Genomic DNA, 44,986 nt, shown 5'->3' with positions numbered 1-44,986 from the left:
ATGGTGGGGGGTCAGGTCGGCTAGTTCGGCGCGCATGGCCGGTTGGAGGGCGTCCATGGCGGGGTTGTGGGGGGCGACTTCGATGTTGACGCGGCTGGCGAAGCGGTTGTGGGCGCGCACCTGGTGGATCAACGTTTCGATTTGTTCGGTCGGTCCGGAGATGACGGTTTGGCGCGGTGAGTTGTAGATGCCCAGGCTGACTTGGGGGTGCTCGGCGATGAGGGCTTGGGTGGCTGCGGCGTCCAGTTCCAGCAGCGCCATGGCGCCTTGTCCGCAGAGTGGGGCCATTAGTCGGGAGCGGGTGGCGGTGACCCGTAGTCCTTGGGCGGGGGTGAGGGCGCCGGCGACGACGGCGGCGGCGACCTCGCCCATCGAGTGCCCGATGACCAGGTCCGGGGTGATGCCGTGGGCGCGCCAGAGTGCGGTCAGGGCCAGTTGCATGCCGATCACGCCGAGTTGGATCTGTTGGATGCTGTCGAGGGGTTTGCCGGTGGCGATCACTTCGTGGAGCGAAAAGCCGGCGTGGGCAACGAAGGTGGGTTCCAGTTCGGTGATCGCGGCGGCGAAGGCGGGTTCGTCGGCCAGTAGTTGGCGGCCCATGCCGGGCCATTGCGAACCGCGGCCGGAGTAGACGAACACCGTGCCCGCACCGCCGGGGCCCTCGTGCGGGCCGACCACGCCGGGGGCGTGCTCGCCGGCGGCGATCGCGCGTAAACCTTGCACCGCATGAGCTCGGTCGCGGGCCACCACGGTGGCGAATTTGGGTTGCCGGGCCCGGTGATGGTTGAGGGTGTGGGCCACGTCGGGCAACGCCACATCGGCGCCGGGGCCCTCCATCCAATCGGCCAACACCGCCGCCGTCACCGCCACCCGCCCCGCCGACTTCCCCGACACCACCAACGTCGACACACCGGTGCCCGAATCGGCCGCGGCGACCGGCGCCGGGTCCGGACCCTCCTCGATCACCACGTGCGCGTTGGTGCCACCGAATCCGAACGACGACATCCCCGCCCGGCGCGGCCGGCCCGTCTCAGGCCAGGGCGTCTGCGCGTCAACAACTTTCATTCTCAAGTTGTCGAAGGGGATATGTGGATTGGGGCTTTCGAAGCGTTGATTGGGCGGAATTTCTCCCCGTTCGACGGCCAGCACCGCCTTGATGAAGCCCGCGATCCCGGCCGCCGCCTCGGTGTGGCCGAGGTTGGTCTTCACCGCGCCGATCAGCAACGGCGAATCCTCGGGGCGTCCGCGACCCAGCACCGTACCCAGCGCGCGGGCTTCGATCGGGTCGCCCAAAAGTGTTCCGGTGCCGTGTGTTTCGACGTAGTCGACCATGCCGGGTTGCATGCCGGCGTTGCTGTAGGCCGCGCGCAGCACCGCCATCTGGGCAGCCGGATTGGGTGCCATCAAACCGTTGGAGCGGCCGTCCTGGTTGACCGCCGACCCGCAAATCACCGCCAGCACCCGGTCGCCGTCGCGCTGCGCGTCGGTCAGCCGCTTGAGCACCACCACGCCCGCGCCCTCACCCCGCACGAACCCGTCGGCCGCGGCGTCGAACGCGCGGCACCGACCGGTCGGCGACAGTGCCCCGACCTGATCGAAACCCCGAAACACCGCCGGGGACAACAGCACGTTGACGCCCGCAGCGATGGCCAGATGGGAGTCCTGGGTGCGCAGGCTCTGGCAGGCCAGGTGAATGGCGACCAACGACGACGAGCAGGCGGTGTCCACCGCGACCGAGGGGCCGCGCAGGTCGAGGAAGTAGGAGAGGCGGTTGGCGATGATGCTCATCGCGCCGCCGGTGTTGTTCCAGCCGTCGACCCGGCGCAGGTCGTTGGACGCGATCACACCGTATTCGCTCAGGCAGGCCCCGGCGAACACGCCCGTCTGCGAACGGCGCAGCGAGCTGGGCGGTATCCCCGCGTGCTCCAACGCTTCCCAGGCCACCTCCAGCAGCAGCCGCTGCTGTGGATCCATCTTGTCCGCCTCGCTGGGCGAGATCTCGAAGAACTCGGCGTCGAAGGCGTCGATGTCGGGCAGGAAGGAACCCCACCGCGTCGTGTGGGCCAGCGCCGCCGCGACCTCGGGTGAGCCGTCGTCGAACGGTTCCCAGCGCTGCGGCGGCACCTCCGAGATGGTGCAGCCGCGGTCAACCAGAAACTGCCAGTACGCATCCGGGCTGGTGATCCCGCCGGGGAAGCGGCATCCCATCCCGACGACGGCGACCGGTTCGTCGAGCGAATTGCGGGCCGGACGCTTGGTCAGCCCGTCGCCGCGCGCCTCGGAGTCGGGGTCGGGTTCGGGAGCGGTGAGGTAGGCGGCCAGCGCGTTGATCGTCGGGTGTTCCCAGAACTCGATGGGAGACACCGGCTTTCCCAACAACTCCGACAACTCGCCGGACAGCACGACCGACTCGCGGGAGCTGACACCGAGGTCGGCCAGCGACAGATCGGGATCAACCTCGTCCGGCGTGCAACCGATGTTGGTCACCAGGTAGTCGACGAGCCAGTGGCGAAGGTCGGCCTCGCCATTGATACCCGACGAAGTCATACAGTCACATCCAACCGTTGGAATCCGTCGGTCTGGTAGCGCTCGACGCAGGCCGAGCGGCGGATCTTGCCGCTGGTCGTGATCGGAATCGAGCCCGGCGGCACCAGCACGAGATCGGCCACGCGCAGGCTGTGCGACTTCGAAATTGCCGACGTGACTTTGCGTTTCACCGAACGCAGCCGTAGCAGTCCTTCTTCGGAGGCCGGCTGCCCCTTGAGCTCGATGATGGCCACCAGTTGCTCGGTGATGTCGTCGGGGACCGAGATCGCCGCGACCCGGCCGCCGGTGATCTCGGTGATCGTCGCCTCGATGTCGTCCGGGTAGTGATTACGGCCGTCCACGATGAGCAGGTCTTTGATGCGACCCATGATGAACAGCTCACCGTCGGCGATGACGCCCAGGTCGCCGGTGCGCAGCCACGGCCCCTCGGCGGCGCCGGGCGCGGGATCGACGAGTTTGGCGTTGAAGACGCGCTCGGTTTGCTCGGGCGTGCGCCAGTAACCCATCGCCACGTGCTCGCCCCGCACCCAGATCTCACCGACGGTGCCGGCTGGGCTCTCGATCATGGTCTCCGGGTTGACAATTCGCACCGAGTCGGGATCGGGGGAGCCGTACCCGATGAGTTCGGTCCCCAGGGTGCCCTCGGTGCCGCACGGCAGGGCCTGCCCGGCCGTCAGATGCTCGTAGTCGAAGCGAACCGTCTTGGGCGCGGCGTCGGGCGCCGGGGCGGCCACATACAGCGTCGCCTCGGCGAGCCCGTACGACGGCCGAATGGCGGTCGGGCTCAGGTGATATGGGGCGAAGCGATCGGTGAATCGCTTCACGGTGGCGACGTGGATGCGCTCGCTGCCGCTGACGATGCACTGCACGTTGCCCAGGTCGAGTCCGGCCATGTCGTCGTCGGAGGTGCGCCGAACCGCCAGCTCGAACGCGAAGTTCGGGGCCGCCGAGATGCACGGGCCGTGGCTGGCCAGCATGCTGATCCAGCGCGCGGGGCGGACCAGAAACGACATCGGGCTCATCAATACCGCGCTGCGCCGGCCCACCAGCGGCGCGCACAGCCCCAGAATCAGGCCCATGTCGTGGTAGAACGGCAGCCAGGACGTCACGGTCAGGTCGCTGGGCAGCTGTGCCGGATCCCCGAAGTAGGTGTACATGCTTTGGGTCACGTTGGCGATGACGTTGGTGTGGGACACCACGACGCCGGCCGGGGTGCGCGTCGACCCCGAGGTGTACTGCAGATAGGCCGGGCCGCCGCAGTGCTGCCGGGTGGGGGGCAGGGCGCGCGGGGAGTCCAGGTCGAGCAGGTCGACCTCGACGACGAACGGGGCCGGCTGCCTGTCGTGTCCGGTGACGTACTTCGTGACGTCGCCGACGACCGCGGAGGTGGTGAGGACGGCGACCGGGGCGGAATCCCGCAGCACCGACGAGATGCGGTCGTCGTGCACACCGTATTGCGGTGTGGACAAGGGCACCGCGATGAAGCCAGCCTCGAGCGCACCGAAGAACGCCGCGATGTATTCCAGCCCCTGCGGGGCCAGGATCGCGACCCGGTCACCCGGTGAGCCGCACAGCGCGAGTTCCTCGGCGACGACGCGCGCACGTTGCGAAATCTGCGCCCACGTCACGGTCTCGGCAAATCCCGCCGGATCGTCGTCGTAATCGATGTAGGTGAATGCCGCCGCGTCGGGTTGTTGCTCAGCTCGCTCCTGCAGCAAAGCAGGTATGGACGCATTGGTTACCGGCATGTCGTACCTTCCAACTCGCTGTCGGCGTACTAACGGCACGCACCCTGTGTGTTGCCGGGAAGCGGCTTTGTGGCTCCTGAACGGAGCCCCCCCTAGCACACAGCAGCTGCTGGCGGTATTTCGTGGCGCGTCAAGACTGGATGGGCGGAGTCCCCGGTTTCCCTCCCCGCCCACCAGTCTTCGTAAGTAAGGTAAGCAATCTAACACGGGGACGGGACCCGTTTTGAGAAAATCCACAGAGTTCATACACAGGGTTTGGCGTTGGCTGTTGATCGATGCCGACAATCCCGATCCCGGACGGTGTTCCTGCAGGTCGACGCGCTGTGAGCCGTGAGTGACCAGTGATGTGTCTGATGCTTAAGTGGTCCAAGAGCGCCGTGGTGTGATCGGCCGCACGTCCCGGGGGCACCTGGCGACGGCTCGTTTTGGGACCAGCGCACCGTTTCGCCGGGTGCCCGGGCGGTCGCGAATGCGACCGGGCACGAAGCGCGGGCCGACCGGCCCCACCCCGGCGCGGCGCCGGGCTCCGCCGATGACAAACACTTTCCGGGCGCCGGGCCTCTCCGGCGTCGGATCGGACCGCGGAAAGTGTTTGCCGCGGCGGTGTGCGAGGCGGCGGCCGGCCCGGGCCTGCCCTTCGCGGAGAGCCGCGTCAGCTAATTGGGGCCGCGGCGATCGAGGAGCCGATCCTCGACGTTTTTCGCCAGCTCCGACAGGTGTTCGGTGAGATAAAAATGGTCTCCAGCAAATTTCTGCAGGGTGAATTCGGCCGTCGTCCGATCGGCCCAGGCCGTCATGTTCTCCGGGGCGACGATGATGTCGTTGTCCGCGACGAAGGCGTGGATCGGGCACGACACCGTCACCCCGGGCGCGCGGTCGTAGCCGGCGATGGCCCGCACGCTCTGCAGGGTGGGCAGGATCCGGGCGGCGAAGTCGTCGTTGGCCAGCACGTCGGTATTGGTGCCGGTGACCTGCGCGACCACGGTCAAGATGTCGAGGTCAGACCCCTGCAGTTCCTTGTAGCGGATGTGCCCGGGGGCCGCGCAGGCGGACACGAAAAGGGCCTCGATCGGCTGTCCGGCGGCCTGGAAGCGCAGCGCCACCTCGAAGGCCAGCAGCCCGCCCATGCTGTGGCCGAAGAACGCCACGGGACGCTCGGTGGCGGCACCGGACGCCATCCCGGGCGCCATGAGCGAGAAGATTTCGTCGGCGAATTCCGGAATGCTCGGCAGCTGAGTGAGGCCGCGGTCGCCGCGTGCGGGGTATTGCACGGCCACGCGCTGGATGTCCGCCGAGAACGCCTTGGCCAATGGCACGTAGAACGTCGCCGAGCCGCCGGCGTGCGGAAAGATATACAGCGTTGCCAGGGCCGGCGTGGTGCCGGTCCCGATTGGGGTTGCGGGCCCGTTCACCGGCCCAGCCTAACGTGGCGTCTTCGCTCGCCCGGCGGCTTCGCCGCCACCGGTTGCTGGTCGAGGCGCCGGAGCCGGCGTCCTGGCTCGCCGGCGCCGCAGAAGTCCTGGAAGAATGTGCTTTCGTGAGGTCAATGCCCGACACACCGGCGTTGCCACCGCCGTCACAGACGTAACACCAGGCACACTGGTAACAACAACAAGCCAGGAGGGTACGGCCGTGTATCGAGTCTTTGAAGCGCTGGATGAATTGGGCGCCATTGTCGAAGAAGCCCGCGGTGTGCCGATGACGGCCGGTTGCGTGGTGCCCCGCGGTGACGTGCTCGAGCTGATCGACGACATCAAGGACGCGATCCCCGGCGAGCTCGACGACGCCCAGGACGTGCTCGATGCCCGCGATTCGATGCTGCACGACGCCAAGACGCACGCCGAGTCCATGGTGGCCTCGGCGACCACCGAGTCCGAGTCGATGCTCAACCACGCGCGCGCCGAGGCCGATCGGTTGCTGTCGGACGCCAAGGCGCAGGCCGACCGCATGGTCGGCGAGGCGCGCCAGCACAGCGAGCGGATGGTGGGGGAGGCGCGCGAGGAGGCGATGCGCATCGCCGCCGCGGCCAAGCGGGAGTACGAGGCCAGCGTCGGTCGCGCCCAGGCCGAGGCCGACCGGCTGATCGAGAACGGCAACATCTCCTACGAGAAGGCCGTCCAGGAGGGCATCAAGGAGCAGCAGCGGCTGGTCTCGCAGAACGAGGTGGTGCAGGCGGCCAACGCCGAGGCCACGCGGTTGATCGACACCGCGCACGCCGAGGCCGACCGGCTGCGCGGCGAGTGCGACATCTACGTCGACAACAAACTCGCCGAGTTCGAGGAGTTCCTCAACGGCACGCTGCGGTCGGTGGGCCGCGGCCGTCACCAACTGCGGACGGCGGCCGGCACGCACGACTACGCGACCCGGTAGGCGAACCCGGTAGCCCACCTGGGCCGACGGACCGCGCACGGCCGAAGCGCCGCCGTCGGCGTCCCCGGCCCGCCGTAAGATTTTTCTATGGTGCGCGAAAAGAGAACTACTGCGCAGCACCATCCGGCCTCACCGATGACGGTCGACGTCACGCGGCTCGGACGGCGCCCGGGAGCGATGGTTACCCTGCGTAACACCGTGCCCAGCCCGCTGCGCATCGGTCTGGACATGATCGCTATCGAGCAGGGCGCTCCGCTCGACATGGATCTGCGGGTCGAGTCCGTGTCGGAAGGCGTGCTGGTCACCGGCACGGTATCCGGGCCCACCGTCGGGGAATGCTCCCGCTGCCTGACCGCGGTCACCGGCCAGGTGCAGGTCGGGTTGACGGAGTTGTTCGCCTACCCGGACAGCGCGACCGAGGCGACCACCGAGGAAGACGAGGTCGGCCGCGTCGTCGACGACCGCATCGATCTCGAGCAGGCCATCATCGACGCCGTCGGGCTCGACCTGCCCTTCGCCCCCGTCTGCCGGCCGGACTGCCCGGGGCTGTGCCCGCAGTGCGGTGTGCTGCTGGCCAACGATCCCGGCCACCACCATGACAACATCGATCCGCGATGGGCCAAGCTGGTGGACATGTTCTCCGATGATTCCGCCGACCCCGAGGCCGGAGGTCAGCGGTGACCTCGCGGCAAATCCTGCTCGATGCGCTCGGGGTCGATCTGCCCGACGAACTGCTCTCCCTGGCGCTGACGCACCGCAGCTATGCCTACGAACACGGCGGCTTACCGACCAACGAGCGACTGGAGTTCCTCGGCGACGCCGTGCTGGGGCTGACCGTCACCGACGAGCTCTACCACCGCCATCCGGACCGTTCCGAGGGGGATCTGGCCAAGCTGCGGGCCAGCGTCGTCAACACCCAGGCCCTGGCCGATGTGGCACGCAAGCTCTCCGACCAGGGCCTGGGCGTGCACCTGCTGCTGGGGCGCGGGGAGGCGAACACCGGCGGGGCGGACAAGTCGAGCATCCTGGCCGACGGTATGGAATCACTGCTGGGCGCGATCTACCTGGAACACGGCATCGAGACGGCGCGCGAGGTGATCCTGCGGTTGTTCGGCGGGCTGCTGGACGCGGCGCCCACGCTGGGGGCGGGCCTGGACTGGAAGACGAGCCTGCAGGAGCTGACCGCGGCGCGTGGCCTGGGCGCGCCGTCGTATGTGGTCACCTCGACCGGTCCCGACCACGACAAGGAATTCACCGCGGTGGTCGTCGTGATGGAGACCGAGTACGGGACCGGGGTGGGCCGCTCGAAAAAGGAAGCCGAGCAGAAGGCGGCCGCGGCGACCTGGAAGACGCTGGAGGCGTTGGACCCCGCGGCGACCACTTCCGCCCAGTCGCCCGCCTAGTCGATGCCCGAACTGCCCGAAGTCGAGGTGGTGCGCCGGGGCCTGCAGGCTCACATCGTCGGCAAGACCATCACCGCCGTCCGGGTGCACCATCCCCGCGCGGTACGCCGGCACGAGGCCGGGCCCGCCGACCTCACCGCCCGGCTGCTCGACGCGCGGATCCTGGGAACGGATCGGCGCGGAAAATACCTGTGGCTGCTGCTGGACGAGCCGGCCGGACCGGAGACCGCGCTCGTCGTTCACCTCGGCATGAGCGGGCAGATGCTGCTGGGCGCGGTGCCGCGGGACGACCACGTGCGGATCTCGGCGCTGCTCGACGACAAGACGGTGCTCAGCTTCGCCGACCAGCGCACCTTCGGCGGTTGGCTGCTGGCCGATCTGGTGGAGGTGGACGGCAGCGTGCTGCCCCAGCCCGTCGCGCACCTGGCGCGCGATCCGCTGGACCCCCGCTTCGACGCCGATGCCGTGGTCAAGGTGTTGCGCGGCAAGCATTCCGAGATCAAGCGCCAGCTGCTGGATCAGCAGGTGGTGTCGGGCATCGGCAACATCTACGCCGACGAGGCGTTGTGGCGCGCCAAGGTCAACGGCGCCCGGGTGGCCGCCACGCTGACCCGCCGCCAGCTCAAAGCCGTGCTCGACGCGGCCGCCGAGGTGATGGGCGAGGCGCTGGCCCAGGGCGGGACCTCGTTCGACTCGCTGTATGTCAACGTCAACGGAGAGTCGGGCTACTTCGACCGATCCCTGGATGCCTATGGGCGCGAAGGCGAAAGCTGCCGCCGGTGCGGCGCGGTGATACGCCGGGAGAAATTCATGAACCGCTCGTCTTTCTATTGCCCGCGCTGCCAACCCCGACCGCGACGCTGAGGACTTTCCGCAAACAACTGAGGTTATCCTCAGCATCGTGAGGTTATCCTTACCAGGATGATCAACCTCTGGCGGCGGGGCGACTAGATGCGCAACTCCGCGCGAAACGCAGATCGCGATCCCGGTGCTCCGGCCGTGCTGGCTCAGCTGTCCCCGGGCGAGCGGGCCACCATTGTGGGCGTGGCCCGCGCGGCGTCGGCGGCGGTGGCAGGACGGCTGCGGCAGTTGGGTTTTCGGCCGTCCTCCGACGTCGAGGTCATCCGCCGGGCCCCGATGGGCGATCCCACGATCTATCGGGTGCAAGACACCGAACTGTGCTTGCGCCGGCGCGAGGCCCGGTTGATCGAAGTGGTCCCGGGGACCGGCACATGACGGCCTGCCATGACGACGGCGGCGCGGTCGCCGTCGCGGGGATGGCGCGCATCGCGCTGGTGGGCAGCCCGAACGCGGGTAAGACCTCGGTTTTCAACCACCTGACCGGCTTGCGCGCCAAGACCGGCAACTACCCGGGCGTCACGGTGGGACGCAGCGTCGGCACCACCAAGGTGGACGGCGTCGAGCTCGCCATCGAGGATCTGCCCGGCACCTACAGCCTCGACCCGATCAGCCCCGACGAGCAGGTGGTGGTGGACCTACTGGGCGGTGAGGTCTACGGCGACGGCCGCCCAGACGCGATCGTCATCGTCGCCGACGCCACCACGCTGCACCGCTCCATCATTTTGGTGGCCCAGGTGTTGCGCCAGGACCTGCCCTGCCTGCTGGTGCTGAGCATGACCGACGAGTTGACCGCGCGGGGCGGCGGCGTAAACATCGACGCCCTGTCCACCGCGCTGGGCGTCCCCGTTCTTGCCGTCATCGCCAATCGCGGCGTCGGTATCGACGCCCTGCGCGCGCAACTGGTCGCCTTCCACCGGTGGCAGCGACCCCCGGTCCTGCCGCCGGCCGACGACGCCGCCGTCGACGCGTGGGGCAGATCGGTGCTGCAGGCGGCCGATTACGTTGCGCCGAAACCGGATCGGCGGACGGCGCGGATCGACGCGGTCGTGCTGCACCCGCTGTGGGGCACCCTGATCTTCTTCGCGGTGATGTTCTGCTTCTTTCAAGTCGTCTTCACCGTCGCCGCGCCGCTGCAGGATCAGGTGGGTGATTGGCTCGGCCAGCTCGGCGGGCTGGTCAGCGACCACGTCGGCAACTACGTGGTCCGCGGACTGCTGGGTCAGGGCATCATCGGCGGAGTGGGCACGGTCCTGCAGTTCATCCCCCAGATCGTGCTGTTGTTCCTGCTGATCGCGTTGCTGGAGAACATCGGCTACATGGCGCGCGCGGCCTTCCTGATGGACCGGGTGATGGCCGCGACGGGGCTGGAGGGCCGTGCCTTCGTCGCGATGCTGTCGTCGTTCGCGTGCGCCATCCCGGGGATCATGGCCACCCGGACGCTGCCATCGGCCCGCGACCGCATCGCGACCATCATCACCGCCCCGTTGATGACCTGCTCGGCCCGGCTTCCGGTGTTCACCCTGCTGGTCGGGCTGCTGGTGTCGCCGAGCACGCAGTGGGGCGGGTTCAGCGCGCAGGGCATCGCGATGTTCGCGCTGTATGTGTGCGGCGGCACGTCGGCGTTGATCGCCGCGTCGGTGTTCAAGTCGACGATCCTGCGCAGCGATCTGCTGCCGTTCACGATGGAGCTTCCGCCGTACCGCTTCCCGTCGCCCAAGAACGTGCTGATCACGATGTGGGACTCGGCCAAGATGTTCCTGCGCAAGGCCGGGACGATCATCCTGGCCACCTCGGTGGTGCTGTGGGTGCTGCTCAACCTGCCGGCGCGCCAATCGGAGACGGCCAACCTGTCCGCGACCGATGCCACCGCCTACGTGATGGAACACAGCTTCGCCGCCGACATCGGGCGGGCGGTCGGGCCGGTGTTCACGCCGCTCGGATTCGATTGGCACATCAACGTTTCGCTGCTCGGCTCGTTCTCGGCGCGCGAGGTTTTCGTCTCGACGCTGGGCCAGGTCTCGGCGGCGACCAGCCCCGACGACCCGCGCGACGCGCTGGTCAACATGACCGACGGCCAGGGCCGCAAGGTGTTCACCGCGCCCACGGTCATCGCCCTGATGGCGTATTTCGTCTATGCGCTGCAATGCATGTCGACCGTCGCGGTGATGCGCCGCGAGACCAACTCGTGGCGCTGGCCCGCCCTGGCGTGGTCCTACATGTTCGTGCTGGCGTGGACGATGGCGTTCCTCGCCCGATCGGTCGCGATCGGACTGGGCGCATGATTGCGCTACACGCCACCGCCACCGCGGACGCGCGGCGGCTGCGCTGGGTGGTCGGCGCGGATCGGCTGCCGCCACCGGGCGTCGTGCGCGCCGCGCCGGGCAGGCTGGGTGCGTTGCTGGACGCCGGCATCCTCGACGAACTGGTGGTGGAGCCCGGCGGCGTCCTGATCACGGTCGGCGCCGGCCACACCTGGCGGGAGCTGGGCGATGACGTCCGCGCGGCGCTCAGCGCGGCGCTGTCGCAGCCCGCGACTTGGGTCGTCGACGAATCCTCCTGCGCGGCAACCGGATTGAAGGATGCCGCGGCCGAACTGCTGGCCGGGCGAGTCGGCGCGCTGGCCGCCTCGCACGGCGGCTCGATCGAGCTGGTCTCGGTGGAGGGCCATCACGTGACGGTGCGGATGTCGGGCGCCTGCGACGGCTGTCCCGGCGCGTCGGCCACGCTGCGCGACGTGCTGGAGCGCGAACTGCGCCGCCGGGCCGATCCCCAGACCGTGGTCGTCGCGAGCGAAAGCGATTCGGGCACAATATCTTTGGGTAAGAAGCTGCTGTCGCTGATCGTTCGCTGAGTCGCCTCTGATCGTCCTCGGTCATCGAGTGTGCGGTGCCGGCGTCGGGTGTCCGCCCAGGGCGGCGACGCGCCGGTGGCACCCGCCCCGAACACACTCTGGACACACTCGGGGGGCGTGCGGTGCCCGGCGCCCGGTAGAAATGAGCCATGACCGAACTGTGGGTGCAGCGCACCGGGACTCGCCGCTATACCGGACACAGCTCGCGGGGCGCGCAGGTGCTGATCGGCTCCGAGGATGTCGAAGGCGTGTTCACCCCCGGCGAGTTGCTGAAGATCGCGCTCGCCGCGTGCAGCGGGATGTCCAGCGACCAGCCGCTGGCCCGCCGGCTCGGCGACGACTATCAGGCGGTGGTCCGGGTGTCGGGCGCCGCCGACCGCGAACGCGAGGTGTATCCACTCTTGAAGGAGACGCTCGAGCTCGACCTGTCGGGGCTGTCCGCCGCGGACAAGGAGCGGCTGCGGGTGGTCGTCGACCGGGCCATCGACCTGGTCTGCACCGTCGGGCGCACGCTGAAGGCCGGCACCGAGGTCAACTTCACGGTGGCCGACGTCGGTATGAAGGCAGATCCCACGGTGCGTTCCAAGGGTGTAGATGTCGGAACCTGACGTCCGGCTGACCGCTTGGGTGCACGGCGCGGTCCAGGGCGTCGGTTTCCGCTGGTGGACGCGCAGCCGGGCGCTGGAGCTCGGCCTCACCGGCTACGCGGCCAACCAGGCCGACGGCCGCGTCCTGGTCGTCGCGCAGGGCCCGCGGGCAGCGGCCGAACAACTGCTCGACCTGCTCGAAGGCGGCCATGCGTGGCCGCCGCGGCCGGGCCGGGTGGACAAGGTCGTCGCCGACTGGTCCGCGCCGACGGAGCAGTTCGCCGGTTTCGTCGAACGCTGACGGCTTTCCCGGCCCCTTTTCGGTGACGCAAGGGGCCACTGTGACCACTGCGTCAGGGCGTGGTCCGGAGGCGTATTTCGGGCGCTGCGACACCCCGTGGTGACGCCGGCGCGGGCAATTTGAGCGGTAGTCTGGCTGGCCGTGTACCTCAAGAGTCTGACGCTGAAGGGCTTCAAGTCCTTTGCCTCGCCGACGACTCTGCGTTTCGAGCCGGGCATCACCGCCGTCGTCGGGCCCAACGGTTCCGGCAAGTCCAACGTGGTCGACGCGCTGGCCTGGGTGATGGGCGAGCAGGGCGCCAAGACGTTGCGCGGCGGGAAGATGGAAGACGTCATCTTCGCCGGCACGTCGTCGCGCGCCCCCCTGGGCCGCGCCGAGGTCACGGTGACGATCGACAACTCCGACAACGCGCTGCCGATCGAGTATTCCGAGGTGTCGATCACGCGGCGGATGTTCCGCGACGGCGCGAGTGAATACGAAATCAACGGCGCCAGTTGCCGTTTGATGGACGTTCAGGAGCTGCTCAGCGATTCCGGTATCGGCCGCGAGATGCACGTCATCGTGGGGCAGGGCAAGCTCGACGAAATCCTGCAATCCCGGCCCGAGGATCGCCGGGCGTTCATCGAGGAAGCCGCCGGGGTGCTCAAGCACCGCAAGCGCAAAGAGAAGGCGCTGCGCAAGCTCGACGCCATGCAGGCCAACCTGGCCCGGCTGTCCGACCTGACCACCGAATTGCGTCGCCAGCTTAAACCGCTGGGCCGCCAGGCCGAGGTGGCCCGGCGCGCTCAGACCATCCAGGCGGATCTGCGCGATGCGCGGCTGCGGCTGGCCGCCGACGACCTGGTCAGCCGGCAGACCCAGCGCGACGCGATCCTCGAGGCCGAGGCGGCGATGCGCCGGGAGCACGACGAGGCCGCCGCCCGGCTGGCCGTGGCGTCCGAGGAGCTGACCGCGCACGAAACCGCGCTGGCCGAGCTCTCGGTGCGGGCCGAGTCGGTCCAGCACACCTGGTTCGGGCTGTCCGCGTTGGCCGAACGGGTGGGCGCCACCGTCCGCATCGCCAGCGAGCGCGCCCAGCATCTCGACGCCGAGCCGGTGGCCACCGGCGATACCGACCCCGACGCGCTGGACGCCGAGGCCGACCGGGTCGCCGCCGCCGAGCAGCAGCTGCTGGCGGAGCTGGCCGGGGCGCGGACCCGGCTCGAGACGGCCCGGGCCGAACTGGCCGAGCGCGAGCGCGAGGCGGCCGAGGCCGACCGGGCGCATCTGGCCGCGGTGCGCGCCGAAGCGGACCGCCGCGAGGGTCTGGCCCGGCTGGCCGGTCAGGTCGAAACCATGCGGGCCCGCGTCGAATCGATCGACGACAGCGTCGCTCGGCTGTCCGAGCGCATCGAACAGGGGGCCGCCCGCGCCCAGCAGACCCGGGCCGAATTCGAAACCGTGCAGGCCCGCGTCGGTGAACTCGATCAGGGCGAGGTCGGCCTCGACGAACACCACGAGCGGACCGTGGCCGCGCTGCGACTGGCCGACGAACGGGTCGCCGAGCTGCAGTCCGCCGAGCGGGAGGCCGAGCGCCGGGTGGCCTCGCTGCGGGCCCGCATCGACGCGCTGTCGGTGGGGCTCGAACGCAAGGACGGCGCCGCGTGGCTCACCCAAAACCACACTGGCGCAGGGCTTCTCGGGCCGGTCGCGAAGTTGGTGAAGGTTCGGTCGGGGTACGAGGCGGCGCTGGCCGCGGTACTCGGATCGGCCGCCGACGCGCTGGCGGCCGACAGTTTCGGCGCGGCCCGTGCGGCGGTCGCGGCGCTCAAGCAGGCCGACGGCGGCCGCGCGGCCCTCGTGCTCGGGGACTGGCCGGTCGATCAGCCCCCGTCGGCCGCGGCACTGCCTGACGGTGCGTTGTGGGCGCTCGACCTGGTCGAGGCCCCGCAGCGGCTCCGGGGCGCGATGGTGGCGATGTTGTCCGGCGTCGCGGTGGTGCCCGACCTGGGCGCGGCGCTGGATTTGGTCGCCAGCCGCCCGCAGCTGCGGGCGGTCACCCTCGACGGGGACCTGGTCGGCCGCGGCTGGGTCAGCGGCGGTTCGGACCGCAAACCGTCGACGCTGGAGCTGACCTCGGAGATCGACAAGGCCGGCAGCGAGCTGGCCGCCGCCGAAACCCAGGTCGCCCAGCTGTCCGCCGCGCTGTCGGGCGCGCTGACCGAGCAGCGTGGCCGTCAGGACTCCGCCGAGCAGGCGTTGGCCGCGCTCAACGAATCCGACACGGCCATCTCGGCGATGTACGAGCAGCTGGGCCGGCTCGGGCAGGACGCCCGCACCGCCGAGGCCGAATGGAATCGCCTGCTGCGCCAGCGCGAGGAGCTCGAGGCCAATCGTGCGCAGACCGTCGCCGAGGTCACCGAACTCGAGACTCGGCTGCGCAACGCGCAGGAAAGTCAGCTCGCACCCGCGGAGGAGCCCGACCCGACGATCAGCCGGCAACGGATCGCCGCCGCGGCCGAAGCCGCCCGGGGCGTCGAGGTGGAGGCCCGCCTCGCGGTGCGCACCGCCGAGGAACGCGCCAATGCGGTGCGCGGGCGGGCGGACTCGCTGCGCCGCGCGGCCGCCGCCGAACGCGAGGCACGGGTGCGCGCCCAGCAGGCCCACGCCGCGCGACTGCGCGCGGCCGCGGTTGCCGCCGCGGTCGCCGACTCGGGCCGGCTGCTGGCGGCACGGCTCACCCGGGTCGTCGACGCGGTGTCGCAGATCCGCGACGCCCTGGTGGCCGAGCGGGAAGCACGGTCGGCGGCCATGACGGCGGTGCGCGACGAGGTGCACACGCTGGGCGCCCGGGTGGCCAAGCTGACCGACTCGCTGCACCGCGACGAGGTGGCCAACGCCCAGGCGGCGCTGCGCATCGAGCAGCTCGAACAGATGGTGCTCGAGCAGTTCGGGTTGGCGCCGGCGGACCTGATCGCCGAGTACGGCCCGCAGATCACGCTGCCGCCGTCCGAGCTGGAGATGGCCGAGTTCGAGTTGGCCCGCGAGCGCGGGGAACAGGTGACGGCGCCCGCCCCGGTGCCCTACGACCGGCCCACCCAGGAGCGGCGGGCCAAGCGCGCCGAGCGCGAGCTGGCCGAGCTGGGCCGGGTGAACCCGCTTGCGCTCGAGGAGTTCGCCGCGCTGGAGGAGCGCTACAACTTCCTGTCCACTCAGCTCGAGGACGTCAAGTCGGCGCGCAAGGACCTGCTCGACGTGGTCGCCGAGGTCGACGCGCGCATCCTGCAGGTGTTCAGCGACGCGTTCGTCGACGTCGAACGCGAATTCCAAGAAGTCTTCACCGTGCTGTTCCCCGGCGGCGAGGGCCGGCTGCGCCTGACCAATCCCGACGACATGCTGACCACCGGCATCGAGGTCGAGGCGCGTCCCCCCGGCAAGAAGGTGACCCGGTTGTCGTTGTTGTCCGGCGGCGAGAAGGCGCTGACGGCGGTCGCGATGCTGGTGGCGATCTTCCGTGCCCGCCCGTCGCCGTTCTACATCATGGACGAGGTCGAGGCGGCGCTCGACGACACCAACCTGCGCCGGCTGATCTCGCTGTTCGAGCTGCTGCGGGCGCGCTCGCAGCTGATCATCATCACCCACCAGAAGCCGACGATGGAGGTCGCCGACGCGTTGTACGGGGTGACCATGCAGGGCGACGGCATCACCGCGGTGATCTCGCAGCGTATGCGCGGCCAACAGGTCGCCCAGCTCGCCACCACTTCTTCCTAGCTTCCTGGCTTCCTGGCTTCCTGGCGCGCGCGGGCGGCGCCCTGGCCCTGTGAGTCGCTGTCGGTTGCGCGGCGTGGCCCTGAAACAATGTCAGCGTGTCACAAGGCCTTTGGATCGCGATCGCTGTTGTTGCCGCCCTGGTGCTCGTCGCCGCGCTGGTCCTGGGCCTGGTCCGGTACCGTCGCCGGCGCATCACCCTGACCCGGCCCGAACCGGGCGCCCTCGACAAGGGCGGGCGTTACACGACCTCGTCGGGCATCACCTTCACCCAGGGCACGTCGACGCTCGACACCACCGGGCTGCCCGCCGTCGGGGACGACGCGACCCTCCCGCGCGACGCGCCGCGGCGCACCATCTCCGATGTGCAGCTGCCGGCGCCGCAGGTCGAGACCGAGGCCGTCACGCCGGCTCCCCAGGCACCCGAGACCCCCGAGGCAGCCGAAGTTTCCGAGGCGCCCGAGGCACCCGAAGCTCCGGCGCCCGAGGTTCCCGCGACGACGATCGAGGAAATCGCGCCCACCGCCGGGCGGCTGGAACGGTTGCGCGGCCGGCTGGCCCGGTCGCAGAACGCGCTGGGGCGCAGCATGCTCGGCCTGATCGGCGGTGGCGACCTGGACGAAGACTCCTGGCAGGACGTCGAGGACACCCTGCTGGTCGCCGATCTGGGCCCGGTCGTCACCGAATCCGTCGTCTCGCAGCTGCGCTCGCGGCTGGCCAGCAGCAGTGTGCGGACCGAGGCCGACGCGCGCGCGGTGCTGCGCGACGTGCTGATCAAGGAACTGCATCCCGAGATGGATCGCTCGATCCGCGCCCTGCCGCACGACGACCACCCGTCGGTGCTGCTGGTCGTCGGCGTCAACGGCACCGGCAAAACCACCACCGTCGGCAAGCTGGCGCGGGTACTGGTCGCCGACGGCCGCCGCGTCGTGCTGGGCGCCGCCGACACCTTCCGCGCCGCCGCCGCCGACCAGCTGCAGACCTGGGCCGCTCGGGTGGGCGCGGAAGTGGTGCGCGGGCCCGAGGGGGCGGACCCGGCATCGGTGGCCTTCGACGCCGTCGACAAGGGCATCGAGGCGGGCGCGGACGTCGTGCTGATCGATACCGCGGGCCGGTTGCACACCAAAGTGGGCCTGATGGACGAGCTGGGCAAGGTCAAACGGGTGGTGACCAGGCGGGCCGCCGTCGACGAAGTACTGCTGGTTCTCGACGCCACGATCGGGCAAAACGGACTGGCTCAGGCGAAGGTGTTTGCCGAGGTCGTCGAGATCACCGGCGCCGTGCTGACCAAGCTGGACGGAACGGCCAAGGGCGGCATCGTCTTCCGGGTGCAACAAGAATTGGGCGTTCCGGTCAAACTTGTTGGCCTGGGCGAGGGGCCCGACGATTTGGCGCCCTTCGAGGCAAATGCGTTCGTCGACGCCCTGCTCGGCTGAAACCCCTTACACAGGGGCCGTTTCGTTAATGACGCTGAAACACTGCGGCCCCCTCTCGGAAACAACCATTGCGCAAGGTTCTGGATCAGGCCATCAGGCACATGTCTGATGACCAGTTCAGGGCCGACCGGAGGTGAGACCGAGTGACATTCCCGATACTGGGCCAGCCCAATGCCGGCGATACCGCCTGGATGCTGGCGAGTTCAGCGCTGGTGTTAGTGATGACGCCAGGCCTGGCGTTTTTCTACGGCGGGATGGTGCGCGCCAGAAGCGTGCTCAACATGCTGATGATGAGCATCAGCGCGATGGGCGTGGTGACGGTGCTGTGGGTGCTGTATGGCTATTCCGTTGCCTTCGGCAACGACGTGGGCAACTTCATGGGCAACCCGGCCGATTACTTCGGGCTGAAGGGGCTCATCGGCGGCAACGCGGTGGCCGCCGACCCGACCAAGGGAGTGTCGGCAACCGATATCCCGCTGGCCGGCACGCTGCCCGCGACCGTCTTCGTGGCATTCCAGCTGATGTTCGCGATCATCACGGTCGCGCTGATCTCGGGAGCGGTGTCCGACCGGCTCAAGTTCAGCGCGTGGCTGGTTTTCGCCGGCCTGTGGGCGACGCTGGTCTACTTCCCGGTTGCGCACTGGGTGTTCGCGTTCGACGGCTTCGCCTCCGAGAAGGGCGGGTGGATCGCCAACAAGCTGCACGCGATCGACTTCGCCGGTGGGACGGCGGTCCATATCAATTCCGGTGCCGCGGGCCTGGCACTGGCGCTGGTGCTCGGTAAGCGCAAAGGCTGGCCCACCACCCTGTTCCGGCCGCACAACCTGCCGTTCGTGATGCTCGGCGCCGGCCTGCTGTGGTTCGGCTGGTACGGATTCAACGCCGGGTCGGCCACCAGCTCCAACGGGGCCGCCGGATCCACCTTCATCACGACCACCATCGCGACGGCCGCGGCGATGCTCGCCTGGCTGCTCACCGAGCGCATCCGCGACGGCCACGCCACGACACTGGGCGCGGCGTCGGGCATCGTCGCCGGACTGGTCGCCATCACCCCGTCCTGCTCGTCGGTCAACGCGCTGGGCGCGCTGATCGTCGGCCTGGTAGCCGGCGTGGTGTGTGCGCTGGCGGTCGGGCTGAAGTTCAAGCTGGGCTTCGACGACTCCCTCGACGTGGTCGGCGTGCACCTGGTCGGCGGGTTGGCGGGCACCTTGCTGGTGGGCCTGCTGGCCGCGCCGGAGAGCCTGGCGATCAACGGCGTCAGCGGTGTGAGCAAAGGGTTGTTCTACGGTGGCGGCTGGGCGCAGCTGGAAAAGCAGGCGGTCGGCGCGTTCGCCGTCCTGGGCTACTCCTTCATCGTAACGATTATCCTGGCGTTGATCCTCAAGTACACGATTGGGCTGCGGCTCAATGCCGAGGCAGAAGCCTCCGGCATCGATGAGGCCGAGCACGCGGAGAGCGGATACGATTTCGCGGTGTCCACGTCGTCGGTTCTTCCCCGTGCCAGCCTGCCGGACAGCTCTAACGGACTGGACGTAGCAGTGGCCGAGAAAGTGGAGGCAGAGCAATCATGAAGCTGGTCACTGCGATCGTGAAGCCGTTCACGCTCGATGACGTCAAGACCAGCCTGGAGGACGCGGGCGTCCTCGGGCTGACGGTCAGCGAAGTCCAGGGCTACGGCCGGCAGAAGGGCCACACCGAGGTCTACCGCGGTGCGGAGTACTCGGTCGACTTTGTGCCGAAGGTCCGCATCGAGGTGGTGGTCGACGACTCCATCGTCGACAAGGTGGTGGACAGCATCGTCCGGGCCGCACGCACCGGCAAGATCGGCGACGGCAAAGTCTGGGTCAGCCCGGTGGAAACCATCGTGCGAGTGCGCACCGGTGAGCGCGGGACCGATGCGATATGACGGTAGCCGCTCGTTGACGGTCCGGCCCCGGCGGGCCGGGAGGTTATGAAACCGAACGAACCCGACCCGGAGTCTAACGCGGACGCCGCGCAGCCCGAAATCGCTTCCGGAGCAAGCGATCTCGCTGCTGCGCGGCGTGCGTTGCTGTCCGACGGCAGCGCCTTGCACGCGGCCGAGCTGCGCCACGCGTGGCTGGACCTGCACGAGTCGTGGCTGACGGACAAGGCGACCGAGCTCGGCATCACCGAAACCAGCGCCTTCGCGATCGTCGGGGTGGGCGGCCTGGGCCGCCGCGAGCTGCTGCCGTACTCCGATTTGGACCTGATGTTGTTGCACGACAACCTCTCCGACGATGTGCTGCAACGAGTCGCCGACGGGCTGTGGTATCCGCTGTGGGACGCCAACATTCGCCTCGACCACAGCGTGCGCACCGTGGCCGGAACGCTGGGTGTCGCCAACGGCGACATGATCGCCGCGCTGGGCATGCTGGACGCCCGCCACATCGCGGGCAACGCCGAGCTGTCCGAAGAACTGATCGGCGGCGCAAGAAGACAGTGGCGCACCGCAATTCGTTCCCGGATGGACGAATTGGTGGAGATGACGCACGCCCGCTGGCTGCGGTGTGGCCGCATTGCGCACCGTGCCGAACCCGACCTCAAGTCGGGCCGCGGCGGGCTGCGCGACGTTCAACTCCTCGACGCGCTGGGCCTTGCCCAGCTCATCGACCGGCACGGCATGGGCCGTCCGGAAAGCCCGGGCGGTTCCCTCGACGACGCCTACCTGACCCTGCTGGACGTGCGCACCGAACTGCATCGGGTGTCCGGCCGCGGCCGCGACCAGTTGCTCGCCCAGTTCGCCGACGACATCAGCGCCGCGCTGCATATCGGTGATCGGTTCGACTTGGCGCGCAGGCTTTCCGACGCCGGGCGCACCATCGCGTTCCACGCCGAGACCGGATTGCGCACCGCGGTCAACGCGCTGCCCAAGCGCGGCATCTCGGTGTTGGTGCGCCGGCCCAAGCGCCGGCCGCTGGCCGACGGTGTGGTGGAGTACGCCGGCGAGATCGTGCTCGCCCGGGAGGCCCAACCGCAGCGCGACCCCGGCCTGGTGCTGCGGCTGGCGGCCGCGGCCGCCGAGAACGGGCTGCCGATGGGCGCGGCCACGCTCAACCGGCTGGCCACCACCGCCCCGGAGCTGCCGATCCCGTGGCCGCGGGAGGTCCTGGACGATTTGGTGCGGGTGCTCAGCGCCGGGCCCACCGCGGTGGGGACGATCGAAGCGCTCGACCGCACCGGGCTGTGGGGCAAGCTGCTGCCGGAGTGGGACGTGATCCGCGACCTGCCGCCGCGCGACGTCGCGCACAAGTGGACGGTGGACCGGCACACCGTCGAGGTCGCCGTCAACGCCGCACCGCTGGCCACCCGGGTGGCGCGGCCCGACCTGCTGGCGCTGGGCGCGCTATTCCACGACATCGGCAAGGGCCGCGGGGTCGACCACAGCGTGCTGGGGGCCGAGATGACGCTGCAGATCGGTCCCAGGTTGGGCATTGCGCCCGCCGACGTCGAGTTCCTGTCCAAACTGGTGCGCCATCACCTGCTGCTGCCGGTGGTCGCCACCCGCAGCGACCTCAACGATCCGCGGACCATCACCGAGGTCTCGGAGGCCCTCGGCGGCGACCCGCGGCTGCTGGAGGTGCTGCACGCGCTGACCGAGGCCGACTCCAAGGGGACCGGCCCCGGCGTGTGGAGCGACTGGAAGGCCTCGCTGATCGACGACCTGGTCCGCCGGTGCCGGCTGGTGATGGCCGGCGAGTCGCTGCCTCAGTCGGAACCAATTGCGCCGCACTATGTTTCGCTTGCCGGCGACGGCGGTGTACATGTCGAGATCACGCCGGGGGACAGCGCGCGTACCTACCAGGCGGTGATGGTCGGGCCGGACGCGCGGGGATTCACCTCCAAGGCCGCAGCGGTGCTGTCGCTCAATTCGTTCGGCGTGCACTCGGCGACGGTCAGCAGCCACGGCGGCGTCGCGATCACCGAGTTCGTGGTGTCCCCGAACTTCGGGTCGCCGGCCGCGGCCGAACTGCTGCGCCAGCAGTTCGTCGGCGCGCTGGGTGGTGACATCGACGTGCTGACCATGGTGGAGGAGCGCGACAGCAAGGCCGCCAGCTCGGCCTCCGCCCGGGCGGGGGAGGTGCAGGTCGGGGTGCCCGTCACCCGCTCCACGGCGCCGCCGCACATCCTGTGGCTGGACAGCGGCGCCGACGGCCAGCAGGTCGTCGAGGTCCGCGCGATGGACCGGCCCGGCCTGCTCGCCCTGCTCACCCGCGCGCTGGAACGGGCCGGCGCCGACATCGTCTGGGCGAAGGTCAACACCTTCGGGTCGACGGCGGCCGACGTGTTCGCCGTCGTGCTGCCCGACATCGGCGACGAGGCCGCGCGGGCCGACGTGGAGAAGCACCTGCTGACCGTGCTGGGCGTGCCGGGCGAGGCCGACGAGGCTCGGCAGGGCTGACGGTCCGCTAGCGCAGCTCCGAATTCAGTTGCCGCAGCGCGGCGATGCGGTCCTGCAGCTGGTCGCGGGTGGCGGCGGCAATCGGCGGGCCGCCGCAGCGCCGGCGCAGTTCGTTATGGATCCAGCCGTGCGGCTTACCGGTGCGGTGGTGGGCCACCGACACCAGCGCGTTGAGTTCGCGGCGCAGCTCGCGCAGCTGACCGTGCATGCTGCCCGGCGCCGGTACCGACTGCCCTGCTTGCTTTTCCCGGTGGGCGCGTTTCTGCAGCTGCTCGTCCTGGCGGCGGTGCAGCAGGGCCCGCATCTGGGCGGCGTCGAGCAGCCCCGGGATGCCGAGGTAGTCGGCTTCCTCGTCGCTACCCGCGGGCGCGGCGGTGCCGAACGACGCGCCGTCGAAGATGACCTGGTCCAGCTCGGCGTCGGCGCCCAGCGACGTGAATCCCTGGTCCGGCTCCGTCTTTTCGGTCTGGGTCCGCACGGCGGGATCGCCGTCCAGGGGGTCGTCGAGGGATTCCCGGTGCGGCTCACCGAGCACGTGGTTGCGCTCGGCCTCCAGCTCGCTGGCCAGCATCAGCAGGTTGGGCACCGACGGCACGAAGATGCTCGCGCTCTCGCCGGGCCGCCGCGAGCGCACGAACCGGCCGATCGCCTGGGCGAAGAACAGCGGCGTCGAGGCGCTGGTGGCGTAGATGCCGACCGACAGCCGCGGGACGTCGACCCCCTCGGACACCATCCGCACCGCGACCAGCCAGCGGCTGGTGCTGTCGGCGAATTCGCTGATGCGCGCCGAGGATCCGGGGTCGTCGGAGAGCACCAGCGTCGGCGCCTCGCCGGTCAGCTTGGCCAGCAGGGCGGCATACGCGCGGGCCGCGGTCTGGTCCGACGCGATGATCATGCCGCCGGCATCGGGGACATGCGAGCGCAGTTGGCGCAGCCGCTGATCCGCCGCGGTGATCACCGCGGGCATCCATTCGCCGGCCGGGTCCAGCGCGGTGCGCCAGGCACGTGCCGTCTGCTCGGCGGACAGCGGCTCGCCGAGGCGGGCCTCGTGTACCTCGCCGGCGCTGTCGAGCCAGCGGGCCTGGCCGGAATAGGCGAGGAACACCACCGGCCGCACCACCCCGTCGGCCAGCGCTTCGGCGTAGCCGTAGGTGTGGTCGGCCTGCGACCGGCGCACCCCGTCGGCGCCCGCCTCGTAGGTGACGAACGGGATGGGACTGTCGTCGCTGCGAAAGGGTGTGCCCGTCAAGGCAAGTCGGCGGGTGGCGTCGCTGAACGCTTCGCGGATGGCCTCACCCCAGGTCTTCGCGTCGCCGCCGTGGTGGATCTCGTCGAAGACGACCAGGGTGTTGCGCTGCTCGGTGCGCACCCGGTGCAGCGTGGGATGCGCCGCTACCTGGGCGTAGGTGACCAGCACGCCGTGGTAGTCCGGCGAGGTTTGCGGGTTGGTGTTGGAGAACCTCGGGTCCAGGAAAATGCCGTACCGTTGCGCGGCCTGGGCCCACTGCACCTTGAGGTGTTCGGTGGGCACCACGACGGTGATCTGCTCGACGGTGCGACTGCGCAGCAGCTCGGCGACCACCCGCAGCGCGAACGTCGTCTTGCCGGAACCCGGGGTGGCCACCGCCAGGAAGTCGCGCGGCGCGGCGGACAGATATTTGACCAGGGCCCGGCGCTGCCAGCCACGCAGCGGCCGGCTGTCAGCTTCAGCAATTGCCGCGTCGCCGACCGGCTGCATCGACACAGGCTCCCCTCCGGCGCGCGGTTCGCAGGTCGCGCCCATCCAAGTCGTTGGCCCCGGCCGCACGGTGCCAGCCGGGTGTGAGCGGCGGGTGTGAAATGTAGCATGGCAACGCTTTTCGGCGTCGCAACGACGCCTCGGCGGTGTCTTGGTGCCGTGAGCAGGTTATCCCGAAAGCCGTGTCGGGCCGGCCTGCAACCAGGTGTCGATGCGTGCGGCGACGTCGGGCCAGCCCGGTTCGAGCATCATGTTGTGGCCCATCGAAAAGAATTCCGGCTGCGTTCGGTAGGCCCGCGCGGTGGCGCGCACCGCGCGGGTGCTGACGAAACCGTCGTAGCGGGCGCCGAGCACCAGGATCGGCGTGCGCACCCGCCTGGTCCGGACGCGCCGGACCGTCGGGTCGATCATGGTCGCGCGGATGCTCTCGGCGCCGGCGCGCCGGCGGCAGGATTCCACGACGGCTTCGGGCGTGTCGGGGCAGAACAGGTATTCGCGGGCCAGCGCCGGGGTGGCGAGAAACTTCAGCAACGTCGGGTCGTTCCAGGACTCCATCGTCATCGACGGTCGGCGACGCCACACCCGCAGCGCGGTGCCCAGCACGCCCTGCGGGGGCAGCGAACCGAGCAACACCGCGGCCGGCGCGTTGCGCTCCTCGAGGTAGCGCTGCGTGACGAAGCCGCCCACGGAGTGACCGATCAGGACGGGCGCGCCGCCCAGGTCGTCGGCCACCGACGCGACGTCGTCGACGTAGTCGGCGATACCGACCTTGGGCAGCGGCTTGTCGGTGGGGCTGGCGCCGTGCCCGCGCAGGCTCAGCGAGACCGCGTGGTAGCCGGCGTCGGCGAAATAGTCCAAAAATCCGTCGTCCCAGCACCATGCGCCGTGCCAGCCGCCGTGCACGAAAAGCAGCGGGACGGGGTGTGCGTCGGTGCAGCGCCCCTTGTCGATCACCTCGAGCATGAACTGACATTTGCTGGCCGGGGCGGCACCGTCAATACTCGGGCTTCGCCGAGACTTAAACCACGGCGACGTTTACCGGCGTGTCGTGTGCGCGGTTTAAGTGTCGCGGCAGCGACGAAGCCGTGTCGAGGCGCGGCCCGGCGCACGACGCGGCTCCAGTAGCCTGTTGGGGTGTTTGAATCGCTGTCCGACCGGTTGACCGGTGCCCTGGCGGGGCTGCGCGGCAAAGGGCGACTGACCGACGCCGACATCGATGCCACCACCCGGGAAATCCGGCTCGCGCTGCTGGAGGCCGACGTCTCGCTGCCGGTCGTGCGGGCGTTCGTCGGGCGGATCAAGGAGCGCGCCCGCGGCGCCGATGTGTCCGGTGCCCTGAACCCGGCGCAACAGGTCGTCAAGATCGTCAACGAAGAACTGATCGGCATTCTCGGCGGCCAGACCCGCCAACTGGCGTTCGCCAAGACGCCGCCGACCGTGATCATGCTGGCCGGCCTGCAGGGTTCCGGTAAGACGACGCTGGCCGGGAAGCTGGCGGCGTGGCTGCGCGGCCAGGGCCACACCCCGCTGCTGGTCGCCTGCGACCTGCAGCGCCCCGCCGCGGTGAACCAGCTGGTGGTCACCGGCCAGCGGGCCGGCGTGCCCGTATTCGCGCCGCACCCGGGCGAGTCACCCGGGTCGGGCCCCGGTGACCCGGTCGCCGTCGCCGCGGCCGGATTGGCCGAGGCCCGCGCCAAGCACCACGACGTCGTCATCGTCGACACGGCCGGCCGGCTGGGTATCGACGACGAGCTGATGAGCCAGGCCGCGGCCATCCGCGACGCGGTCAACCCCGACGAAGTGATCTTCGTGCTGGACGCGATGATCGGTCAGGACGCGGTCACCACCGCCGAGGCGTTCCGCGAGGGCGTCGGCTTCACCGGGGTGGTATTGACCAAGCTGGACGGTGACGCCCGCGGTGGTGCGGCGTTGTCGGTCCGCGAGGTCACCGGCGTCCCAATCCTTTTCGCGTCCACCGGCGAGAAGCTGGAAGACTTTGACGTCTTCCACCCCGACCGGATGGCCAGCCGGATCCTGGGCATGGGCGACGTGCTCAGCCTGATCGAGCAGGCCGAGCAGGTCTTCGACGCCGAGCAGGCCGAGGCCGCCGCGGCCAAGATCGGCGCCGGCGAACTGACCCTGGAGGACTTCCTCGAACAGATGCTGGCCATCCGCAAGATGGGACCGATCGGCAACCTGCTGGGCATGCTGCCCGGCGCCGGCCAGATGAAGGACGCGCTGGCCGAGGTCGACGACCGCCAACTCGACCGGCTGCAGGCCATCATCCGCGGCATGACGCCGCAGGAACGCGCCGACCCGAAGATCATCAACGCCTCGCGTCGGCTGCGCATCGCCAACGGATCGGGCGTGACCGTCTCCGAGGTCAATCAACTGGTCGACCGGTTCTTCGAGGCCCGCAAGATGATGTCGTCGATGCTCGGCGGCATGGGCATTCCGGGCCTGGGCCGCAAGTCCGCCACCCGAAAGAACAAGGCAGCCAAGGGCAAAAAGGGCAAGAAGGGCGGCCGGGGGCCGACGCCACCCAAGGTGCGCAACCCGCTCGGCACCGGCATGCCGGCCGGGTTCCCGGACCTGTCCCAGCTGCCCGAGGGGCTCAACGAGCTGCCGCCCGGGTTGGCGGACTTCGATCTGACCAAGCTCAAGTTCCCAGGCAACCCGGGAAGAAAGTAGCGCCCGGTGGCCATGCACGTACGCGGTCTGCGGTTACCCGACGAGACCGAGATCGAACTGTGGATCGTCGACGGCCGCATCAGCACCGAACCGGTCGCGGGCGCCGACACCCTGTTCGACGGCGGCTGGATCCTGCCCGGCCTGGTGGACGCGCACTGCCACGTCGGGCTGGGCCAGCACGGCGAAATCCCGCTCGACGAGGCCGTCGCGCAGGCCGAGGCCGAACGCGATGTGGGCGCGCTGCTGTTGCGCGACTGCGGTTCCCCGACCGACACCCGAAGTCTCGACGACCGCCACGATCTGCCCCGCCTGATCCGCGCGGGCAAGCACCTGGCCAGGCCCAAGCGGTACTCGGCCGGCTTTTCCGTCGAACTCGAAGACGAGTCACAGCTGCCGGCCGCGGTGGCCGTGGAGGCGCAGCGCGGCGACGGCTGGATCAAACTCGTCGGCGACTGGATCGACCGCAGCATCGGTGATCTGGCGCCGCTGTGGTCCGACGAGGTGCTCAAGGAGGCGATCGACACCGCGCACGCGCACGGCGCCCGGGTCACCGCGCACGTGTTCAGCGACGAGGCGATGCCCGGGCTGATCAAGGCCGGGATCGACTGCATCGAGCACGGCACCGGACTCACCGACGACACCATCGCGCTGATGGTCGAACACAAGACGGTCCTGGTGCCCACCCTGATCAACATCGTCGAGAACTTCCCGAACATCGCCGACGCCGCAACGCGCTACCCGACCTACGCCGCCCACATGCGCGAGCTGTACGCGGGCTGCCCCGGTCGGATCGCGGCCGCCGCGGAGGCGGGGGTGCCGATCTACGCCGGAAGTGACGCCGGCCCGATGATCGCGCACGGCCGCATCGTCGACGAGGTCGAGGCGCTCAAGGGCATCGGGATGAGCCCCACCGCCGCGCTGGGCGCCGCGTGCTGGGACGCCCGCGACTGGCTGGGCCGCCCCGGCCTGGACCACGGCGCGTCGGCCGATCTGGTGTGCTACGCCGAGGACCCCCGAAAGGGGCCGTCCGTATTGAGCCAACCCGACCTGGTACTGCTGCGCGGCAACACGTTTCGGCCCTAGCGCGGCACCGGCGCCGGACGGGCGAGGTGCGGTGGCGGCGGATAGAATCTGCGGATGGCACTGGCCAGCGGCGCGGTTTTTGCCGAGTACACCGTCGCGCGGAAGCTGGGATCCGGACAGACCGGCGAGGTCTACCTCGTTCAGGATCCACGTCCGGCGCGCTGGCAGGCGCTGAAGATCCTCTCCCTGCCGCTGTCGTCGGACAGCCGATTTCGTCGCCGATTCCTCGAGGAAACCCCGGCGGTGACGAGCCTGCATCACCCGCACATCGTGGAAGTGCACGACCGCGGTGACTTCGACGGACTGCTGTGGGTCGCGATGGACTACGTGGAGGGCAGCAGCGCCGCCCAGTTGATGCGGGATCGGTTTCCCGCGGTGTGGCCGACCGGGGAGGTGCTGACGATTGTCGGCGCCGTCGCCGCCGCCCTGGACCACGCCCACCAGCGCGGGTTGCTGCACCGCGACGTCAAGCCGGCCAACATCCTGCTGACCGGCAGGGCAGCGGGTGAGCAACGGATTCTGTTGGGCGACTTCGGCATAGCCCGACAACTCGGCGAGCACACGGGCGTGGTGGGTCCGCACGTTCCGGCGGGAACGGTGGGCTACGCCGCGCCCGAACAGTTGATGGGGGCCGACATCGATCCACGCGCGGATCAGTACGCGCTGGCGGCCACGGCGTTTCACCTGCTGACCGGGGCGCCGCCGACCGAGTACCGCAATGCGGCCACCGCGTTGCGCGAGTTGTTGCGCGGCGCCCCACCGAAACTGAGCGATCAGCGCCCCGAGCTGGCCCACCTGGACGAGGTGTTTGCCCGCGCACTGGCAGCCCGGCCGGCGGACCGGTTCACCAGCTGCCGCGCGTTCGCCGACGCCCTCAACGAGGCGGCCGGCAGCCACGGTCCGGACGGCGTGCTGGTTCTCGACTACCCGGAGTACAACTGGCCCGAGCACCCCGGCGCCCGGCCCGCCCCGGGCGACGGGACGGCCGGCGCGACCGCCCCCGACGCCGTGCCGTCGGTCAGCCGGCCCATTAGGCGCCGTCCCCGCAAGACGGTGCTGGCGGCCGCCGCGATCGCGGTGCTGCTGGGGCTGTTCACCGTCGGCGTCCTGACCGGGCGCAAGATCGAGTCGACGGCCGAGCGGGCGGCCAGTGCCCCGGCGAGCACCTCCGTCGCGGCGGTGGCACTGCCACCGACGACCGCCTCGTCGACCCCGCCCGCCGCCCTGGAAGGCACCTATCGCCTCGACGTCGAACGCTCCAAGGAGACCTTCGATTACACGCCCAGCCCGCAGCCCCCGGACCTGACCAGCTGGTGGGCGTTTCGTTCGTCGTGCACACCGTCGTACTGCTCGGCCGCCGCGGTACCGCTCGACGACAACGATCACACCCAGTTGGCGCCGACGGGTGGGCGCCCGGTGGTCTTCCGGTTCGAAGACGGCCAGTGGCAGTCGCGTCCGGAGACGGTGCCGTTGGCGTGCCCGGGGTCCGGCGGGCCGGCCAAGTCGCAGACCACGGTTCAGACGCTGGTGCTGCGGCCCAACCCGCAGGGCGACCTGGTCGGCGAGATGGAACTTGTCGCGCAAAGCGACGAGTGCGCCCAGCGCGCCTCGGTGGTGCGCATTCCCGCCAGGCTGGACCGGGTGGCCGACACCCCGCCGGGCGTCTACGTGCCGGACCCGGTGACCGTCCCGGAGCCGAGCAGTCCACCGGTGTCCGTCGCTCCCTCGCACACCCCGAAGCCGCCCGCGGCGTCCAGTCGGCCGGGCCGGTAACCCCGGGGGTGGAACCGATATCGGCAAAAAGATTGCGATCACTCGCTAACTTTGGTAGCGTCGCCGCAACCGACGAGCCGGGAGGCAACAGTGACCTACGACGTGATCATCCGGGACGGATTGTGGTTCGACGGGACGGGCAGCGCGCCGCACACCCGCACGCTGGGCATCCGCGACGGCGTGGTGGCCACCGTCTCGGCCGAGCCGCTCGACGAGACCGGCTGCCCGGAGGTGATCGCCGCGGCCGGCAAATGGGTGGTGCCCGGCTTTATCGACGTGCACACGCACTACGACGCCGAAGTGCTGCTGGATCCCGGCCTGCGCGAGTCGGTGCGCCACGGCGTCACCACCGTGCTGCTGGGCATGTGCTCGCTGTCGACGGTCTACGCCGACTCCGAGGACGCCGCCGACCTGTTCAGCAGGGTCGAGGCGGTGCCACGCCCCTTCGTGCTGGGCGCGCTGGAAAGCAACCGGACCTGGTCCACCGCCGAGGAATACATCAAGGCCATCGACTCGCTTCCACTCGGCCCGAATGTCGGTTCGCTGCTTGGGCATTCGGATCTGCGCAGCACGGTCCTGGGGCTGGACCGCGCTACCGACGCGTCCGTCAGGCCCACCGACGCCGAACTGGCCAAGATGGCGACGCTACTCGACGAGGCGCTCGATGCCGGGATGCTCGGCATGTCCGGCATGGACGCCGCGATCGACAAGCTGGACGGCGACCGGTTCCGGTCCCGGGCGCTGCCGTCGACCTTCGCGACCTGGCGGGAGCGGCGCAAGCTGATCAAGGTGCTGCGCAAGCGCGGCCGGATTCTGCAGAGCGCGCCCAACGTCGACCGTCCGTCGTCCGCGCTGATGTTCTTTTTGGCCAGCAGCCGGATCTTCAACCGCGGCAAGGGCGTTCGGATGAGCCTGTTAGTGTCGGCCGACGCCAAGTCGATGCCGCTGGCCGTCTACGTGTTCGGCCCGGCTACCCGGCTGGCCAACAAGCTGCTGAGGTCCAGCGTGCGGTTTCAGCACCTGCCGGTGCCGTTCGAGTTGTATTCCGACGGAATCGATCTGCCGGTCTTCGAGGAGTTCGGCGCCGGCACCGCCGCCCTGCATCTGCGCGACCAATTGCAGCGCAACGAATTACTGGCCGACGAGGGTTATCGCCGGGAATTCCGCAAAGAGTTCGACCGCATCAAGCTCGGGCCGTCGCTGTGGCACCGGGACTTCCACGACGCCGTCATCGTCGAATGCCCCGATGAATCGTTGATCGGCAAGAGTTTTGGCGCGATCGCCGACGAGCGCGGGCTGCACCCGCTGGATGCGTTCCTCGACGTGCTCGTCGAAAACGGCGAACGTAACGTTCGGTGGACCACCGTCGTGGCCAACCACCGGCCCAAGCTGCTCAACGCGCTGGCCGACGAGGAAAGCGTGCACATGGGTTTCTCGGATGCCGGTGCGCACCTGCGCAACATGGCCTTTTACAACTTTCCGCTCAAGCTGCTCAAGCGGACTCGGGACGCCTACCGCGCCGGTGCGCCGTTCATGACCACCGAGCGGGCCGTGCACCGGTTGACCGGTGAACTGGCCGAGTGGTTCGGCATCGACGCCGGCACCCTGCGCCAGGGCGACCGGGCCGACTTCGTGGTGATCGATCCGCAGGGCTTGAACGACCAGGTCGACAGTTACCACGAAGAAGCGGTCCCGTTCTACGGCGGGTTGCGGCGGATGGTCAACCGCAACGACGCCGCCGTCCTCGCCACCGGGGTGGGCGGCGCCGTCGTGTTCCGGGCGGGCCAGTTCCGCGAGGGCTACGGGCAGACCGTGCAGTCGGGCCGCTACCTGCGGGCGGGACAGCGGGCGCGGCGCGCGGCGGCCGCAGTCGGTTGAGCCGCCGCGATGGCCAGGACCCAGCAGCAGCGCCGCGAGGAGACCGTCGGCCGTCTCCTCGAAGCCGGTATTGCCAGCATCATCGAGGTCGGCTACGCCCGGGCATCCGCGGCCGTCATCACCAAGCGGGCCGGGGTGTCGGTGGGCGCGCTGTTCCGCCACTTCGAGACGATGAGCGACTTCATGGCGGCGACGGCCTCGGAGGTGTTGCGCCGCCAGGTGGAGTCGTTCACCAAGCGGGTCGCCCAGATCCCGGCCGACCGCCCGGCATTCGAAGCGGCCCTGACGATTCTGCGTGACATCACCGCCAGCCCCACCAACGCGGTGCTCTACGAACTGATGGTCGCCGCCCGTACCGACGAGAAGCTGGGCGCCCACCTGCGCGACGTCATGGCGCAGTACACCGCCAAGATTCTGGACGCCGCGCGGGCGCTGCCGGGCGTCGAGGTCGTCGGCGAGGAGACGTTCCCGGTGCTGGTGGCATTGCTGACCAACGTCTTCGACGGGGCGGCGCTGGTGCGCGGAATCTTCCCGGAGCCCGATATCGAGGAGCAGCGAATCGTATTGCTATCCAAGTTGGTAACCGGGCTCGTCCCCAATGAGCTTGCCTAGCAACGGTTTACAGTGAGCCGATGCTGGCCGACGGGTTTAGCGCGAAACCCCAGTCGAACAGGCTGCCCGCTTGGTCCCAGTACGTCGGGCCACCCGGCTGCACCAGCCCGTACATCATGGCGACCACCAGGCGCCGTCCGCCGCGGGACGCGGCGCCGACGAACGTCTTTCGCGCGGCGTTGGTGAATCCGGTCTTGCCGCCGATGGCCCCCGGGTAGCGGGTCAGCAGCTCGTCCTGGTTGGTGATCGGCTGATCGCCGGCATCGCTGGGGAACATCGCCGACGGTTCGGCGGTGATGTGGGCGAACGTCGGGTTGGCCATGGCGGCCCGAAAGATGACGGCCAGGTCGTGGGCGGTCGAGGCGCCGGAGCCGCCCGGTCCGTCCAGGCCGGACGGGGTGGCCGCGTGGGTGGCCGTCGCCCCCAGGGCGGCGGCCTTCGCGTTCATCTTGGCCACCGTGGCATCGGCACCGCCCAGCAGATGCGCCAGCGTGTTGGCGGCATCGTTACCCGACACCAGCAGCAGACCGTCGAGCAGCTGGCGCGCGGTATAGACGCGGCCGGGCTTGATCCCGACGCAGTTGCACTCCACCTGGGTGTCGGCGGCGTCGGCGACCACGGTCGAGTCCAGGGGCACCTCGTCGAGGACCACCAGCGCCAACAGCACCTTGATCGTGCTCGCGGGCGGGTGCTGCACATACTGGTCGCGCGCGGCCAGCACCTGGCCGCTGTCCAGGTCGGCCAGGATCCAGGTTTGGGCGGGGCCGTCGGGGATCGGCACGGAGCCGACCGGCTGCATGTCGTCGGCGCGGGCGGCCGGGGCGGTGGCCGTACCCAGGGTGAGTCCGGCGACCGTGAGCAGCGCGGCAGCTGCGGCGAGGAAATTCCGCATGGCCGCAAAGTGTAACTTCCGGACCTGTTCGACTCCCGGTCCGTCACGGGGCGTCGACTACGACGCCGCGACCGGGGTGAGCGCGACCACGGGGATGGTCCGCGACGTCTTGCGCTGGTAGTCGGCGAATCCCGGATACCGCTGGGCCTGCAGCGCGTACTTCTCGTCGCGCTCGGCACCGTGCAGCTCCGTGGCGTGCACGTCGACGACGTCGTCCCCGACCTCGATGCGGGTGTCGGGGTTGGCCCTGAGGTTCCAGTACCAGGCGGGGTTGTCGTCGGCGCCGGCCTTCGACGCGAACACCAGATACCGGTCGCCGTCGGATAGATACATCATGATGTTGGTCCGCGGCTTGCCGCTGCGCGCGCCGACGGTGTGCAGGATGAGCAGTGGCGCCCCCTCGAATTGGCCGCCGACCCGACCGTGATTGGCCCGAAATTCGGCGATATTGCGCTCGTTGAAATCGGCTTGCTCGCTCATTTGGTTGTCCCCACTGTCGGTCGACGGCTACGCGGGTTTGGTAACCGGGGGCGGGCGCGTTAAAACGCGGCGATAGATCGTGTTCAATCGATGCATGTTGAGCCTGGCCGAAATTTCTGACCGTCTGGAGATCCAGCAGCTGATGGTGGACTACTCCACCGCGATCGACCAGCGACGATTCGACGATCTGGACAAGGTGTTCACCGAGGACGCCTACATCGATTACACGGCCCTCGGCGGAATCGAGGGTCGTTATCCCGAGGTGAAGAAGTGGCTGTCGGAGGTGCTGCCGAACTTTCCGGTGTATGCGCACATGCTCGGCAATTTCTCGGTGCAGATCGACGGGGATAAGGCCTCGTCACGGGTGATCTGCTTCAACCCGATGGTCTTTCCCAGCGACTCGGGTAAACCGGGAGACCAGGTGATGTTCTGCGGCCTCTGGTACGACGACGAGTTCGTGCGTACGCCGCAGGGTTGGCGGATGACCCGCCGGGTCGAGACGAAGGTCTTCCAGAAGGTGATGTGACGGCGTCGGGCGTTGCGGCCGGACGAATTTCTGTCCACGGCCCTCGTTCTGGCACAATTAGCGGCTGTCCGCCGCGCGACCCGCCCCGCATCCGGGGTGCTTGTTCGGCGGTCACACACGCGAGGCAAAACCGGATCTCGGCATCCCGCCCGGATCGCTGAATTGCAGCGTGACACACACAGGAGAATTCGCTTACTCATGGCTGTCAAGATCAAGCTCACCCGGCTTGGCAAGATCCGCAACCCCCAGTACCGCATCGCCGTGGCCGACGCGCGCACCCGCCGCGACGGCCGCTCGATCGAGGTGATCGGCCGCTACCACCCCAAGGAAGAGCCCAGCCTGATCGAGATCAACTCGGAGCGGGCCCAGTACTGGTTGTCCGTCGGCGCGCAGCCGACCGAGCCGGTCCTCAAGCTGTTGAAGATCACCGGTGACTGGCAGAAGTTCAAGGGTCTGCCCGGCGCGGAGGGCACCCTGCAGGTCGCCGCGCCGAAGCCGAGCAAGCTGGAGCTGTTCAACGCCGCACTCGCCGAGGCCGAAGGCGGCCCGACCGCCGAGGCCACCAAGCCGAAGAAGAAGGCGTCGACTGCGGGGGCCAAGAAGGCCGCCAAGGGCGCCGAGAAGGGCGAGCAGGCCCCTGAGGCGCCTGAAACCGGTGAGGCCCCTGAGGCGCCTGCGGCCGCTGAAACCGCCCCGGCCGGTGCGGCCGAAGCCGAGTCCGCGACCGAAAGCTGACCGTGGCAATGAGTACCGTCGTCGTCGACGCAGTCGAGCATCTGGTCCGCGGCATCGTGGACAACCCGGACGATGTCCGGGTCGACCTGGTGACAAGCCGGCGCGGGCGGACGGTCGAGGTGCACGTCCACCCCGACGATTTGGGCAAGGTGATCGGTCGCGGCGGACGCACGGCGACCGCGCTGCGCACGCTGGTCGCCGGCATCGGTGGCCGCGGTATCCGGGTCGACGTGGTGGACACCGACCAGTAGGTCTTTTCCCCCATGGAGCTGCTCGTCGGGCGCGTCGTGAAAGCACACGGCATCGCCGGCGAACTGGTGGTGGAGGTGCACACCGACGACCCCGCCCTGCGTTTCGCCCCGGGTAATACGTTGCGCGCCAAGCCCCCTCGCGGCAACGCGGAGCCGCGCAGCTTCGTCGTCGACACCGTGCGGGAACACGGCGGCCGGCTGCTGGTGCGGCTGGCCGGGGTGCAGGACCGCGACGCCGCGGATGGGTTGCGCGGCAACCTGTTCGTGGTGGACTCCGATGACCTGCCGCCGATCGACGAGCCGGACACCTACTACGACCATCAGCTCGAAGGCCTGCACGTGCGCACCACCACCGGGCACGATGTCGGCGTCGTCGCCGAAGTGCTGCACACCGCGGCGGGGGAGTTGCTGGCGGTGCGCCGAGGCGAGGGCGGCGACGGCCGGGAAGTCTTGGTGCCGTTCGTGACCGCCATCGTCACGTCGGTGTCGCTGGACGACCAGACGGTCGAAATCGATCCGCCCGAGGGTCTGCTGGACTTGGCGTAGATGGGGCGCGCATCGGCATGAGGATCGACGTGATCACGATTTTCCCGGCCTACCTGGATCCGCTGCGGCAATCGCTGCCCGGCAAGGCGATCGAGGCGGGTCTGGTCGATATCGAGGTGCACGACCTGCGCCGGTGGACGCACGACGTGCATCGCTCTGTCGACGACGCCCCCTACGGCGGCGGCCCCGGCATGGTGATGAAGGCGCCCGTCTGGGGCGAGGCGCTCGATGAAATCTGTTCTGACGAGACACTATTGGTGGTTCCGACGCCGGCGGGTGAGCTGTTCAAGCAAGCCACCGCCCAGCGCTGGAGCGGACAGCGGCATCTGGTATTCGCCTGCGGTCGTTACGAGGGCATCGACCAGCGCGTCGTCGAGGACGCCGGCCGCCGGATGCGGGTCGAAGAAGTCTCGATCGGCGACTACGTGCTGCCGGGCGGGGAGTCGGCGGCCGTGGTGATGATCGAAGCGGTGCTGCGGCTTGTCGCGGGGGTGTTGGGCAATCCGGCGTCGCACCGGGAAGATTCGCACTCCCCGACGCTGGGCGGGCTGCTCGAGGGGCCCAGCTACACCCGGCCGCCGAGCTGGCGGGGTCTCGACGTCCCCGAGGTACTGCTGTCCGGCGACCACGCGCGCATCGCCGCCTGGCGCCGCGAGGTGTCGCTGCGGCGGACCCGGGAGCGCCGTCCCGATCTCGGCCGGGGTGAGCCCGGCGCCTGACGACCCTAGAAGCCGCCGGAGCCGATCCGGCCGTTGGGGAACATCGTCTTGACGGCCTGGGTGATCGTGTCCCGTGCCGTCGCGTCGTCGGAGGACTGCAGCGACTCGACCACCATGATGTAGCGCCGGTCGGCGCCCACCACGCCCGTCGACAGGTGCATCCACTCTGTGCCGATGCAGCACATCCAGCCCTGCTTGACCGCCACCGGCTCGGCGAACAGGCCGTCGGGGATGCCGAACCGCTGCGGGTAGCCGTCGACTCCGTTGGGGGTCGACTGGGCCAGGTCGTTGACGATGATCTTGGCCCGCTCCGCGGGCAGCCCGCCGGTGCCGTCGAGCAGCTCGTCGTAGTAATGGATCAGGTCGGGCAGCGAGCTCATCGTGTTCCACCAGCGGCCGTCGGGTGGCGGAGTGGTGGACGACAGCCCGTAGCGGCTGGCGACCTGGCTGATGATGCTGCTGCCGCCGCCCTGATCCCAGAACCGTTCGGCCGCACCGTCGTCGGACGACTGCAACATGACGTCGAGCGACTGACGGTCCTGCGGGGACAGCCGGATCTTGCCCTGTGCCTCGGCCAGCAGCAGATCGTCGGCGATGAACAGCTTGGCCACCGACGCGGTGCCGACGATCAGCGGATTGCCGTTGGAGACCAGCTCATGCGTCCTGCGGTCGAGAATGCCCACCGAGAGCGTGGCCCCGCTCGCGGCGGCCTGCTCGGTGGCCTGCTGGATGCGCGCCTGCAGCCCGTTGAAACCGGCCATCGGCGCCCCGGCCAGATTTTCGGTGTCCGGGTTGGTGTCCAGCAGCAGTTGCACCAGCTGCGAGGAGCCGGCAGCGCCCTTGCCCGACGGTTTGGGCGGCCGCGCGCCCGGCCGGGCCTCGTCGCATCCGGCCAGCACCAGCGTCACCGCCGCGATCGCGGCGAGAGCGGTGAGCGGACGGACACCCATCCCTGTTCTCCCAGTTCTCCGACGTCTGCTGTTAGGTCTGCTGTTAAGTCGGCGTCTACCTGCAATCTGCCCGGGCATCATTGAGTCCGCGTTGAGTTCGGGTTGACAAGCGCGGGACGACCCCAGTCATATGTACCACTCACCAGCGGCTTCGGCGCGGCGCAAACCGCGGCGTTTACCTGTGATTTTCAATGCACGCGGGGCGTCTGGCACAATTGACCAGTTGTCTTCAGCGGCTGGGCGGTTTGCGCCCGCCGCGAGACGCGCCCCCGAAGCCCCAATGGCTTGCCGACCACCCCTGCGTGCGGGCAGTTGCCGCACGCCGTGACCGCAAGGAAGTGTCTCTCACATGAACAGGCTGGACTTTGTTGACCAGGCGTCGCTGCGCGACGACATCCCGGCCTTCCACCCGGGCGACACCATCAACGTGCACGTCAAGGTCATCGAGGGCGCCAAGGAGCGTATTCAGGTGTTCAAGGGCGTGGTGATCCGCCGGTCCGGCGGCGGCGTCCGCGAGACCTTCACCGTGCGCAAGGAAAGCTACGGCGTCGGCGTCGAGCGGACCTTCCCGGTGCATTCGCCGAACATCGACCACATCGAGGTCGTGACGCGTGGTGATGTGCGTCGGGCCAAGCTGTACTACCTGCGCGAACTGCGCGGCAAGAAGGCGAAGATCAAGGAAAAGCGCTGACCGCGCCCGTCGCGGCGATGTCGGCGGTTCGCCCGGCCGGCCGCGGCGACGCCTCGACGGCCCGCGCGCCGCGCTGACTACGCTGATCTCGTGACGGATTCCACGGACTCACCCGAGCCCCAGTCCGACCCTGCTCAGTCCGAGCCGAAGGTCTCCACCCGCACCCCCGAGACACCGCTGGGTGACGTCGACGACGCGACCGCCGCGCCGGACCCGGTCGGCGCGGGGACCGACGGTACGACCGACACGGAAACGCCGGAGCCCAAGAAGAAGTCGGCGCTGCGCGAGCTGGCGGTGCTGGCCGCCACGGCGATCCTGCTCTACTACGTGATGCTGACGTTCGTGGCGCGCCCGTATTTGATCCCGTCGGAGTCGATGGAACCCACCCTGCACGGGTGCACCGGATGCGTCGGCGACCGGATCATGGTCGACAAGCTCACCTATCGCTTCGGCTCCGTGCACCCCGGCGACGTTGTCGTCTTCAAGGGACCGCCGTCCTGGAACGTCGGGTACAAGTCCATCCGCTCGAGCAACACCGCGCTGCGCTGGGTCCAGAATGCGTTGTCGTTCATCGGGTTTGTGCCGCCCGACGAGAACGATCTGGTCAAGCGGGTCATCGCCGTCGGCGGGCAGACGGTGCAGTGCCGGGCCGACACCGGATTGACGGTCGACGGCAGGCCGCTCCGGGAGCCGTACCTGAACCCGGCCACGATGATGGCCGATCCGACCGTATATCCCTGTCTGGGAAGCGAATTCGGCCCGGTGACGGTGCCGGCGGGACGGCTTTGGGTGATGGGGGACAACCGCACCCACTCCGCCGACTCGCGGGCCCACTGCACCAGCGTTCCGGCCGACGCGCTCAAAGGCGTTCTGTGTACCGGTGATCCGATGTCGGGGACGGTGCCGGTGGCCAACGTCATCGGCAAGGCCAGGTTCATCGTCTGGCCGCCGACACGATGGGGTGGCGTGGGTTCGACGAACCCCCAGCAAGGCCAGTAGCCGTGGCCACCACGTGGCCGCCGCGCACGGTCATCCGCAAAGCGTCCGGACTGCGTACCCTGGAGTCCGCGCTGCACCGCAACGGCCTGGGCCCGGTGGCGGGGGTGGACGAGGTGGGCCGCGGCGCCTGCGCCGGCCCGCTGGTGGTGGCGGCCTGCGTCCTCAGCCCGAATCGGCTGGAAAGCCTTGCCGCCCTTGATGATTCGAAGAAGCTCACCGAGAAGATGCGGGAGAAGCTGTTCCCGTTGATCTGCCGCTACGCGCTGGCCTATCACGTGGTGTTCATCCCGTCGGTCGAAGTGGACCGCCGCGGCGTGCACGTCGCCAACATCGAGGGTATGCGGCGCGCGGTGGCGGGACTGTCGGTGCGGCCCGGTTACGTGCTGAGCGACGGCTTCCGGGTGCCCGGTCTGCCGATGCCGTCGCTTCCGGTCGTCGGCGGCGACGCCGCCGCGGCCTGCATCGCCGCGGCCAGCGTGCTGGCGAAGGTGAGCCGCGACCGGCTGATGGTGAAAATGGATGCCGAGCATCCCGGCTACGGCTTCGCCGAGCACAAGGGCTACAGCACCCCGGCGCACGGCCGCGCGCTGCACGACTTGGGCCCCTGCCCCGAGCACCGCTTTTCGTTCATCAACGTCCGCCGGGTGGCCTCGCCGTCCGGGGACGGCTCGGGCACCCGGGTGGTCGCCGAATGCAAACCGGACCTACCGGCCGAGCGGGCCGAATACCTGTGAGGAAAGATGGATGCAGACTCCTGGCGGGGCGGTCATGCTGGCAGCAGCGGTCCCGCGGCGGAGTCGGGACACTGGCAGGGAAAAGGACGTCTGAGCAGGTGAATGGCAGATGAGCGCGGAGGATCTCGAAAAGTACGAAACCGAGATGGAGCTCTCGCTGTACCGCGAATACAAGGACATCGTCGGCCAGTTCAGCTACGTGGTGGAGACCGAGCGCCGCTTCTACCTGGCCAACAGCGTGGAGATGGTGCCGCGCAACGCCGACGGCGAGGTGTACTTCGAGCTGCGCCTGTCCGACGCCTGGGTGTGGGACATGTACCGGCCGGCGCGGTTCGTCAAGCAGGTGCGGGTGGTCACCTTCAAGGACGTCAACATCGAAGAGGTCGAGAAGCCCGAGTTGCGGCTACCCGAGTAGTTGCTCGCCGTTGGACGGCAGGCTTCCGCGCCGCTCGATGACCTCGCGCGCCACGTCGGCCAGCTTGATGTTCAGGGCTTGCGAGTGCCGGCGCAGCAGGTCGAACGCCTGCTCCTCGGTCATGTCGTGCAGCAGCATCAGCATTCCGACCGCCTTGCCGATCTCCCGGTTGCTGAGCAGGCCGCGCCGCAGGCTGGCGGCGTCTTCCCCCTTGGCCACCGCGTTGATGGCCACGCTGGCGAACGCGGCCAGCACCGCCGCGCGCCCGGCGGATTCGTTGTCGAACAGGTTGGGGGTGTCGCTGAACAGGTTGAGCGCCGCGCCTTTGCGCTTGTTGACCAGCAGCCGGAATCCCATCGCGCCGCGCACCGGCGTCTCCGCGACCAGCCGGGCCGCCAGCTTTGGCCAGTGCGACGGCGTGGTCAGGTCGGTGTCGAGCTGCGGGGTTTCCTCCTCGATGGCGTCCAGGCACGGCCCGTCGCCGGCCTCGAGCTCCATCTGATCGATCTTCTTGGCCAGCTCGTCGCTGGCGCCGACGGTGACGTAGTGGTCGTTTTCCAGCATCAGCAAGCTGGCGTGATCACAACCGCGGACGGTCAGGGTCGCGGCGATGCAGATGGCCGCGTACATCTCCTTGGCGTCCGAGCCCTGATAGAAGATTTCGGCCAGCGCCGCGAAGACCGTCGCCAGGTCGGCCTTCTCCCCGCCCGGTGTCGCGGTGCGTGTCCCGTCCTGCGGTTCTGCCATGTCGTGCCTCCCCGGCGATGTCGCCGTCTCGCCCACGGTAAGCCGCGGCGATCGCCGGCGGCACACCAGGCCGTACTCGCTGTGTTTCCCCGCACTCGCCGGCCACCGGCAAGCCAAGTCGACCCTAGAGCAAGCGGCCCGTTCACCACCGACTTTCGGCGCTGACGGTTTGCCGGCGACGCGACCGGGAAGCATCTGAGGATGGGGCTTACCGTTGCCGTGACCGGGCCGACCGGAGAGATCGGTGTCTCCGCGGTGACGGCGCTGGAGCGCGAACCCGCGGTCGACGCGATCATCGGGATGGCCCGCCGGCCGTTCGACCCGGCGTCGCGCGGCTGGCAGAAGACCAGCTACCGGCAGGGCGACATCCTGGATCGCGCGGCCGTGGACGACCTGGTGGCACCGGCCGACGTGGTGATCCACCTGGCGTTCATCGTGATGGGTTCGCGGGAGGAGAGCGAGCGTATCAACCTGCAGGGCACGCGAAACGTGTTCGAGGCGACCGTGACGCAGCCCGGCCCGCGGCGCCTGGTGTACTGCTCGTCGGTGGCGGCCTACGGCTATCACGCTGACAACCCGGTGCCCCTCACCGAGCAGGTGCCGACCCGGGGGTCCCCGGAGCATTACTACTCCGCCCAGAAGGCGGCCTGCGAGGCGATGCTCGCCGACATCGTCGCGGATTGCCCGCTGGAGGTGTTCGTGCTGCGGCCCTGCGTCGTGGCCGGGCCGAACGCGCCCGCGCTGGCCGACGCGATGCCGTGGAATCAGCTACCGGGCCCGGTGCGTGCCGTGGTCAAGGCGGTGCCGATGCTCAAGCCCGTCGTGCCCGACCCCGGTTTCGCGTTGCAGCTGGTGCACCACGACGACGTCGCCGCCGCGATCGCGCTGGCCGCGACCGCCCCGGTGCCGCCGGGGGCCTACAACATCGCCGGTGACGGCCTGGTGACGATCGCCGAGGTGGCCAGGGCGCTGGGCGGCCGGCCGGTCCGCGTTCCCGGCGCGGCCGCGACGGCCGCGTCGGCGGCCCTGGCGCGGGTGCCGTTCGTCCCGTCGGCTTTGGAATGGCTGCACGCCACCCGGACATCGGTCGTGATGGACACCACCAAGGCGCGCACGCAGCTGGGCTGGCGGCCGCTGTACTCCTCGGCGGAGGCGCTGGAGGCGCTGGCCTCGGCGGTGTGACCGCCCGCCGGGTAGTTTGACCTGGTGAGGTTAATGCCGTGGGGAACGTGACCGCGCGCCGGCGCGCCCTGCATCTGAACGCGGGTCAGGCCGTCAGCCGGCCGGAAACGCTGGCGGTGGAGGAGCCGCTGGAACTGCGTGTCAACGGCACCCCGGTGACGGTGACGATGCGGACGCCGGGCTCGGACTTCGAACTCGCCCAAGGCTTTTTGCTCACCGAAGGCGTCATCGCCCGCCGCGGCGACGTGCAGACCATTCGCTACTGCGGTGGTCGCGGGCCCGATGGCGCCAACACCTACAACGTGGTGGACGTGACGTTGGCCGCGGGCGTGCAGCCGCCCGGTCTCGACGTGACCCGCAATTTCTACACCACCTCCTCGTGCGGCGTGTGCGGCAAGGCGTCGCTGGACGCGGTGCGGGTGATCAGCCGTTTTCCGCCGGGGGACGACCCGGTTGTGGTCGGCGCCGACACCCTCAAGGCGCTGCCCGGCCGATTGCGCAGTGCGCAAAAGGTTTTCGACAGCACCGGCGGATTGCACGCCGCCGCGCTGTTCGACGCCGCGGGGTCGATGCTGGTGGTCCGTGAGGACATCGGCCGGCACAACGCCGTCGACAAGGTGATCGGTTGGGCGCTGGAACAGCAGCGCATACCGTTGAGCGGCGCGGTGCTGCTGGTCAGCGGCCGGGCGTCGTTCGAGCTGACGCAGAAGGCGGTGCTGGCCGGGATTCCGGTGCTGGCCGCGGTGTCCGCGCCGTCGTCGCTGGCGGTGTCGCTGGCCGAGGAGTCGGGGCTCACGCTGGTGGCGTTCCTGCGCCAGGATTCGATGAACGTCTACACCCGCCCGGACCGGATCGCCTGATCGCTGCGGCGGCCGGTTGCCGCTGTGGATGGACGCCCGGCTGGGGATGACGGTTGGTCGCGCGCGGGTCTGACCGCGCGCCGCGGCCCGGGATGTCGGGACCGCCGGGCAGCGTCGGCCGCATGACGACTGCGAAGACCCCGACCCGGATCGAGCTGGGGGCCATGGGCGAGGCCCTGGCCGTGGACTTTCTGACCCGCACCGGCTTGCGGATCCTGGACCGCAACTGGCGATCCCGCTACGGCGAGCTGGATGTGATCGCCGCCGACGACGCCACCCACACGGTGGTGTTCGTCGAGGTCAAGACCCGCACCGGGGACGGATTCGGGGGATTGGCGCACGCGGTCACCCCCCGCAAGGTCCGGCGGCTGCGCCGGCTGGCCGGACTGTGGCTGGCCGCCCAGGACGAACGCTGGGCCGCGGTGCGCATCGACGTGATCGGCGTGCGGGTCGGCCGCCGCCGCGCCCCGGAGATCTCCCACCTGCAGGGGATCGGCTGATGGCGCTGGGGCGCGCGTTCTCGGTGGCCGTGCGCGGGCTGGATGGGCAGATCGTGGAGATCGAGGCCGACATCAGCTCGGGACTGCCCGGCGTCCACCTCGTCGGCTTGCCCGACGCCGCGCTGCAGGAGTCGCGGGATCGGGTCCGCGCCGCCGTCGCCAACTGCGGGAACAACTGGCCCACGGCCCGCCTTACGCTCGCCTTGTCCCCGGCGACGCTGCCGAAGATGGGTTCCGTCTACGACATCGCGCTGGCGTCGGCCGTGCTTTCGGCCCAGCGCAGGAACCCCTGGGAACGCCTGGAGAAGACGGTGCTGCTCGGCGAGCTGTCGCTGGACGGCCGGGTCCGGTCGGTGCGCGGCGTGTTGCCCGCGGTGCTGGCCGCCAAGCGCGACGGCTGGCCCGCCGTCGTGGTCCCGGTGGACAATCTTGCCGAGGCCAGCCTGGTCGACGGCATCGACGTCTGGGGCGTGCGCACGCTGCGGCAATTGCAGGGTTGGCTGGCCGGGTCGGTGCGGTTGGACGCGCGGATCACCGCTCCCGGCGCCGGCCCGGAGCCGGCGGAGGATCTGGCCGACGTGGTGGGGCAGGCCCAAGCACGTTTCGCGGTGGAGGTGGCGGCCGCCGGCGCGCACCACCTGATGCTGACCGGGCCGCCGGGCGTGGGCAAAACCATGCTGGCGCAACGTCTTCCGGGACTGTTACCCCGGCTGACCGACGATGAGGCCCTCGAGGTCACCGCGATCCATTCGGTGGCGGGTTTGTTGTCGGGGGACACGCCGCTGATCACCCGGCCGCCATTCGTGGCCCCGCACCACAGTTCGAGCGTGGCCGCACTGGTCGGCGGGGGGTCGGGGATGGCCCGCCCGGGCGCGGTGAGCCGGGCCCACCGCGGTGTGCTGTTTCTCGACGAATGCGCCGAAATCAGCGTCAGCGCGCTGGAGGCGCTGCGCACACCGCTGGAAGACGGGGCCATTCGCCTGGCCCGTCGCGACGGCGTGGCGTGCTACCCGGCCCGGTTCCAGCTGGTGCTGGCCGCGAATCCGTGTCCGTGTGCGCCGGCCGATCCGCAGGATTGCATCTGCCCGGCGCTGACCAAACGCCGTTACCTGGGCAAGCTTTCGGGCCCGCTGCTCGACCGGGTGGACCTGCGGGTGCAGATGAATCCGGTACGGGCGGAGGCGTTCGCGGCGGCCGATGGCGAATCGTCGGCTCGGGTACGCCACCGGGTGGCGCAGGCCCGCGAGACGGCCGCGGCGCGGTGGCGCCCGCACGGGTTTCGGACCAACGCCGAGGTCAGCGGGACGCTGCTGCGCCGAAAGTTCCGGCCCGGCGGCCAGGCCATGGATCCGCTGCGCCGGGCGGTCGATCGCGGGCTGCTCAGCATTCGCGGGCTCGATCGCACGTTGCGCGTCGCGTGGAGCCTGGCCGACTTGGCGGGCCGGACCGCGCCCGGCCCCGACGAGGTGGCCGCGGCGTTGAGTTTCCGGCAGTTCGGGGCGCACCGATGACCGCGACCAGCACCGATCCGACGGCCCGGGCCTGGGCATATCTGTCACGCGTGGCCGAACCGCCGTGCCCGCCACTGGCGGCCCTGGTGCACTGCGTCGGCCCGGTGGAGGCGGCCGATCGGGTGCGGCGCGGACTGGTCGGCGACGACCTGCTCCGGCGCACCGCGGCCAGACGCGACATCGACAACGCCGCCGCCGATCT

General features: G+C 69.6%; 41 protein-coding genes and 1 pseudogene (1 of these 42 cut by a window edge). 33 read left to right on the top strand and 9 right to left on the bottom strand.

The window, feature by feature from the left end; all coding sequences use genetic code 11:
• The 3 genes from AWC25_RS08115 to AWC25_RS08105 form a co-directional block, all read right to left on the bottom strand.
• A partial coding sequence (locus AWC25_RS08115; protein ID WP_085166586.1) for a type I polyketide synthase occupies positions 1 to 2,547 on the bottom strand: 2,547 nt, incomplete at its 3' end.
• Positions 2,544 to 4,295 carry a long-chain-fatty-acid--AMP ligase FAAL26/FadD26 gene (gene fadD26 / locus AWC25_RS08110; protein WP_069398609.1) on the bottom strand — a complete coding sequence of 584 codons (1,752 nt, stop codon included), beginning with the start codon at positions 4,293 to 4,295 and terminating at the stop codon, positions 2,544 to 2,546. The genes AWC25_RS08115 and fadD26, both read right to left, overlap by 4 nt.
• Positions 4,296 to 4,951: 656 nt before the next feature.
• Positions 4,952 to 5,707: a thioesterase II family protein gene (locus tag AWC25_RS08105; RefSeq protein WP_069398610.1), complete on the bottom strand. Its 756-nt coding sequence runs from the start codon at positions 5,705 to 5,707 to the stop codon at positions 4,952 to 4,954.
• Positions 5,708 to 5,927: 220 nt separating this feature from the next.
• Between AWC25_RS08105 and sepIVA the strand changes: the two genes are divergently transcribed.
• The 14 genes from sepIVA (at position 5,928) to AWC25_RS08035 (ending at position 22,271) form a co-directional block, all read left to right on the top strand.
• Entirely contained in the window at positions 5,928 to 6,665 is a 738-nt protein-coding gene (gene sepIVA, locus AWC25_RS08100) for a cell division protein SepIVA (RefSeq protein ID WP_069398611.1), read from the top strand.
• 87 nt (positions 6,666 to 6,752) lie between these two features.
• Positions 6,753 to 7,346 (top strand): YceD family protein, encoded by a 594-nt coding sequence (locus AWC25_RS08095; RefSeq protein WP_142278734.1) that lies wholly within the window; start codon positions 6,753 to 6,755, stop codon positions 7,344 to 7,346.
• Positions 7,343 to 8,068, top strand: coding sequence for a ribonuclease III (rnc, locus tag AWC25_RS08090; RefSeq protein ID WP_069398613.1), 726 nt, complete (start codon positions 7,343 to 7,345; stop codon positions 8,066 to 8,068). Before AWC25_RS08095 ends, rnc begins: the two co-directional genes overlap by 4 nt.
• Positions 8,069 to 8,071: 3 nt before the next feature.
• Complete coding sequence (gene mutM / locus AWC25_RS08085; RefSeq protein ID WP_069398614.1) at positions 8,072 to 8,932, top strand: DNA-formamidopyrimidine glycosylase; 861 nt, start codon at positions 8,072 to 8,074, stop codon at positions 8,930 to 8,932.
• A gap of 87 nt (positions 8,933 to 9,019) precedes the next feature.
• Positions 9,020 to 9,304 carry a FeoA family protein gene (locus AWC25_RS08080; protein ID WP_069398615.1) on the top strand — a complete coding sequence of 95 codons (285 nt, stop codon included), beginning with the start codon at positions 9,020 to 9,022 and terminating at the stop codon, positions 9,302 to 9,304.
• Positions 9,301 to 11,211 carry a ferrous iron transporter B gene (feoB, locus tag AWC25_RS08075; protein WP_069398616.1) on the top strand — a complete coding sequence of 637 codons (1,911 nt, stop codon included), beginning with the start codon at positions 9,301 to 9,303 and terminating at the stop codon, positions 11,209 to 11,211. Before AWC25_RS08080 ends, feoB begins: the two co-directional genes overlap by 4 nt.
• Positions 11,208 to 11,780: a NifU family protein gene (locus tag AWC25_RS08070; RefSeq protein ID WP_069398617.1), complete on the top strand. Its 573-nt coding sequence runs from the start codon at positions 11,208 to 11,210 to the stop codon at positions 11,778 to 11,780. Before feoB ends, AWC25_RS08070 begins: the two co-directional genes overlap by 4 nt.
• Positions 11,781 to 11,929: 149 nt before the next feature.
• On the top strand, positions 11,930 to 12,388 hold the full coding sequence (locus AWC25_RS08065; protein ID WP_069398618.1) for an OsmC family protein: 459 nt from the start codon (positions 11,930 to 11,932) through the stop codon (positions 12,386 to 12,388).
• Positions 12,375 to 12,668: an acylphosphatase gene (locus tag AWC25_RS08060; protein WP_069398619.1), complete on the top strand. Its 294-nt coding sequence runs from the start codon at positions 12,375 to 12,377 to the stop codon at positions 12,666 to 12,668. Before AWC25_RS08065 ends, AWC25_RS08060 begins: the two co-directional genes overlap by 14 nt.
• Positions 12,669 to 12,809: 141 nt before the next feature.
• Positions 12,810 to 16,418 carry a chromosome segregation protein SMC gene (gene smc / locus AWC25_RS08055; protein WP_069398620.1) on the top strand — a complete coding sequence of 1,203 codons (3,609 nt, stop codon included), beginning with the start codon at positions 12,810 to 12,812 and terminating at the stop codon, positions 16,416 to 16,418.
• A gap of 95 nt (positions 16,419 to 16,513) precedes the next feature.
• On the top strand, positions 16,514 to 17,851 hold the full coding sequence (ftsY, locus tag AWC25_RS08050) for a signal recognition particle-docking protein FtsY (RefSeq protein WP_069398621.1): 1,338 nt from the start codon (positions 16,514 to 16,516) through the stop codon (positions 17,849 to 17,851).
• Positions 17,852 to 18,042: 191 nt separating this feature from the next.
• Positions 18,043 to 19,422 carry an ammonium transporter gene (locus tag AWC25_RS08045; protein WP_069398715.1) on the top strand — a complete coding sequence of 460 codons (1,380 nt, stop codon included), beginning with the start codon at positions 18,043 to 18,045 and terminating at the stop codon, positions 19,420 to 19,422.
• Positions 19,419 to 19,757, top strand: coding sequence for a nitrogen regulatory protein P-II (gene glnB / locus AWC25_RS08040; protein ID WP_044510728.1), 339 nt, complete (start codon positions 19,419 to 19,421; stop codon positions 19,755 to 19,757). The genes AWC25_RS08045 and glnB overlap by 4 nt, the downstream gene beginning before the upstream one ends.
• Positions 19,758 to 19,802: 45 nt before the next feature.
• On the top strand, positions 19,803 to 22,271 hold the full coding sequence (locus AWC25_RS08035) for a [protein-PII] uridylyltransferase (protein ID WP_084229123.1): 2,469 nt from the start codon (positions 19,803 to 19,805) through the stop codon (positions 22,269 to 22,271).
• A 7-nt stretch (positions 22,272 to 22,278) separates the two neighbouring features.
• On the opposite strand, the gene AWC25_RS08030 is transcribed toward AWC25_RS08035, so the two are convergent.
• Positions 22,279 to 24,009: a DEAD/DEAH box helicase gene (locus AWC25_RS08030; protein WP_069398622.1), complete on the bottom strand. Its 1,731-nt coding sequence runs from the start codon at positions 24,007 to 24,009 to the stop codon at positions 22,279 to 22,281.
• Positions 24,010 to 24,177: 168 nt separating this feature from the next.
• A complete protein-coding gene (locus AWC25_RS08025) occupies positions 24,178 to 24,972 on the bottom strand; it encodes an alpha/beta hydrolase (protein WP_069398623.1) in 795 nt (264 codons plus the stop codon).
• 171 nt (positions 24,973 to 25,143) lie between these two features.
• On the opposite strand from AWC25_RS08025, the gene ffh reads away from it, so the two are divergent.
• Genes ffh through AWC25_RS08000 form a run of 5 tightly spaced genes read left to right on the top strand, consistent with a single transcriptional unit; the run spans position 25,144 to position 32,046 of the window.
• On the top strand, positions 25,144 to 26,700 hold the full coding sequence (ffh, locus tag AWC25_RS08020; protein ID WP_069398624.1) for a signal recognition particle protein: 1,557 nt from the start codon (positions 25,144 to 25,146) through the stop codon (positions 26,698 to 26,700).
• A gap of 12 nt (positions 26,701 to 26,712) precedes the next feature.
• Positions 26,713 to 27,783 (top strand): metal-dependent hydrolase family protein, encoded by a 1,071-nt coding sequence (locus tag AWC25_RS08015; protein ID WP_142278738.1) that lies wholly within the window; start codon positions 26,713 to 26,715, stop codon positions 27,781 to 27,783.
• 54 nt (positions 27,784 to 27,837) lie between these two features.
• Positions 27,838 to 29,556, top strand: a complete 1,719-nt coding sequence (locus AWC25_RS08010; RefSeq protein ID WP_069398626.1) for a serine/threonine-protein kinase — start codon at positions 27,838 to 27,840, stop codon at positions 29,554 to 29,556.
• A gap of 51 nt (positions 29,557 to 29,607) precedes the next feature.
• Positions 29,608 to 31,434: an N-acyl-D-amino-acid deacylase family protein gene (locus AWC25_RS08005; RefSeq protein WP_142278732.1), complete on the top strand. Its 1,827-nt coding sequence runs from the start codon at positions 29,608 to 29,610 to the stop codon at positions 31,432 to 31,434.
• 9 nt (positions 31,435 to 31,443) lie between these two features.
• Entirely contained in the window at positions 31,444 to 32,046 is a 603-nt protein-coding gene (locus tag AWC25_RS08000) for a TetR/AcrR family transcriptional regulator (RefSeq protein ID WP_069398628.1), read from the top strand.
• A gap of 7 nt (positions 32,047 to 32,053) precedes the next feature.
• On the opposite strand, the gene AWC25_RS07995 is transcribed toward AWC25_RS08000, so the two are convergent.
• Together AWC25_RS07995 and AWC25_RS07990 are read right to left on the bottom strand one after the other, a co-directional pair.
• The gene (locus AWC25_RS07995; RefSeq protein ID WP_085166584.1) at positions 32,054 to 32,938 is read right to left on the bottom strand and encodes a D-alanyl-D-alanine carboxypeptidase family protein; all 885 of its coding nucleotides are present in this window, start codon (positions 32,936 to 32,938) and stop codon (positions 32,054 to 32,056) included.
• Positions 32,939 to 32,995: 57 nt separating this feature from the next.
• Positions 32,996 to 33,418: a nitroreductase family deazaflavin-dependent oxidoreductase gene (locus tag AWC25_RS07990; RefSeq protein WP_069398630.1), complete on the bottom strand. Its 423-nt coding sequence runs from the start codon at positions 33,416 to 33,418 to the stop codon at positions 32,996 to 32,998.
• 94 nt (positions 33,419 to 33,512) lie between these two features.
• Between AWC25_RS07990 and AWC25_RS07985 the strand changes: the two genes are divergently transcribed.
• The 5 genes from AWC25_RS07985 to trmD all read left to right on the top strand — a co-directional run bounded on the left by AWC25_RS07985 (position 33,513) and on the right by trmD (position 36,195).
• The gene (locus AWC25_RS07985; RefSeq protein ID WP_069398631.1) at positions 33,513 to 33,944 is read left to right on the top strand and encodes a nuclear transport factor 2 family protein; all 432 of its coding nucleotides are present in this window, start codon (positions 33,513 to 33,515) and stop codon (positions 33,942 to 33,944) included.
• A 198-nt stretch (positions 33,945 to 34,142) separates the two neighbouring features.
• Positions 34,143 to 34,679 (top strand): 30S ribosomal protein S16, encoded by a 537-nt coding sequence (gene rpsP / locus AWC25_RS07980; RefSeq protein ID WP_069398632.1) that lies wholly within the window; start codon positions 34,143 to 34,145, stop codon positions 34,677 to 34,679.
• An 8-nt stretch (positions 34,680 to 34,687) separates the two neighbouring features.
• Positions 34,688 to 34,930, top strand: coding sequence for an RNA-binding protein (locus tag AWC25_RS07975; RefSeq protein WP_036354608.1), 243 nt, complete (start codon positions 34,688 to 34,690; stop codon positions 34,928 to 34,930).
• A gap of 12 nt (positions 34,931 to 34,942) precedes the next feature.
• Positions 34,943 to 35,476: a ribosome maturation factor RimM gene (rimM, locus tag AWC25_RS07970; protein ID WP_069398633.1), complete on the top strand. Its 534-nt coding sequence runs from the start codon at positions 34,943 to 34,945 to the stop codon at positions 35,474 to 35,476.
• Between the two features lie 17 nt (positions 35,477 to 35,493).
• Positions 35,494 to 36,195 carry a tRNA (guanosine(37)-N1)-methyltransferase TrmD gene (trmD, locus tag AWC25_RS07965; RefSeq protein ID WP_069398634.1) on the top strand — a complete coding sequence of 234 codons (702 nt, stop codon included), beginning with the start codon at positions 35,494 to 35,496 and terminating at the stop codon, positions 36,193 to 36,195.
• Positions 36,196 to 36,200: 5 nt separating this feature from the next.
• On the opposite strand, the gene AWC25_RS07960 is transcribed toward trmD, so the two are convergent.
• Positions 36,201 to 37,145 (bottom strand): serine hydrolase, encoded by a 945-nt coding sequence (locus AWC25_RS07960; RefSeq protein ID WP_069398635.1) that lies wholly within the window; start codon positions 37,143 to 37,145, stop codon positions 36,201 to 36,203.
• A 349-nt stretch (positions 37,146 to 37,494) separates the two neighbouring features.
• Here AWC25_RS07960 and rplS point away from each other — a divergent pair, with 349 nt between their 5' ends.
• From rplS to AWC25_RS07940, 4 genes and pseudogenes are all read left to right on the top strand, one after another.
• Positions 37,495 to 37,836, top strand: a complete 342-nt coding sequence (gene rplS, locus AWC25_RS07955) for a 50S ribosomal protein L19 (RefSeq protein ID WP_069398636.1) — start codon at positions 37,495 to 37,497, stop codon at positions 37,834 to 37,836.
• A 90-nt stretch (positions 37,837 to 37,926) separates the two neighbouring features.
• Positions 37,927 to 38,835 carry a signal peptidase I gene (gene lepB, locus AWC25_RS07950; protein ID WP_069398637.1) on the top strand — a complete coding sequence of 303 codons (909 nt, stop codon included), beginning with the start codon at positions 37,927 to 37,929 and terminating at the stop codon, positions 38,833 to 38,835.
• A 2-nt stretch (positions 38,836 to 38,837) separates the two neighbouring features.
• Positions 38,838 to 39,663, top strand: a pseudogene (locus AWC25_RS07945) (ribonuclease HII).
• A gap of 15 nt (positions 39,664 to 39,678) precedes the next feature.
• A complete protein-coding gene (locus tag AWC25_RS07940) occupies positions 39,679 to 39,984 on the top strand; it encodes a DUF2469 domain-containing protein (protein WP_007171389.1) in 306 nt (101 codons plus the stop codon).
• On the opposite strand, the gene AWC25_RS07935 is transcribed toward AWC25_RS07940, so the two are convergent.
• Positions 39,973 to 40,731: a GAF and ANTAR domain-containing protein gene (locus AWC25_RS07935; RefSeq protein WP_085166583.1), complete on the bottom strand. Its 759-nt coding sequence runs from the start codon at positions 40,729 to 40,731 to the stop codon at positions 39,973 to 39,975. The two genes, AWC25_RS07940 and AWC25_RS07935, sit on opposite strands and share 12 nt — an antisense overlap.
• Positions 40,732 to 40,932: 201 nt before the next feature.
• Here AWC25_RS07935 and AWC25_RS07930 point away from each other — a divergent pair, with 201 nt between their 5' ends.
• From AWC25_RS07930 to dprA, 5 genes are all read left to right on the top strand, one after another.
• Complete coding sequence (locus tag AWC25_RS07930) at positions 40,933 to 41,913, top strand: NAD-dependent epimerase/dehydratase family protein (protein WP_069398640.1); 981 nt, start codon at positions 40,933 to 40,935, stop codon at positions 41,911 to 41,913.
• Between the two features lie 38 nt (positions 41,914 to 41,951).
• On the top strand, positions 41,952 to 42,773 hold the full coding sequence (gene fdhD / locus AWC25_RS07925; protein ID WP_069398641.1) for a formate dehydrogenase accessory sulfurtransferase FdhD: 822 nt from the start codon (positions 41,952 to 41,954) through the stop codon (positions 42,771 to 42,773).
• A gap of 122 nt (positions 42,774 to 42,895) precedes the next feature.
• Positions 42,896 to 43,273: a YraN family protein gene (locus AWC25_RS07920; RefSeq protein ID WP_069398717.1), complete on the top strand. Its 378-nt coding sequence runs from the start codon at positions 42,896 to 42,898 to the stop codon at positions 43,271 to 43,273.
• Positions 43,273 to 44,784: a YifB family Mg chelatase-like AAA ATPase gene (locus AWC25_RS07915; RefSeq protein WP_069398642.1), complete on the top strand. Its 1,512-nt coding sequence runs from the start codon at positions 43,273 to 43,275 to the stop codon at positions 44,782 to 44,784. Before AWC25_RS07920 ends, AWC25_RS07915 begins: the two co-directional genes overlap by 1 nt.
• Positions 44,781 to 44,986 carry the beginning of a DNA-processing protein DprA gene (dprA, locus tag AWC25_RS07910; RefSeq protein ID WP_069398643.1) on the top strand. Its footprint extends 949 nt past the window's final position, so only the first 206 of its 1,155 coding nucleotides appear in the window; it begins with the start codon at positions 44,781 to 44,783; its stop codon lies off the right edge, out of view. The genes AWC25_RS07915 and dprA overlap by 4 nt, the downstream gene beginning before the upstream one ends.

Source organism: Mycobacterium sherrisii, from assembly GCF_002102355.1.
Lineage (GTDB): Bacteria > Actinomycetota > Actinomycetes > Mycobacteriales > Mycobacteriaceae > Mycobacterium > Mycobacterium sherrisii.
This window is presented reverse-complemented; position numbering and strand designations above follow the sequence as displayed.

Bases quoted from the DNA above. Each gene is read 5' to 3' on its own strand.
- fadD26 (WP_069398609.1), bottom strand. From the start codon at position 4,295: ATGCCGGTAACCAATGCGTCCATACCTGCTTTGCTGCAGGAGCGAGCT.
- AWC25_RS08095 (WP_142278734.1), top strand. From the start codon at position 6,753: ATGGTGCGCGAAAAGAGAACTACTGCGCAGCACCATCCGGCCTCACCG.
- mutM (WP_069398614.1), top strand. From the start codon at position 8,072: ATGCCCGAACTGCCCGAAGTCGAGGTGGTGCGCCGGGGCCTGCAGGCT.
- AWC25_RS08080 (WP_069398615.1), top strand. From the start codon at position 9,020: ATGCGCAACTCCGCGCGAAACGCAGATCGCGATCCCGGTGCTCCGGCC.
- feoB (WP_069398616.1), top strand. From the start codon at position 9,301: ATGACGGCCTGCCATGACGACGGCGGCGCGGTCGCCGTCGCGGGGATG.
- AWC25_RS08070 (WP_069398617.1), top strand. From the start codon at position 11,208: ATGATTGCGCTACACGCCACCGCCACCGCGGACGCGCGGCGGCTGCGC.
- AWC25_RS08065 (WP_069398618.1), top strand. From the start codon at position 11,930: ATGACCGAACTGTGGGTGCAGCGCACCGGGACTCGCCGCTATACCGGA.
- AWC25_RS08060 (WP_069398619.1), top strand. From the start codon at position 12,375: ATGTCGGAACCTGACGTCCGGCTGACCGCTTGGGTGCACGGCGCGGTC.
- AWC25_RS08045 (WP_069398715.1), top strand. From the start codon at position 18,043: ATGCTGGCGAGTTCAGCGCTGGTGTTAGTGATGACGCCAGGCCTGGCG.
- glnB (WP_044510728.1), top strand. From the start codon at position 19,419: ATGAAGCTGGTCACTGCGATCGTGAAGCCGTTCACGCTCGATGACGTC.
- AWC25_RS08035 (WP_084229123.1), top strand. From the start codon at position 19,803: ATGAAACCGAACGAACCCGACCCGGAGTCTAACGCGGACGCCGCGCAG.
- AWC25_RS08030 (WP_069398622.1), bottom strand. From the start codon at position 24,009: ATGCAGCCGGTCGGCGACGCGGCAATTGCTGAAGCTGACAGCCGGCCG.
- AWC25_RS08025 (WP_069398623.1), bottom strand. From the start codon at position 24,972: ATGCTCGAGGTGATCGACAAGGGGCGCTGCACCGACGCACACCCCGTC.
- AWC25_RS08015 (WP_142278738.1), top strand. From the start codon at position 26,713: ATGCACGTACGCGGTCTGCGGTTACCCGACGAGACCGAGATCGAACTG.
- AWC25_RS08010 (WP_069398626.1), top strand. From the start codon at position 27,838: ATGGCACTGGCCAGCGGCGCGGTTTTTGCCGAGTACACCGTCGCGCGG.
- AWC25_RS08000 (WP_069398628.1), top strand. From the start codon at position 31,444: ATGGCCAGGACCCAGCAGCAGCGCCGCGAGGAGACCGTCGGCCGTCTC.
- AWC25_RS07995 (WP_085166584.1), bottom strand. From the start codon at position 32,938: ATGCGGAATTTCCTCGCCGCAGCTGCCGCGCTGCTCACGGTCGCCGGA.
- AWC25_RS07990 (WP_069398630.1), bottom strand. From the start codon at position 33,418: ATGAGCGAGCAAGCCGATTTCAACGAGCGCAATATCGCCGAATTTCGG.
- AWC25_RS07985 (WP_069398631.1), top strand. From the start codon at position 33,513: ATGTTGAGCCTGGCCGAAATTTCTGACCGTCTGGAGATCCAGCAGCTG.
- rpsP (WP_069398632.1), top strand. From the start codon at position 34,143: ATGGCTGTCAAGATCAAGCTCACCCGGCTTGGCAAGATCCGCAACCCC.
- AWC25_RS07975 (WP_036354608.1), top strand. From the start codon at position 34,688: ATGAGTACCGTCGTCGTCGACGCAGTCGAGCATCTGGTCCGCGGCATC.
- rimM (WP_069398633.1), top strand. From the start codon at position 34,943: ATGGAGCTGCTCGTCGGGCGCGTCGTGAAAGCACACGGCATCGCCGGC.
- trmD (WP_069398634.1), top strand. From the start codon at position 35,494: ATGAGGATCGACGTGATCACGATTTTCCCGGCCTACCTGGATCCGCTG.
- AWC25_RS07960 (WP_069398635.1), bottom strand. From the start codon at position 37,145: ATGGGTGTCCGTCCGCTCACCGCTCTCGCCGCGATCGCGGCGGTGACG.
- rplS (WP_069398636.1), top strand. From the start codon at position 37,495: ATGAACAGGCTGGACTTTGTTGACCAGGCGTCGCTGCGCGACGACATC.
- AWC25_RS07940 (WP_007171389.1), top strand. From the start codon at position 39,679: ATGAGCGCGGAGGATCTCGAAAAGTACGAAACCGAGATGGAGCTCTCG.
- AWC25_RS07935 (WP_085166583.1), bottom strand. From the start codon at position 40,731: ATGGCAGAACCGCAGGACGGGACACGCACCGCGACACCGGGCGGGGAG.
- AWC25_RS07930 (WP_069398640.1), top strand. From the start codon at position 40,933: ATGGGGCTTACCGTTGCCGTGACCGGGCCGACCGGAGAGATCGGTGTC.
- AWC25_RS07920 (WP_069398717.1), top strand. From the start codon at position 42,896: ATGACGACTGCGAAGACCCCGACCCGGATCGAGCTGGGGGCCATGGGC.
- AWC25_RS07915 (WP_069398642.1), top strand. From the start codon at position 43,273: ATGGCGCTGGGGCGCGCGTTCTCGGTGGCCGTGCGCGGGCTGGATGGG.